Genomic DNA, 57671 nt, shown 5'->3' with positions numbered 1-57671 from the left:
GCACCGACCGGACCATCCTGATCACCGGTGTGGACGAGCTCTCCGGCTACAACCACCGCGCCCTGCCGGACCGGCTGGAGTCCGCCTCCTGGGCCTGCGCGGCGCTGGCCACCAAGGGCGACATCTACGTCCGCGGCGCCCGCCAGCTGGAGATGATGACCTTCCTCAACACCTTCCGGAAGGTCGGCGGCGCCTTCGAGGTGGACGACGAGGGCATCCGGTTCTGGCACCCGGGCGGCGAGCTCAAGGCGATCGCGCTGGAGACCGACGTCCACCCCGGCTTCCAGACCGACTGGCAGCAGCCGCTGGTCGTCGCGCTGACCCAGGCGACCGGCCTGTCCATCGTGCACGAGACGGTGTACGAGTCGCGGCTGGGCTTCACCGGGGCACTGAACCAGATGGGCGCCCACATCCAGCTCTACCGCGAGTGCCTGGGCGCCACCCCGTGCCGCTTCGGCGCCCGCAACTTCCAGCACTCCGCGGTCGTCTCCGGCCCGTCCAAGCTGATCGGCTCCGAGCTGGTCATCCCGGACCTGCGCGGCGGCTTCTCGTACCTGATCGCGGCGCTGGCGGCCGAGGGCACCTCGACCGTGCACGGCATCGACCTGATCAACCGCGGCTACGAGAACTTCATGGAGAAGCTGCGCGACCTCGGCGCCCACGTCGAGCTGCCCAGCGAGCGGCTGGTCACCGCCTGACCGGCGGCCGCCGGTCAGGCGGCCACCACGGCGAGAGGCCGGGCTCCCCGAAGGGAACCCGGCCTCTCGGCGTTCAAGGGGTTGCTCAGGCGCCCTTGGCGGCTTCCTTGAGCTTGGAGCCCGCGCTCACCTTGGCGCTGTAGCCGGCCGCGATCTGGATCGGCTCACCGGTCTGCGGGTTGCGGGCGGTGCGGGCAGCGCGGTGGGTGCGCTCGAAGGTCAGGAAACCGGGGATGGTGACCTTCTCGTCGCCCTTGGCGACGACCTCGCCGACGATCTCGGCGAAGGCGGCCAGAACGGCGTCGGCGTCCTTGCGGGTCACCTCGGCGCGCTCGGACAGCGCGGCCACCAGCTCACTGCGGTTCATGTGTACTCCTGTGGTCTGTTCGCTTGCGGTGTACGGGGGCCCATCGGTACTCCCTCCGGGGGCACCGGATGGGCCGCAGGTCCGCACACAGTGCTCATTCAGGCAATGCGTGGTCGCAGGCCGGGTTCGCACCCTGTGCCGCGGTCGGTGCCCTCGAAGGCCCGTCTGCCTGCCTGGATACGAATCCTGCCCCGACCGGCCCCGAGAAAGCCAATCGGGCCCCGACCGTGCCACCCGAACAACGCCCGCCCGCCGGAGGTGTGACGCTCCGTCGGCTCCGGCGGACCGGCGCGGGCGGCGGTCGGGACGACGCGCCGGAAGACCAGGGGGACGTTCCGTACTTGTCGGACACGCCTGCCCCGTGCAGGGCTACCGTACGCCCTAGGCACGACAAGCCCAAACACGCCCCTCGCCCTTGTGTCGCAAGGGTTCGGGGCGGACTTGGGTGGGTAGGCACGCTAATCGGTCATTTGACCGATCCGCGCCACGTGTCGCACCCCTCCGTCAGAGCTTGACGACGGGGAAGGAGGACGTGTCCAGGGTGCCGACGATGCCCGGGGTCGGCCGGGACGGCACCGGGTCCTCCTGGGCGCCGGCCAGCGCGGCGTCCCGGACGGCGGAGGCCACCGTCTTGGCGACGTCCTTGTGGAAGACGCTCGGGATGATGTAGTTCGCGTTCAGCTCGTCGTCCGCGACGGTGGTCGCCAGCGCCCGGGCGGCGGCGATCATCATCTCGGTGTTGACCGTGCGGCTCTGGGCGTCCAGCAGGCCGCGGAAGACCCCCGGGAAGACCAGCACGTTGTTGATCTGGTTCGGGAAGTCGCTGCGGCCGGTGGCGACCACCGCGGCGGTCTGCCGGGCGATCGCCGGGTCGACCTCCGGGTCCGGGTTGGCCAGCGCGAAGACGATCGCGTCCCCGGCCATGGTGGCCAGGTCGTCGCCGTCGAGCACGTTCGGGGCCGAGACGCCGATGAAGACGTCGGCGTCCGCCACGGCCTCCTTGAGGCTGCCGGTGCGGCCCGAGCGGTTGGTGTGCTCGGCGATCCAGCGCAGCGAGTCGTTGAGGTCCTCCCGGCCCTGGTGGACCACGCCCCGGACGTCCGCGACGGTGGCGTGCTCGACGCCGGCCGCCAGCAGCAGCTTGAGGATCGCGGTCCCGGCGGCGCCGGCGCCCGACATCACCACCCGGATGTCGCCGATCTCCTTGCCGACCACCTTGAGCGCGTTGGTCAGCGCCGCCAGCACCACGATCGCGGTGCCGTGCTGGTCGTCGTGGAAGACCGGGATGTCCAGGGCCTCGCGCAGCCGGGCCTCGATCTCGAAGCAGCGCGGCGCGGAGATGTCCTCCAGGTTGATGCCGGCGAAGCCGGGGGCGATCGCCTTGACGATGGCCACGATCTCGTCGGTGTCCTGGGTGTCCAGGCAGATCGGCCAGGCGTCGATGCCGGCGAAGCGCTTGAACAGGGCCGCCTTGCCCTCCATCACCGGCAGCGCGGCCGCCGGGCCGATGTTGCCCAGGCCCAGCACCGCCGAGCCGTCGGTGACCACGGCGACGCTGTTGCGCTTGATGGTGAGGCGGCGGGCGTCCTCGGGGTTCTCGGCGATCGCCAGGCAGACCCGGGCGACACCCGGGGTGTAGATCATGCTCAGGTCGTCACGGTTGCGGATCGGGAGCTTCGAGGACATCTCGATCTTGCCGCCGAGGTGCATCAGGAAGGTACGGTCCGAGACCTTGCCGATCGACACGCCGTCGATCGCCCGGAGCTTCTCGACGATCTCCTCGCCGTGCGCGACCGAGGACGCGGCCACCGTCACGTCGATCCGCAGGGCCTCCAGACCGGAGGCGGTGACGTCGAGGCCGGTGACCGAGCCGCCGGAGGACTCGACCGCCGTGGTGATCGCACTGACGGCGTTGCCCCTGGCCGGGACCTCCAGCCGCACCGTGATCGAGTTGGAGACACTGGGCACCGTCGCCATCGACGTTCCTTCTTCCGTCCGGTCAGCTGCTTCAACAGAATGTTGAAGCCCTTCGCCTGCGCATGCTAGACCTCGATCGTCGCACCTACCAGGGCGAAGCCAGAAATAACGTTCATTGAGTGTGTGGACTCGACAACTTCTTGCCTCGCCGGGCAGATGCGTTACATTGGACGGGACACCGGCTCGATCCAAGCCCCCGGGCCCAACCTTCGTCCCTTCGAGGGACCACTTGCCGCGAGGCGAGCATGGCGGGTCGGTGTCATCAACGTCTGAAGGCCCCTCACCGGTGGTGAGGGGCCTTCTTCGTGCGCCGGCGCCGTGACGGACGGTCAGCCGTGCAGCAGCGCGGGTACGCCGGCCGCGTCCGGCAGGTCGTCCGGACCGGAGAGCACCGTCAGCCGCTGGGTCGCCCGGGTGAGTGCCACGTAGAGCACCCGCAGGCCGGCCTCCGACTCGCCGGCGATCCCGGTCGGGTCGGCCACCACGGTCGCGTCGTACTCCAGGCCCTTGGCCTCCAGGCTGCCCAGCGCCACCGCGCGGGCGCCCAGACCCTCGGTCCACCCGGCCGCCTCGGCCCGGCGGTCCATCGGCACGACGACCGCCACGGTGCCGTCCACCTCCGCCAGCAACCGCTCCAGCTCGGCCCGGGCCGCCTCGCCGAACGCCCGGGGCGACGGATCGGTGACGGCCGCGAAGCGCGGCTCCACGCCGACGTGACGCACCGCGCTCGGCGAGGGCGTGCCCGGGGCCGCCAGCGCCAGCACCTTGGCCGCCACTTCGGCGATCTCGGCCGGGTTCCGGTAGTTCACGGTCAGCGTGTAGCGGCGGCGCGGCTTGCCGGCCAGCACCTCGTCCAGCGCGGCCTGCGCCTCCTGCGGGAACGGCCAGGAGGACTGCGCCGGGTCACCGACGATCGTCCAGGTGGCCGTCCGGGCGCGGCGGCCGATCATCCGCCACTGCATCGGGGTGAGGTCCTGCGCCTCGTCCACGATGATGTGCGCGTACTCGGTGCGCTCCACCGGCACGCGCTCGCGCTGTCTGGAGTTGCGGTCGGCGAAGGTGGTGACCTCGTCCAGCCCGCTCAGCAGGTCCACCGCGTCGACCTCGCGGACCTTCGGGCGGGCCGACTCGCCGAGCAGCACCTGGAGCTCGTCCACCAGCGCCACGTCGTGCGCCGACAGCTCGCCCTCGCCGCGCTCGGACAGGTGCCGCCAGGAGCCGGCCAGCACCCTGGCCTCCTCCGGGGTGACGGCCCGGCGGGCGATCCGGTTGGTGTGCCGGCTCTGCTTGAGCGTGCCGAGCACCCGGCGCGGGCTCAGCGCCGGCCACCAGGCGTCCAGGAAGTCCAGGAACGGCGCCTCGTCGGAGACGTAGTCGTCGAAGGACTCCTTCTCCTCCTGGCGCTGCTCCCGGGCGTAGTGGTCGGCCGGCCTGGGCAGGTGCCGGGTGACCTCCTGCCAGAGCGCGTCCAGCAGCAGCCTGCGGGCGCGCGGGCGCAGCAGGTTCAGCGGGGTGCCGCCCGCGCCGATCACGTTGCCGCGGACGGCCTTCAGCCGGCCGGCGTCCAGCCGCAGCACCTCGCCGCGGGCGACCACCTTGAGCTCCTGCGGCGCGCCCAGCTCCAGCGCGGCCCGGGCGGCCCGGCGCAGCAGCTGCGTCATCCGGGCCGAGCCCTTGATCCGGGCCGCCTCCGGGGTGTCGTAGGTGCCCGCCTCGATGCCGTCCACCAGCGAGCCGACCGCGCGGATCGCGACCTGCCCCTCCTCACCGAGCGAGGGCAGCACGCCCTCGGTGTAGGAGACCAGCAGCGGGGTCGGGGAGACCACCAGGATGCCCCCGGCGTAGCGGCGGCGGTCCTGGTAGAGCAGGAAGGCGGCGCGGTGCAGGGCGACGGCGGTCTTGCCGGTACCGGGGCCGCCGGCGACCAGGGTGGCCCCGGCCGCGGCGGCACGGATCACCTCGTCCTGCTCCTTCTGGATGGACGAGACGATGTCGCGCATCGAGTGGCTGCGCGCCCGGCCGAGCGAGGCCATCAGCGCGCCGTCGCCGACCACCGCCAGCTCGCGGCCGTCCAGGGTGGGGGCGAGGTCGGGGCGCAGCAGGTCGTCCTCGACCCCGATCACCTTGCGGCCCTTGGAGCGGATCACCCGGCGCCGGACGACCCGGCCGGGCTCCAGCGGCGTGGCGCGGTAGAAGGGCGCCGCGGCCGGCGCCCGCCAGTCGATCACCAGCGGGCCGTACTCGGCGTCCAGCACTCCGAGCCGGCCGATGTGCAGGGTCTCGGCGACGGCCGGGTCGGCCGGGTCGAGCGGGGTGTCGGAGGGAATTCCGTACTCCTCCGGGGCATCGGCCTGCTGGAGGTCGATGCGGCCGAAGAGGAAGTCCTCGAACTGGTTGTTGAGCCGCTGGAGGTGCGCGCCGGCCCGGTACACCTGGGCGTCGCGCTCGGCGAGCGCGCCGGGGGTGCCGACCTGCACGCGCTTGGCGGCGTCCTCCAGGATGTACTCGGCCTCGGCGAGCTTCTCCTCCAGGCGGTGGTACACGTTGTCGAGGTGACGCTGTTCCCCGGCGATCTCGCGCGCGCGGACGGTCTCGGAATCGGTGACGGCGGTGGTGTCCGTGTTGCTCTGCATGGCCTCGGTGGTTGCGGCGGAGTACTGGGTGGAGCCGTGCTCGCCCAAGAAGCCCCCTGACGTACGTCCTGCGATGGATGGGGTCCGGCTCGGGAAACGAGCGGACGGAAAATCCTACGCCCCCGGCCCTCCTCCGCGCCGCACCAGGGCCGGACTGCGTGGGGAGGAGGGGCGGGGGAACGACACGGCGAGGGACCTGGGACGCACGAAGGCCGCCCCCCGCTGAGCGGTGGGCGGCCTTCGATCAAACATGGGGTGGTGGAGATGCCGGGAATCGAACCCGGGTCCAGTGGAGTGGATTCAGGACTTCTCCGAGCGCAGTCCGCTGTGAGTTTCTCGGCCCTGGCAGTCACGCGGACAAGCCGCCAACAGGCCCAGCTGCTGTTTGATTTCCCATCCACCCCCGCAGCCCGGGTGGACGGTTGAGTTCCCTAGATTATGCCAGGGTCCGGGTCGGGAACTCCCCGGTCTGACACCCAAGCACTCTTAGCTGTTATTAGGCAGCGAGAGCGAACTGCTGGGAATCGCGCTTAGAGTTGGCGATTATTTGTTTGCGACAGATGGTTAACGAGATCATTGCCGCGTTCCTCGGCTCGCTTCTCCTGTTTCGACTTCCCCTGTCGAAACCGATCATCCCCATGTTTTGTTGAGAAACAACTCGGACGGTGGCCGTCCGTGGTGCTGGCGCCATAGTACGCGAGGCGGCCTGCGAGGGTCCAGCGGATTGACTCCGGCGTGGCCGGAGGTCAGCTCTGCCGCCGCCGCACCGCCGCCACCGCGCGTGCCGTCTCACGGGTGTCCTGCTTCTCGCGCAGCGTCTGGCGCTTGTCGTACAGCTTCTTGCCGATGGCGAGCGCCAGTTCGAGCTTCACCCGGCCGTCCTTGAAGTACAGCGAGAGCGGGATCAGGGTGTGGCCCGCGTCCCGGACCTTGGCCTCGATCTTCTGGATCTCCATCCGGTGCAGCAGCAGCTTGCGCTTGCGCCGCGCGGCGTGGTTGGTCCACGTCCCCTGGGTGTACTCGGGGATGAAGACGTTGTCGATCCACGCCTCGTGGTTCTGGATGTAGGCATAGCCGTCGACCAGGTTGGCCCGCCCTTCACGCAGCGACTTGACCTCGGTGCCGGTGAGCACGAGACCGCACTCGTAGGTGTCGAGGATGGTGTACTCGTGTCGCGCCTTCTTGTTCTGCGCGATCAGCTTGTGTCCGGTTTCCTTTGCCATAACGCCGTCATTCTCGCATCCCGACGCGGCGGCGAGCAGCCCCTTTACCGCCGCGCCTCAGGTCCGGGTGCCGAGTCCCGCGAGGACCCGCAGGGCCAGCGCGCCGGCGTCCTCGGCACCGGCCGCGGGAACGTCGGGCACCAGGCCGACGCCCTCCGGGGAGCGGCCGGCGGGGGTGTAGTAGCGCCCGACGGTCAGCTCCAGCACCGCGCCGTCGGCCAGCCGGCTGGGCTGCTGGACGGTGCCCTTGCCGAAGGTCCGGCCGCCCACCACGACGGCCCGGCTGCGGTCCTGCAGGGCGCCGGTGAGCAGCTCGGCGGCGCTCATGGTGCCGCCGTCCACCAGCACCACCAGCGGGACGTGCTGGTCGCCGCCGGGCGGGGCGGTCAGCCCCCTCGTCCCGCCGCGCTCCTGGTAGGAGCCGACCGGGCCGCCGTCCAGGAAGACCGCGGCGGTGCCGGCGGCCTCCTCGACCAGCCCGCCGGAGTTCCCCCGCAGGTCGAGCACCACCCCGTGGGCGCCGTGCGCGGCGGCCCGTACCTGCTCGGCGACACCGCTGGTGAAGGCCCGTACGGCGATCCGCACGACCCCCTTGTCCAGGCGTTCGACCGCGACCTGCTGGCTGTCCAGCAGGGCCCGGCGCAGCCGGACCTCGCGGACCTCGCCGTCGCCGTGCCGGACGGCCAGGGTGACCTCGGAGCCGACCTGGCGCTCGCCCTCGCGCCCGCGCAACCGGGCCACCACCTCGGTGACCGGCAGCCGGTCGGCCTGGTCCGGGCCGATCTCCAGCAACCGGTCGCCGACCGCGATCCCGGCGGCGGCGGCCGGGCCGGCCGGCTGCACCTGGGAGACGGTGGTGAGCCCGTCCTGGCCGCGGCCGACCGAGAGGCCCACGCCGAGGTAGCGGCCGTCCAGGCCTTGGCTGAACTCGGCGTACTCCTGCGCGCTGTAGTAGGCGCCCCAGCGGTCCCCGTTGGCGCCGATCAGGTGCTCGGCCTGCTGCTCGGAGAGGGCGGCGCCGGCCGGGTCCTGGCCGGCGCCGAGCGTGGCGACGGCCGCCGGGGCCGCGTCGGCGGAGGGGCGCGGACGCGGTGCGGCCGGGTCGCCCCAGGCGCCGGTCGCGGCCCCGGCCAGCAGCACGGCGCCGAACACCAGGCTGAGGGTGGCCGCCTGACGTGCCCTGCGCGGAGTTTCTGGCATGGCATCGGAGTGTAGGCGCAGCGTGGAGCACGGCGGGCCGGATCGGCCGACCGCGAAACGCCGACGGCCCCGTACGGCGCAGTGCCGTACGGGGCCGTCGGGGCCGCTCGGGGCCGGGGTCAGATCTTGAGGTGGCCGGGGTCAGACCTTGAGGTACTTGCGCAGCGTGAAGAACGCCGCGATACCGGCCATGCCCATACCGACCACCACCAGCAGCGGTATCACCGCCAGTACCGAGCCGAGCCCGATGAAGTGGATGAACTGCACCCGGTCGGCCAGCCAGCTGTGGACGAAGAAGTGCCCGCCGAGCAGCAGTCCGGAGGCCATCACCGCGCCGAGCAGCGCGGCGAACGCGGCCTCGGCGATGAACGGCATCTGGACGTAGAAGTTCGAGGCACCGACCAGGCGCATGATGCCGGTTTCGCGCCGCCTGCTGAACGCCGACACCCGGACGGTGTTGACGATCAGCAGCAACGCCACGAAGAGCATCAGCACCATGATCACGAAGGCCGCCGTCTGGAGACCGTTCAGCAGGCCGAAGAGGTTCTCCAGGATCTTGCGCTGGTCCTCGACCGACTTCACGCCGGGCTTGCCGGCGAAGGCGCTCTGGATGACGTCGTACTTGGTCGGGTCCTTCAGCTTCACCCGCCAGGACTGCGGGATGGCCTCCGGGCCGAGGACGGAGATGAGCGGGTTGTCCGGGTTCATCTCCTTCCAGTGCTTGTACGCCTCGGCGGAGTCCTCGAAGGTGGAGGTCTGGACGACCGAGTCCATCTTGTCGAGCTGGGTCTTGATGTCGGCGACCTGCTGGTCGGTGGCCGCGCCGTTCTGGCACTGCGGCGAATTGCGGGCGTCCGACTTGGTGCAGAAGTAGATGCTCACCTCGACCTTGTCGTACCAGTACCCCTTCATGGAGTTCACCTGGTCACGGACCAGCAGGGAGGCACCGGCGAGGGCGAGGGAGAGCGCGACGCTGACGACGACCGCGATGGTCATCGTCAGGTTGCGGCGGAGACCCACACCGATCTCCGACAGGACGAACTGGGCGCGCATGCGGGTAACAACTCCAGGGTCGGTTGCTGGTCGGGCGAGACGGGCCGGCGGCCTACGGGATCAGTGCTGGTACCCGTAGACGCCGCGGGCCTGGTCGCGGACCAGCAGCCCCTTGTCGAGCTCGATGACGCGCTTGCGCATCTGGTCGACGATGGCCTGGTCGTGCGTGGCCATCAGCACCGTGGTGCCGGTGCGGTTGATCCGGTCCAGCAGCTTCATGATGCCGACCGAGTTCTGCGGGTCCAGGTTTCCGGTGGGCTCGTCCGCGATCAGCAGCATCGGGCGGTTCACGAACGCCCGGGCGATCGCCACGCGCTGCTGCTCACCACCGGACAGCTCACCCGGCATGCGGTCCTCCTTGCCGCCGAGGCCGACCAGGTCCAGCACCTCGGGCACCACCTTGTTGATGGCGCTCTTGGGCTTGCCGATCACCTCGAGGGCGAAGGCCACGTTCTGCGCGACCGTCTTGTTGGGCAGCAGGCGGAAGTCCTGGAAGACGGTGCCCAGCTGGCGGCGCATGTGCGGCACCTTCCAGTTGGACAGCTTGCCCAGGTCCTTGCCCAGCACGTGCACCTCGCCGACGCTGGGGCGCTCCTCGCGCAGGCACAGGCGCAGGAAGGTGGACTTGCCCGAGCCGGACGAACCGACCAGGAAGACGAACTCACCCTTCTCGATCTCCAGCGAGACGTTGTCCAGGGCGGGACGGTTCTGCTTGGGATAGGTCTTGGAGACGTTGTCGAATCTGATCACGGCTGCATCACGGAGGCCATCCTAGGCGGCGCCAGTCCTCGGTAGATCCACCCCGGGCGGCCGGCCCAGGGGCGGGCGGAGGGAGCGGAAACGGCCGCTCCCGGCTTGGGACCATACGCGAACCGGCGACCGGCTCGCAGGGCCGGTCCGGGACGACAGCCGATTCTTGGGAGACAATGTCCGGTTATGCCCTGAAAATTAGGGGGCATCTCACAGCCCGGGGGCCGGAACGGCCGGAACCTGGCAGAGTGGAGGTGGTGGCCGGGGTTGGCCACTCCCCCGCACAGGGCAAGAACAGGAACCAAAGCCCCGTCCGGTGCGTTGGCTGTAGCAGCGAGGAGGAGATCGCATGACCTGCGACCATCTGGTGTGCGCCAACTGCAACGGCCGCGTGAGCGACGGCCGCTGCCCCGTGTGCCGCGCCAACCGGGCCCGGCTGCAGGAGCAGCAGGGTCCGTTCGCCACGCTCTCCCCCGTGATGCTGCTCGCCCTGCTGGCCGGGCTGATCGCGGTGGCACTGATCGCCCGGCAGGCGCTGGCCTGAGCCGCGACCGACAGCCGGAAGGCCCCCGACGGAGATCCGTCGGGGGCCTTCCGCGTTCGCGGCCCGCCGGGGCGGGCCTCACGCTCAGTTCGCGGCGGTCTCGCGCTGCTTGCGCCACCGGATGCCGGCCTCGATGAAGCCGTCGATGTCGCCGTCCAGCACGCCCTGCGGGTTGCCGACCTCGTACTCGGTGCGGACGTCCTTCACCATCTGGTACGGGTGCAGCACGTAGGAGCGCATCTGGTTGCCCCAGGAGCTGCCGCTGTCCTTGAGCGCGTCCATGGCGGCCCGCTCCTCCTGCCGGCGCCGCTCCAGCAGCTTGGCCTGGAGGACGTTCATCGCGGACGCCTTGTTCTGGATCTGCGAGCGCTCGTTCTGGCAGGAGACCACGACGCCGGTCGGGAGGTGCGTGATGCGCACCGCCGAGTCGGTGGTGTTGACGCCCTGGCCGCCGGGGCCGGAGGCGCGGTAGACGTCGATCCGCAGCTCGGACTCGTCGATGTCGACGTGGTCGGACTGCTCGACGACCGGGAGCACCTCGACACCGGCGAAGGAGGTCTGCCGGCGGCCCTGGTTGTCGAAGGGCGAGATGCGGACCAGGCGGTGGGTGCCCTGCTCGACCGAGAGGGTGCCGTAGGCGTAGGGCGTCTTGACGGTGAAGGTCGCGGACTTGATGCCGGCCTCCTCCGCGTACGAGGTGTCGTACACCTCGGTGGGGTACCCGTGCCGCTCGGCCCAGCGCAGGTACATGCGCATCAGCTGCTCGGCGAAGTCGGCGGCGTCCACGCCACCGGCCTCGGCACGGATGTTGATCAGCGCCTCGCGGGCGTCGTACTCGCCGGACAGGAGGGTGCGGACCTCCAGCTCCTCGACCGCCTTCTTGACGACCCCGAGCTCCTGCTCGGCCTCGACGCGGGTGTCCGCGTCGTCCTCGGCCTCGGCGAGCTCGAACAGGACGCCGAGGTCGTCGATGCGGCCGCGCAGGCCCTCGACGCGGCGCAGCTCGCCCTGGAGGAAGGAGAGCCGGCTGGTCACCTTCTGCGCGTTCGCGAGGTCGTCCCACAGGTCGGGGGCGGCTGCCTCCTCCTCCAGACGCGCGATGTCGGCCCGGATCTTGTCCAGGTCGAGGACGGCCTCGATCGACCCCATGGTCGTGTCGAGGTTCTTGAGCTCTTCGGAAGGATCGACGGCTGCCACGCACCCAGGGTAATGGTTCCGGGGGGGCATCTGACGACACCGGGGTCGTCCGGCCGCCTACGGAGCCCGCGGCGGCGCGGAGTGGACGACCGGGCGGGGGGTCTGCCCGGTCTCCGGGGCGGTGGCGGCGAAGGCGGTCCAGGCGGCGGCCGCGCCGGCCAGCAGCAGGACGGTGGCCAGCAGGACGGCCAGCACCCGGCGGCGGCGCAGCAGCGCCTGGCGGTCCCGGCGGTGGACGGCGCCCGGGGCCGTGCGCTGGGCGCGGGACTCGGCCGCGTAGGAGGCCAGCTCCTGCGCGGAGGGGCGGCGCAGGCTGGTGTGGGTGTCCCGGGTGGAGTCGGGGGCGACACCGGGCACCAGCGGGACGGCCGGGCCGCGGCGGCGCTTGTGCGTACCGGGGCCGGCGTCCACCTCGGCGTACACCGCCTCGCCGGGGGTCAGCTGCTCCTCGGCCGGGGCCCGGCCCTGCTGCGGGACGGCCAGCACCGGCAGACCGGCCAGCGCGGGCAGCTGCTCGCGCAGGCGCGCGGCGAGCTCGGCGGCGCGCAGCCGGGAGGCCGGGGCCTTGGCCAGGCACTCGGCGATGATCCGCCAGAGGCCGTCGGGCAGGCCGGGGACGGGCGGCACCTGCTCGGTGACGTGGCGGCGCAGCACCGCGCCGGTGTGGCCGCCGCCGAACGGGGTGACGCCGGCCAGCACCTCGTAGAGCACGGTGGCGAGGGCGTAGATGTCGACGGCGGCGCGCGGCTCCAGGCCCTCGATGATCTCGGGGGCGAGGTAGTCGGGGGTGCCGATGATCCGGGTGGCGCGGGTCCGGCGCGGGGCGTCGACCAGGCGGGCCACGCCGAAGTCGGTCAGCTTGGCGCGCGGGGCGCCACCCGGCCCGGGGGCGGCGGCGAGGTCGAGCAGGACGTTCTCCGGCTTGACGTCGCGGTGGACGATGCCGGCGGCGTGCGCGGCGGCCAGGCCGTCGGCGACGTCGGCGATGACCGAGACGGCGGTCTGCGGGGTGAGCGCGCCGTCGCGCTCCAGCCGGGAGCGCAGGTCGGTGCCCTGGACCAGCTCCATCACCAGGGCGAGGTCGCTGCCGTCGACGACCATGTCGCGCACGCCGACCACCCGGGGGTGGTCGAGGCTGGTCAGCGCGGCGCGCTCCTGGACGAAGCGGCCGACCAGGACCTGGTCGGCGGCGAGGTCCTCGCGCAGCAGCTTGACCGCGACCGGGCCGTCCGGGCCCTCACCGAGCCAGACCGTCCCGGCGGAACCCCGGCCGATCACCTGGTGGACGGTGTAGCGGCTGCCGATCTTGCGTGCCAATGCTGCTCCGTGGGCGGCGGGAGCGCACGGGGAGGGTCCGGTGCGCTCGGTGGGGCGGGACAACAGCGACCAACCTACGCGCCCGGACGCCCTTCGCGGGTCGCCTGGGGGCGCTCGACCGGCATTGGCGGGCGAGAAATATCGCGGATTATCGACAAAGCGTCAATGTTGCCGCCGGGCCCGGCTCCTGGCGCGGCGCCGGGCCCCCGCCGTCACTTCTTGGAACTGCCGACGATATTGCCCACCCAGTCGCTCGCGCTGCTGAACCAGCCCTGGACGTCGGCCCAGTACTGCGGCAGCGGCGTGAAGTTCCACAGCGCCACCGCCGCCACGGCCAGCACCAGCAGCACCATCAGGCAGCCCTTGAGGCAGCCGAGGCCCGGGATGTACATCCGGTTGCGGCTGCGCGGTCGCGGCTCGCGGGCGGGCGCGGGCTCCCGCCGGGCGGGCTGCGGCGGCGCCTCGCGGCGCTGCGGAGGCTCGCGGTGCTGCGGGGCGGGCGGCTCCGCCCGGCGCGGTGCGGCGGGCTGCGGCGGCGCCTGGTAGCCGCCGGGCGGGCCCGCCTGGGGGCGCTGCTGCTGCCCGTACGGCTGCGGGGCCTGGTAGCCCTGCGGCGGGCGGCCGTGCTGGGGCGGCTGGTTGTAGCCGCCGGGCGGCTGCGCGCGGCCGGCCGCGGGGGCCTGGCCGCCCTGTCCGGCCTGGCCCCCCTGCCCGGCTTGATAGGGCGGCGGGGCGACCGGCGGACGCTGGGCGTAGCCGGGCGGCGGGGCCTGCTGGTAGCCGCGCGGCGGCTGCTGCTGGGGGTAGCCCTGCGGCCCCTGCGGATGGGCCCGGCCGCCCTGGCCCCCCTGGCCCCCCTGTCCTCCCTGATAGGGCGGCGGGGCGACCGGCGGGGCCTCGAAGTCCTCCGGATCGAAGTAGCCGATCTCGGTCTGCTGGTTGCGGTCACGGGCGGCGCGCAGCTGGGTCTGCCAGGGGTGCGGCGCCTCCGGCGGCGGCGGCCCCGCCGGGGTGGGCGGCATGACCTGGGTGCGGTCCGCGGCGCCGTACGGGGCGGTGGGCGGCTGGGTGTCCATCACCCGGGTCGCGGCCGCCGGATCGTACTGCTGGGCCTGCGGGCCGGCCGGCAGTACCTGGGTCCGGTCCTCCGCGACGGCCCCGGCCGCGGCGCCCGGCACGGCGGCCGGCCGCGGGTCCGGCAGCAGCAGCGCGCCCACCGCGAGCGCGGCGTCCACCGCCGCCGGGGAGGCGTGCACGCCGACCCCGGCCGCGACCACCCGCAGCGCGTGCGCCAGCGCGACGGCGCTCGGCCGCTGGGCCGGGTCCTTGCGCAGACAGCGCTCGATCACCGTCCAGAGCGGGTCGGGCATGGTGGAGGGGCGCTGCGGCTCCTGGGCCAGGTGCGCGTGGAGGATCTGCAGCGGGCCGTCGCCCTGGAACGGCTGGCGGCCGGTGACCAGCTCGTAGAGCATGATCCCGGCGCCGTAGACGTCGACCGCGGAGGTCTGCGGGCGGCCCTCGGCGGACTCGGGCGCGACATAGGCCGGGGTGCCGACGAACTCGTGGGTGCGGGTGATGCCCGGGGAGTCGGCGAGGCGGGCGATGCCGAAGTCGGTCAGCATCGGGTGCATCTGCTCGGTGCCGTCCACCAGTGTGGAGGCCAGCAGCACGTTGGCCGGCTTGAGGTCGCGGTGGACGATGCCGTCGGCGTGGCTGGCCGCCAGCGCGTCGGCGACCTGGGCCATCAGCAGGGCGCCGGCGATCGGGCTGAAGGGGCCGTTGCCGCGCAGGTAGCGGGCCAGGTCGGGGCCGTCGATCAGGTCCATCACCAGGGCCAGCAGCTCGCCCTCGACCACCAGGTCGCGGACCTTGACGATGTTGGGGTGGGTCAGCCGCAGCAGCAGCGAGCGCTCGCGCAGGAAGCGCATCACCACGTCGGGATCGGCCGCCAGCTCCTCGCGCAGCACCTTGATCGCCACCGACTGGCCGGGCTCGCTGCCGGGCACCGCGACGTCCGCGCGCACCCGTCCACGCCACACGGTGCCGGTGGCCCCCCGTCCGAGGGTCTCCTCAAGCAGATACTTGCTGCCGACTGGCCGCACCTGTCGCACTCCTCGCCGTGCCGCCCGCGCGGGGCGCTCCTCCGCAGGTGCGGTGAGCCTGCCGGGCCCGTGTTCCGGCCACTCTAACGGTGTCCGTTCACGTTTTTGGGGCGACCGGCGAGGGGTTCCGAACGGGTCGCGGGGGCGGCTCCCGGGGGCCGTCGAGGTCGGCGGGCCGGGGCGGGCCGGGCGGCGGTTGACCTGACACCCCGTCGCCCCCACCATGGCGATGATCGCAAGATCGTCAAATCCGGTACCGTGCGCGGACTGTCGGTGACGGATGGCAGGATGACAGTCGCCACTCTTGTGGCCCCTTGTCGTCGCGGCCGCCCGCAGGGACGTCGACCGTCGGCAGGCAGGGCGGCAAGCGCCGGCACCAGGCGTCAGCACCAGCAGAAGGGACCGCGGGCGAGATGCAGATCCGGCTGACCGTCCTCCGACCGCGCAGCGGCCCGGCCGCCGCCGGCTCCGCCATCCCCTACGTGGACGTGCTGGTCACCGCACCCGTCGGTACCGCGCTCGGCTCCCTCGCGGGCGCCCTCGCGGGCGCCGTGGGCGTGCGCGGCCCGCGGGCCGCCACCCATGTACACCTGTACGCCGGGGCGCATCGGGTCGACGAACACACACTGCTCGGCCACCCACCACTGCTGGACGGCGCCGTCCTCAGCCTCAACGAGCCCGACCCGACCGCGGACGACCCCGACGACGGCCCGGCCGCCGCCGAGCTGCGGGTGGTCGGCGGCCCCGACGCCGGCGGCGTGCACCGGCTGCACGGCCGCGAGATCCGGGTCGGCCGCTCCGGCGAGGCCGACGTCCCGCTCGACGATCCGGACGTCTCCCGCCTCCACCTCGCCCTGCACCTCGGCGAGAACGGCCGGATCACCGTCCGCGACCTCGGCTCCACCAACGGCACCACCCTGGACGGGCGGATCGTCCCGCCCGGACCGGCCGAGGAGGCCGTCCCACTGGAGGGCGGCGGCCTGCTGCGCATCGGCGAGTCCACCCTGCGGGTCTCCCCGCCGGACCTCGGGGGCGGCCCCGGGGCGCCCGCCCGCGCGGCGCTGCCCGACGGCCACGGCCACCTCCAGCTCGCCGCCCCCGCCCCCGCGCGGCCCGCGCCGCCGGTGACCGAGCCGCCCGCCGCGCCCGAGCCCGCCACCGGCCGCGCCCGGGGCCTGCTCTCGCTCCGGCTCGGCCGCGCCGCCGCCGAGCCGACCGGCCAGGAGAGCGCCGAGCACCACCACGCCGCCGTCCGCACCCGGCAGGCCGCCGCCCAGCGCGAACGCTGGCCCGACCTCGCCACCCTGCTGCTCAACGCCCTCGGCCCGGGCCCCCGGCTCTGGGAGCGCGGCCCCGGCCACCCCGACGCGCTCACCCTGCGCCTCGGCACCGCCGACCGGCCCGGCGGCCCCGGCACCTCCCCCGGCACCCTGCTGCCCGCCGTCCCGGTCACCCTCGACCTGCAGACCGCCGGCAGCCTCGGCCTCAGCGGCCCGCGCGAGCGGCTCGACGCGCTCACCCGCGCCGTCGTCGCCCAGCTCGCCGCCCTGCACCCGCCCACCGGTCTCAGCCTCGTCGTGGTCGACGCCGACCCGGCGCGGCCCGCGCAGGACCGCGTCGACACCTGGGCCTGGGCCCTCTGGCTCCCGCACCTGCGCCCCGCCGACGGCCAGGACTGCCGGCTGCTGATCGGCCTGGACGACGACCAGGCGACCGCCCGCCTCACCGAACTCACCGCCCGGCTCAGCGGGCCGACCGGCCTCGGCGGCCACCCCGCCACCGTGGTCGTGGTCGACGGCCGCCCGCCCGGCGAGACCGCCCGGCAGGCGCTCGACCTGCTGCTGCGCCAGGGCCCGGCCGTCGGCATCTTCCCGATCTGCCTCGCCGAGCAGCCCGAGCTGCTGCCGCGCGGCCTCGGCGCCACCGCGCTGGTCACCGGCGAGGTCGGCACCCAGCTCTCGCTCGACCGACCGGTCGCCCGCGGCCGCGAGACCCTGCACGAGGTCTCGCTGGACGCCGTCTCGGACACCTGGGCCGAACGGCTGGCCCGCGTCCTCGCGCCGCTGCGCGAGGCCGCCCCGGCCACCCGCGGCCCGCTGCCCGACGCGCTGCGCCTGCTCGACCTGCTGCAACTGGACACCGTCACCCCCGCCAAGCTCTCCGCCCGCTGGGACGCCCACGCCGGCGGCATCGGCGCCGCCACCGCCCTGCTGGGCACCACCCGCGACGAGCTCTGCACGCTCGACCTCGCCGACCCCGAGCTCACCCTCCCCTCCCCCGACCCGGGCGGTCCGCACCTGCTCGTCGGCGGCGCGCGCGGCTCCGGCAAGACCGAGCTGCTGCGCACCCTGGTCGCCTCGCTGGCCGTCTCCGAGCGGCCCGAACGGCTGGCCGTCTCCCTCATCGAGGGCCGGGCGACGGAGGACGGCCTGGACGGCTGTACCGAGCTGCCGCACGTCACCGGTCTGGTGAACGCCGCCACCGATCCGCGCGCCGCGCTGCTCGCCGCGGAGGCGCTGGAGGACGAGCTGGCCCTGCGCGAGCGCCTGTTCGACGGCCTGGACTTCGCCTCCTGGCACGCGGCCCGCATCCTGGACGGGGAGCGCGACACGGACGGGGAACGCGACCTGGAAGCGGGGCGGCCGGCCGTCCCGGTGCCGGCCGCGGTCGGGGCCGGCACCACCGCCCCGGTGTCCACCGCCAAGATCATCCACCCTCGCAGCGGCGGCTCGCCCCGGCCCGCCGCCGCACCCGCCCCCGCGGTGCCCGCCCGGCTGGTCGTCGTGGTGGACGACTACGACGCCCTGCTCGCCCCGACCTCCCCGGCCGGCCGGCCGCTGACCCGCGCCCTCGCGGCCGTCGCCCGTCGCGGCGGCCCGCTCGGCGTGCACCTCGCCGTCACCACCGGTCACCCGGAGGAGAGCGCCGGCACCGAGGTCGACGAGGCCGCGCTGCTGCGGATCGCCCTGCGCACCGACGACCCGGCCGACTCGGATCTGCTGATCCACCTCGGCGACGCCGCCGCGCTGGCCGAGGACACCCCCGGCCGCGGCTATCTGCGACTGCCCGACGGCGGTGTCACCGCGTTCCAGAGCGCCCGGATCAGCGGCCGCATCCCGCGGACCGCGACCCTGCGGCCGACGGTGGTCGCCATCGACCCGCTCCAGCTCGGCGCCCCGCCGGCCCGCCGGCCGGTGCGCGAGCTCGGCAACGGCCCGACCGACCTCGCCCTGCTGGCGAGCGCGCTCCAGCGGGCGGCCACGCACTGACGCGGCGGGGGGGGGGGGGGCGCCCCCCCCCCCCCCCCCCCCCCCCCCCCCCGCCGCTTTCGTCCCGGGCCACTTCCCGGGTCGGTTCCCGGGCCAGTTCCCGGTCGGTTTCCGGTCAGTTCGCGGTCAGTTCGCGGGCAGCTCGCCGGGCTTGTCCACGACGGCGCGCTGCTGCACCGCGGTGTGCTGGACGACCATGCCCTTCGTTCCGAAGTCGCTGTCCCGGAGCAGCACCTCCCGCTCGCCGAGGAACTCGTAGCTGTCCCGATCGAAGATCCACTCCGATCGGACGGTGCCGTCCTCCCGCGCCACCGCGACCCCGTGCCGCCCGAGGGCGTCCACCGCGTCGTCCACCAGCGTGACGCCCGGAATCAGCGCCGCCGCCCGGTAGAGCGCGGCACTGGTCTCCGGTGCGATCAGCTGCTCGCCGATCAGGCTGCCGATGTCCCTGAAAGCGGCCTGGTCGGGCTGCCCGCCCTTGCCGTTGCCCTCGGCGTAGACCTTCCTCAGGAGCTCCCGCGGATCGGTGGGCAGCGTCGTCAGGTAGCGGTACGTCGGCCGGACGATCCCCGCCGGGCCGGGTGCCGGGACGAGGGCGATCCGGCCCCGCGGGTTCTTCGGCCCGCCGAACGCGGTCGCGTCCTCGATCAACCCGTCGGTGCTGCCGTCCACCGACAGCCAGACCGTGCGCGGGTGCAGCGGCGTGGTCTTCGTCCGGCCGGTCGCCGCGTCGTAGTGGGTGCCGCTCCACTGGCTCCGCACACAGACGTACTGGTCGTCCCGGACGGTCCCGGCCGGCCGGCTCGCCGCGACCTGGGCGATCCGGTCCAGCAACCGCACCGCGTCGGCCGGCCCGGCGGCCGGCCGCGACACCGCGGGCCGCTCTGCCCGCGTCGCCCCGCCCGGAGCACCCGGGGCGCCCGGGGCGCCCGGGGCACCCCCGCCGCCGGTGGTCAGCACCACGGCCAGCGCCAGACCTCCCGCCAGGGCCGGCAGCGCCACCCAGCCGTACCCGCTCCGCCGTGCCCCGGCCGGCGTCGCGCCGATCTCGCTCATCAGATGCCCCCTCAACGACCGGTGGCGGTCGGCGGAGAGTCCGGGAGCCGCCGGTACCGGCAGCAGCCGGTCCAGCTCCGCGCGGTCGTCCTCGTTCATCGGTTCGTCCCCCGCATCGGCCGGACCGCGGGTGTGCGGTCACCCGGTACCTGTCCGCCGCCCGCGCCGGGTTCCGCCCCTGCGGCCAACTCCTCGGCCGCCAGCCCACGCAGCTTGGCGCGCGCCCGGGACAGCCGCGACCGCACCGTCCCGACCGGTATCCCCAGGGCCTGCGCCGCGCTCGCGTAGTCCAGCCCCGCCCAGACGCAGAGGGTGAACACCTCGCGCTCCGGCTTCCTCAGCCGGGCCAGCGCCCGGTGGGCGGCGGCCAGCTGCGCGGCGTCGTCGAGCCGGCCGACCAGCTCGTCGGCGAAGTCCGGGACGGTCTCCCGGGCGGGCAGCCGTGCCATCGCGGCCCGGTGCCGGCGGGCCGCCCGGGTGGTGTTGCGCAACAGGTTCGCCGCGATCCCGAACAGCCAGGGCCGGACGGGCTCGTCGCCCTCCCGCAGCTTCGCCCGCAGCCGCCAGGCCTCCAGGAAGGTCAGCTGGACGACGTCCTCGGCCGCCGCCCGGTCCCCCGAGACCCGTAGCGCGTAGCGGTAGAGGTCCTCCGCCGCGTCATCGAACACCTCCCCGAACGCCCATTGGTCCCCGTCCCGCAACCGGCCCCGCAGTGACAACTCCACGCCCCCACCTGTCCGCAGCGGCCGCCGGGTTCCCGTCCGCCGGCGGAGTGCTCAGGAGCAGTGCATGCCGCGGTTGGCCAGGGCCAGGCCGCTGACCCTGTCGCCGTCCACGGTGAACTCGTACGTCCAACCGCGTGCGCCCAGGCCGCCCTCGGCCGGCATCTCGAACGTGCCGTTCTTGGCCTGCTCCAGCCCCTTGTCGCCGTAGGCCCGCCTGAGCGCCTCGACCGTCGAGCCGGCCCCGATGCCCTCGGCGGTCCGGGTGCCCGCCGGGACCACCAGCTCGCGCAGGCCGTCCGGGCCGAAGCCGACCCGGCCGGTGGTCCGGAACGCGGCGTCGCGGGCCGCCCGGGCCGCCTTCAGCTCGTCCGCGGCCTTGGCCAGCTGGTCGAACGTCCCCTGGTAGGCCTTCATCCGCTCGGTCTCGGCCAGCAGGAACGCGGAGTGCAGCTTGAGGTCCGTCAGCGAGGGGTGGGGCGGCAGGGCCGGGACCGCGCCGGGCTTGCTCCGGCCGGCCTGGGCCTTGACGTCCAGCTCGTCGTACGTGGTCTGGACGGCCGCCTCGGCGGCCATCCTGGCCGCGTCCGGCGCCGGGCCGCCCTTGTAGACGTAGTCGACGCAACCGTTGAGCAGCGACACCGGGGCCGCTTCCAGGACGCCGACGGCCAGCGCCGCGTCCCTGGCCATTCCGGGCCTGAGCCCCCGGTAACCGCCGGCGCCGAGCCGCTCCGGGGCCGGGCTCGCGGCCGAGGCGGTCGTCGCGGCCGGGGCGGCCGGGGCGGCCGCGCTCTTCCGGTGGGAGCCGCAGGCCGCCGCCGCCGAGACGACCAGCGCCGCGGTCAGGACGGTTGCCGCCGTGCGCCTGATGCGCGTCGTGCTCATGATGATCTTCCCCCTCGTCGCAGGACACCGTACCGAAGCTCCGGCGGTGCTCCGCACCGGGCCCGCGCGGGGGCGGCCCGGCCTCCCCGGGGGCCGGTGGGCCCGCGTCCGGGGACGCGGGCCCACCCCCGTCGGGGCGGGGCGGTGGCTCAGGCGGACGGCGGGGTGCCGAGCCCCCGGGTGTAGTGGGCGGCGGCCAGGACGGAGGCCATCAGCTCGGCGTCCAGGACCGAGGTGTCGGCCAGCCTGGTCGCCGCCGCGTGGGAGTTGAGCAGGGTCTTGGTGACCCGCAGGGCGGCCTCGGGGCGGCGCGTGACGGGCCTGACCCACTCGGCCACGGCCTGGTCCAGGTCCTGCTCGGGGACGACCCGTTGGAGGATGGAGAGGTTGTACGCCTCCGCGGCGCCCACCGGGCGGCCGGTGAGGATGATCTCCCGGGCGCGGGCCGCGCCGACCTCGTGGAGCAGACGGGGCAGCAGGCCGCCCCAGGCGACGGGCAGGCCGAGGGTGAGTTCGGGCAGCCGGAAGCCCGCGGTGTCGGCACCGACCCGCAGGTCACAGGCGAGGGCCAGGGCGAAGCCGGCGCCGATCGCGCGGCCCTGCACCCGGGCGACGGTGACGGCGGGGCTGTTGGTGATGGCCTCGCAGACCCGGCGGGCCAGGGTGCCGGAGGTCCGGATGCCGCCGCCGGTGGGGTCCACGCCGAGGGAGTCGGCGAACTCGTCGCGGTCGCCGCCGAGGCAGAAGTCCGCGCCGGCGCCGGACAGGACGACCGCGCGCACGGCGGGGTCCGGTACCGCGAGCACGGCGAGGAGCTCCTCCAGCATGGCCGCGGTGACGGCGTTTCCGGTCCCGGGGCTGTCCAACTCGACGTACAGCACCGCGTCCCGGCGCTCGACCCGGACGCTGCGGGCCGTCACCGGGGGGTGGGCGGCGGCGGTCTCCGGGTGCCCGACCCCGTACCCGGCGTGGTCGTGGGCGGGCTCGGCCGCCGGGCCCGGCCCGGGCGGCGCCGGAGGCTGCGGAGGGTACGGGGGGTGCTGCGCGTACGGGGGGTACGGGACCGCCTCGGAGGAAACGTTCATGCCGCCACTCTCAAGGACATCACCCGGTGGAAGACCATCCGGGGTGCGAACTCGGGCTGGCCCACCACCCGCAGGGTCGGGAAGCGCCGCAGCAGCTGCTCCAGCAGGGCGCGCGCCTCCAGCTTGGCCAGGGCCGCGCCGAGGCAGTAGTGGGCGCCCCCGCCGAAGGCGATGTGGGAGCCCTTGCGGAGGACGTCGAAGGTGTGCGGGGCCGGGTTCCGGCGCGGATCGCGGTTGGCCGCCCCGTACATGACATGGACCATGGTGTCCTTGGGGACGAACACCCCGGCCAGCACCGTGTCCTCCCCCGCGACGCGGCTGTTGAGGCGGATCGGCGGGTCGTAGCGCAGCGCCTCCTCGACCGCGTCGTCGATGTGCTCCGGCCGGGTCCGCAGCCAGTCCCAGGCGCCGGGGGACCGCAGCAGTGACCACACCATCAGGGAGAGCGACGCCGCGGTGGCCTCCAGGGAGGCGATGGTGACGAACATGGTGATCTCGTAGACGGTCCGGTCGGTGGCCTCGCGGTCGGACTCCAGCGCGTCCCAGGTGCGGATCCAGCCGGACACCACGTCGTCGCCCGGGTTGGCGCGACGCTCCTGGACGAGGTTGGTGAAGTACCGCCGCAGCTCCAGGGTGGCCGCCTCGGAAATCGCCAACTGACCCTTGGTGGGCAGGAGTTCCTGGGCGTGCACCTGGTTGTGGGTGATCTCCAGGATGTGCGCGAAGTCCTCCGGCGGGATGTCCAGCCAGCGCCCGACGGTGTTGATCGGCAGCCGGTCGCCGACCAGGGCGACCAGGTCCGCCTCGCCGTCCACGCGTATTCGCTCGGCCAGCTGGTCGAGCAGCCCGGTGACGTCGGCCTCGATCTCCGGTGCCATGGCCTGGAGCGTCTGGCGGCTGAAGAGGTTCCCGAGGCCCTGCCGCTGCCGGGTGTGGACCGGCGCGTTGAGCCGGTGCAGGGTCCGGCTCATCTCCTGGGTGGCGACGGCCTGCCAGCGCTCGGTGTCGGTCTGCCGGTCCTGCCAGGCGAAGTCGGGGACGAGCCAGTTCCGGCCCCGCAGGACCTGGTCGCACGCGTCGTAGCCGGTGACCAGGTAGCCGCCCCACGGAGCCGGCACGAGATCGCCCATGGCCCGCAGCTCGTCGTAGATCGGGAACGGATCGGCCAGCCCCTCCGCCGACCGCAGCCGCCGCAGTAGCGGCACGGCGGCGCGGCGGTCGACGGTTCCAGCACGGCTCTCCGGGTTCCCGGGGCGGGCTTCCATCATGGCGGTCACGCGGGGCTCCTTGCGCTGGCGGGCAGTACGGCGGCGACCTACCCACCGGGAGCACGCTCAAGCGTCATTCGGAGTTGCCCCCGTCACATGCCCGAAGTCGCCGGACTCCGTTCACCGCTGAGCGACCGTACGGAACCCGACGCCGTCCCCGGTCAGAGCCGGAAGACGTCCAGGAAGGAGCTCCACCACCCCTTCTGCTTGACCGGGACCCGACCCGCGGCCGGAGCGGCCGCGCCGGCGGCCTGCGGGTGCGGCGTCCCGTTGGCGACCGCCGCGGCGGGCGGGCCGCTCGGTCCGGCGCCCGTGCCGGCCACCGGGGGGCGGACGGGGGCCGGGCTGAACCGCACCGGCAGCGAGACCAGTCCGCGCTGGAAGGGGCCCGGCCGCCAGTCCAGGCTCTCCGCGGGCGCCGCGAGCGTGACGTCCGGCAGCGCGTTGAGCAGGCACTCGATCGCGGTCAGCGCGATCAGCTGGGCCGGGGACTTGGCCGGGCACGCGTGCGGGCCCGCCCCCCAGGCCAGATGGGCGCCCTTGCTGAGGGTCAGCCGGGCGTCGGTCAGCACGGGGTCGCTGTTGGCGGCGGCGAAGCTGATCACCACCGGGCTGTCCGCGGGCATCCGGACCCCGCCCACCTCGACGTCCTGCATCGGGAAGTGCGTCGCGTAGTTGGCGATCGGCGGGTTGTTCCACAGCACGTCGTCGAGCGCGTCCTCGATGCGCATCCCGGGGCCGCCCTCGCCGGACAGCAGCAGGAGCAGCGCGTTGCCTATCAGATTGCGCTCGGGCTCGACCCCGGCGCCCATCAGCATGACCAGCTGGTCCTTGAGCTCCTCGTCGCGCAGCCCGGCCGGGTGCTGGACGAGCCACGAGGTGATGTCGTCGCCCGGCTGACGGCGCTTCAGCGCCACCAGGTCCATCAGGCAGGCGTTCAGCTCCTCGTTGGCCCGCAGCACGTCCAGGCCGTCGAAGAGCGCGGACATGCTGCGGGTCAGCCGGTCGCCGATGTCGGCCGGGCAGCCGAAGAGCTGGTTGAACAGCAGCAGCGGCAGCAGCTTGGCGTAGTCGTTGAGCAGGTCGGCCCGGCCCAGCGGACTGAACTGGTCGATCAGATAGCCGGCGATCCGCTCGACGTGCCGGTTGAGCCGGTTGTCGTTGAGCCGCTCCAGGCTCTCGGTGACGGCCTTGCGCAGCCGCAGGTGCTCGGTGCCGTCGGTGAAGAGGCAGTTGGGCCGGTAGAACATCATCGGCAGGACGGGGCTGTCCATCGGCACCCGCCCCTCCTTCAGCGCCGACCACCGCCGGGAGTCCCGGGCGAACAGCCCCGGGTTCTGCAGCACCCGCAGGGCGACCTCGTGCGAGGTGACCAGGGTCGCCTCCACCCCCGGGGACAACTCCACCGGGGCGACGGGGCCGTGCGCACGCAGGACGTCGTAGACCGCCTCGGGGTCGGACGAGAACAACTCCCCGTACAGCGGGGTCGAGCCGCCGTGCATCGGGCAGCCCGGGGGAGGCGACTGCGGGGCGGGTCGCTGCGGAGATTCCATGGGTGGTTCCTCGGAAGTGGCCCCGGGCGGGTGCGGCCCCGGGAGGCGGTGACGGGAAGGGGGGTCAGGAGGCGCGTTCGAGCAGGTGCCGGACGAGCGTCAGCAGGGCGTCGGCCGACGACCGCTGGTCACGCGCGTCGCAGAACACCACCGGGGTGTGCGGGAGCAGGTCGAGCGCCTCGCGCAGCTCGTCCTCGGTGTAGTCGCTCTGCCGGTCGAAGCTGTTGACCGCCACGGCGTACTCCAGGCCGTACTGCTCGATCAGGTCGATGACGGGGAACGTGTCCGAGAGCCGGGTCGGGTCGGCCAGCAGCAGCGCTCCGAGCGCCCCCTTCGCCATGTCCTCCCAGAGCTGCATGAACCGCTGCTGGCCCGGCGTGCCGAACAGGTACAGCACCAGGTCGTCGCCGAGCGTCAGCCGGCCGAAGTCCAGCGCGACGGTGGTGGTCTTCTTGTCCGGTACGCCCCGGAGGTCGTCGACGCCGGTGGACGCCTGCGTCATCTTCTCCTCGGTGCTGAGCGGGGCGATCTCCGACAGGGCGCCGATGAGCGTGGTCTTGCCGACCGCGAAGTGCCCCACGACCAGGATCTTGACGGCGGTCGTCACCCCGCCCGGGACGTAGATGTCCTCAGGCGAACCGGCGTTGAAGTCCATGCAGTACCTTCTCTAGGAGTCTCGGATCCGGGGCCTGGGCGGGCGGCGGGGCCGCCCGGCGCAGCAGCCGCCCCTCGCGGATCAGGTCCGTCAGCAGCAGCCTCACCACCCCCACCGGCAGCTCCAGGCGGGCGGAGACCTCGGCCACCGAGAGGTAGCCGCCGGAGCACAGTTCCCAGATCGCCAGGGTCTCCGGGCTCGGACGGGCCGGGAGACCCTGCTCGGGAGCGACGGTGACCAGGGTGATCAGGGACAGGTCGTCCGCACTCGGCAGCTCACGGCCGCCGGTGATGACATAGGAGCGGATGAAGCCGCTGGCAACCCGCTGCTCCTCGCCGGGAACGGTCATGAGCCGCTGTGTGAACTCTGGCGCGGCGCCGCTGTCATCGCCCGTCCGAGCGCGCCCACCTGCTGCTGCATCCGGAAGGACATGGCCTCCATGTCGACGTCGGAGGCGGTGGAGGCCGCGAGGTAGGCTCCGCTGCCGGCCGCGATCAGGAAGATCCAGCCGTGGTCGTACTCCAGGAGAGTCTGGCGCCAGGTCCCGCCGCTTCCCCCGACGAACGGCGCGACGGCACGGCTCAGCGACTGCATCGAACTCATCGCGGCGGCGTTGGTCTCCGCCTCGTCACGGCCGATCTCGCTGGAGCGTTCGAGCAGCAGGCCGTCGGCGGAGACGAGAATGGCATGCCGGGCACCGCGCACCTGAAGTACATCGTTGAGCACCCAGGACAGATCAGGGCTCACTGGATCTCGGTTCCTTCCGTGGTCATGGTGTTGCGCCCGGACAGCGTCCCGCGCTGGAACGCGCCGAGGCGGGACGCGGTCTCCTGGCCGGTGGTCCCCACCGGCTCGTCGACGCGGCCGGAGTCCTGCGGGTGCGGGACCACCGAGACAGTGCGCTGGCGTCGGCGCCGGGGCAGCCGTCCGTCCGCCGTCATCTCCGGTTCCGCCTGCGCCGCGGCCGGGGCGACCGGGGCGAGGACGGCCGGGGCGGGCTCGGGCAGCGAAGCGAGCCGCTGTCCGAGGGCCTGGGCCCGGACCGGCACGGCCTGCTCCACCACCGGCTCGCTCTGGTAGCCACCCTGGTAGGAGCCCTGCGGCTCGCCCTGGTACCCGCCGTTGTACTCGACGTGCTCGGCGGCCACCGGGGGCGCGACCTCACTGCTGAGCAGCTCGGCCGGCAGCAGCACCACGGCCCGCACACCGCCGTACGGGGAGACCGAGTCGACGGACACCCGGAAGCCGTAGCGGGCGGCCAGCATGCCGGAGACGGCGAAGCCGAACTTCGGGGGGTTGCCCAGGCCGGTGAGGCTGATCGGCGCGCCGGGGTTGAGGAGCGCCGCGGCGCGGTCCTTCTCCTCCTGCCCCATCCCGAGGCCGGCGTCGTCGATGATCAGGCAGACACCGGTCGGGACGGCCTGGACGCTGATCTCCACCGGGGTGTCCGGGGCGGAGTAGTTGGTGGCGTTGGCCAGCAGCTCGGCCAGGACGACGGCGACCGGCTCGACGACCTTGCTGGCGAGCGAGACGCTGACCCGGGAGTGGATCTGCACCCGGTCGAAGTGCCGGATCCGGCCCTGGGCGCTGCGGGCCACGTCATAGATCGAGGCAACGGTCTCCCGGCGGCCCAGCCAGCCGCCGCAGAGCACCGCGATGCCCTGGGCGCGCCGGCCGAACTGACTGTTCGTGTGGTCGACCAGCATCAGATCGGCGAGGATCTGCGGGCTGTCGCCGTACTTCCGCTGCACCTTGTCGATGACGACCTGCTGCTCGTCGGCCAGACCCTGCAGGGTCCGCATCGCCGCCTTGAGGACCGCCTTGGTGTCCTCCTCCGCGTCCCGGCGGACCTCCGCCAGGACGGCGGCGTGCTGGCTCTGCAGACGCGCGTTCAGGGCGCCGAGATCGTCGCGCTGCCGCTGCGCCAGGCCGGTCGCTTCCTCAAGGGAAACGTTTCGCCTGCGCAGGGAGAGGTTCGTCCTGCGAGCTTGGAGGGCGATCACGACTGCTACGAGCATCACCACGATGGAGACCCAGAAAAAGGGTTCCTGCACAAATGACGTCATGAAACTCTCTTCAGGTGGCATCGCGTCAGGAACAGGTCCGGACCGCCCTGCGCGAACGGGACTGGCGGCCTGCGCCCGGCCGAAAGACACCTGTTGTTCCAGCACGTCGGTGGAGCTCTTCCGGCACGAGACCTGCGGCAACGCCTATCGCGGAGTTAGCTTACTGCAACTCTTGGCATGTCAGAACAGTTGCCAATCAGGGCAGTTGGGGAGAAACTCTGCCACCGCGCACCACTCCGACTGCGACGTACCGGACATTGTGACCCGGCGTTCACCCGCACCTCACACGCGGGCCACAAACGGGTCCGCGCACAGAGTGAACATGCCGCTACCCTCCGATTCCGAATCCCCGTGCGGCCCCCGGGGCCGCGGCCGCGCAGCGCGCGGGAAAACGGCGGCGGGGCCGCGTCCGAAGACGCGACCCCGCCGCTCGGGCTCCCGGCCGTCAGCGCATCGAACCCGTGCGGAGCAGGGTGCGGATGACGCGCATCGCGACGGAGAGGCTGGACAGCTCGTAGTTGTCCGAACCCCTTATGTCGTCGAGCGTGCTCTTGGCGCGGTTCAGCAGGGTGGAGTTGAGCTCCGCCCAGGCGGTGTACCGCTCCTCGGGGGTCGCGCCCTCCGGGCCGCAGACCAGGATGTCGGCGGTCAGTGCCGCGTGGGCCGCGAAGAGGTCCTCGCGGATCGCGGCACGGGCCATCGACGACCAGCGGTCGGTCCGCGGCAGCTCGATGATGCGGTCGAGCAGGTGGGTGATCTGGAGCCGGTCGGCGAGGTCGTAGTAGAGCTCGGCGACCTCGGCGACGTCCTTGCCGGACCGGTCCGCGACCTCGGTGATGTCCAGGGTCGGGAAGGTCGAGGACAGGCCCGCGACCCGGCCGGCCAGGTCCTCCGGCACGCCGGCCGCGACGAGCTCGTTGTAGACCGACTCGAACCAGGCCAGGTCCTCGCCGCGCAGCGGCTTGGGCAGCGAGCCCCAGACCTGGCTGACCCGGTCGTGGAAGAACTCGATGGTGCCGGCGATGTCGAGCGGCTGGCGGCGGTTGTTGAGCATCCACCGGGTGGCGCGCTCGACGAGCCGGCGCGAGTGCAGCCGCATCCTGGTCTGGGCGCCGGCCGGGACCTGGTTGTCCAGGTCCTCGATCTCGGACCAGATCTCCTCCAGGCCGAAGACGGCCCGCGCGGCGGTGTGCGTCCGGGCGATCTCCTCGTACGTGGCGCCGGTCTCCTCCTTCAGCCGGAAGGCGAAGGTGCAGCCACCGCGGTTGATCGTGTCGTTGACGATCAGCGTGGTGATGATCTCGCGGCGCAGCGCGTGGTTGTCGATCGCCTCGGCGAACCGCGCCCGCAGCGCGCTCGGGAAGTACTCGTGCAGCGCGGTGCGGAAGAACGGGTCGTCGGGCAGCTCGGTGGCGAGCAGCTCGTCGGCCAGGGTGATCTTGGTGTAGGCCAGCAGCACCGACAGCTCGGGCTGCGAGAGGCCGCGGCCACTCTGCTGGCGCTCGCGGATCTGCCGCTCGGTGGGCAGGAACTCCAGCCCGCGGTCGAGCCGGCCGTCGCGCTCCAGCCGGTTGATCATCCGGGAGTGGACGTTGACCATGCTGGTCGCCTGGGCCACCGCGTTGGCCAGCACCACGTTCTGCGCGTAGTTGTTGCGCAGCACCAGGTGGCCGACCTCGTCGGTCATCTCGGCGAGCAGCTGGTTGCGCTGCTTGACCGTCATGTCGCCGTCGGCGACGACCTGGTTGAGCAGGATCTTGATGTTGACCTCGTGGTCCGAGGTGTCCACACCGGCCGAGTTGTCGATGGCGTCGGTGTCGATCCAGCCGCCGGCGCCCTGGGGGCCGCCGGACGCCGCGTACTCGATGCGGCCGAGCTGGGTGCAGCCGAGGTTGCCGCCCTCGCCGACGACCCGGACCCGCAGCTGCTCGCCGTTGACCCGGATGGCGTCGTTGGCCTTGTCGCCGACCTCGGCGTTGGTCTCGGTCGAGGCCTTGACGTAGGTGCCGATGCCGCCGTTCCAGAACAGGTCGACCGGCGCCTGGAGGATCCGCTTCATCAGCTCGGCCGGGGTGAGCCGGCTCTCCTCGATACCGAGCGCGGCCCGCGCCTGCGAGGTCAGCTGGATCGACTTGGCACTGCGCGGGAAGACCCCGCCGCCGGTCGAGATCAGCGACTTGTCGTAGTCGTCCCAGGAGCTGCGCGGCAGCTCGAAGAGGCGGCGGCGCTCGGCGTACGAGGTGGCCGCGTCCGGGTTGGGGTCGAGGAAGATGTGCCGGTGGTCGAAGGCGGCGACCAGGCGGATGTGCTCGCTGAGCAGCATGCCGTTGCCGAAGACGTCACCGGACATGTCGCCGATGCCGACGACGGTGAAGTCCTCGGACTGGGTGTCGTGGCCGAGCTCGCGGAAGTTGCGCTTGACCGACTCCCAGGCGCCGCGGGCGGTGATGCCCATGCCCTTGTGGTCGTAGCCGGCCGAGCCGCCGGAGGCGAACGCGTCGCCCAGCCAGAAGCCGTACGACTCGGCGACGCCGTTGGCGATGTCCGAGAAGGTCGCGGTGCCCTTGTCCGCGGCGACGACCAGGTAGGTGTCGTCCTCGTCGTGGCGGACCACGTCGGCCGGGTGGACGACCTCGCCGCCCTTGAGGTTGTCGGTGATGTCCAGCAGCGCCGAGATGAAGGTCCTGTAGGACGAGATGCCCTCGGCCAGCCAGGCATCGCGGTCCACCGACGGGTCCGGCAGCTGCTTGGCGACGAAGCCGCCCTTGGCGCCGACCGGCACGATGACGGTGTTCTTCACCATCTGCGCCTTGACCAGGCCGAGGATCTCGGTACGGAAGTCCTCACGCCGGTCGGACCAGCGCAGACCACCGCGGGCGACCTTGCCGAAGCGCAGGTGCACGCCCTCGACCTGCGGCGAGTACACCCAGATCTCGAACGCGGGGCGCGGGGCCGGCAGGTCCGGGATGGCCTGCGGGTCGAACTTCATCGACACGTAGGAGTGCCAGACGCCCGCTTCGCCGGTGTGCTGGAAGAAGTTGGTGCGCAGGGTGGCCTTGATCAGGTGCAGGAAGGAACGCAGGATGCGGTCCTCGTCCAGCGAGGCGACCTCGTCCAGCGCGCCGGACAGCTCCTCCAGGATGCCCTCGGTCAGCTCCGCCGCGCCGAGCTGGTGGCTGGGGCTGAGCCGGGCCTCGAAGAGGTTGACCAGCAGCCGGGTGGTGTGGGTGTTGTTGCGGAGCGCGTCCTCCATGTAGTCCTGGGAGAACGTGGAACCCGCCTGGCGCAGGTACTTGGCGTACGCGCGCAGCATCGTCGCCTGGCGCCAGGTCAGCCCGGCGGTCAGCACCAGCTCGTTGAAGCCGTCGTTCTCGGCCTTGCCGGTCCAGGTGGCGGCGAAGGTCTCCTGGAAGCGGTCGCGGGCCTCGTCGGTCAGCTCGACGGCCTCGCGCAGCCGCAGGCCGAAGTCGTAGACCCAGGCGGTGGTGTGGTCCGAGCGGGTCAGCGCGTACGGGTGCTCGTCGAGCACCTCGACGCCCAGCCGCTGCAGGACGGGCAGGACCTCGGTGAGCGAGATCGGGCCGCCGACCCGGTAGATCTTGAACCGGCGCTCGTCGTCACCCGCGCCGACCGGCTGGTACAGGTTGAGGCGGAAGTCGCCGTCGCCGTGCAGTGCCTCGATCTGCTTGAGGTCCGCGACGGCGGTGCGCGCGGTGAAGTCGGCGCGGTAGCCGTCGGGGAAGGCGTTGGCGTACTTGCGGGAGAGCTCGGCGGCCCGCTCCTCGCCCAGCTCCAGGTGCAGCTGGTCGTTGAAGCCGTCCATCCAGAACCGGGCGGCCTCGGCGAGCTTGCCCTCGATCCGCTCGATCTCGGCGTCGGTCAGGTGCGGCAGTTCGCTGCCGGGGGTGACCCGGACGACGAAGTGCAGACGGGTCAGCACGGACTCCGTCGACCAGACCGTGTAGTCGATCGAGGCGCCGTTGAGCTCCTGCATCAGGATGTCCATCAGGCGCAGCCGGATGCGGGTGGTGTAGCGGTCGCGCGGCAGGTAGACCAGCGCGGAGAAGTAGCGCCCGTACTCGTCCTGGCGCAGGAACAGCCGCAGCCGGCGGCGCTCCTGGAGGTAGAGCACGCTGGTGGCGATCTGGAGCAGTTCCTCGGCCGGGGTCTGGAAGATCTCGTCCCGGGGGAAGGTCTCCAGGATCTGCAGCAGGTCACGGCCGTCGTGGCTCTCGGTGGAGAAGCCGGAGCTGAGGATGACGTCCTGGACCTTGCGGCGGACCACCGGGATGCGGCTGACCGACTCGGTGTACGCGGCGGCCGAGAAGAGGCCGAGGAAGCGGCGCTCGCCGATGACCTCGCCGTTGGCGTCGAACTTCTTCACGCCGACGTAGTCGAGGTAGGCCGGGCGGTGCACGGTCGAGCGGCTGTTGGCCTTGGTGAGGACGAGCAGCTTCTTCTCGTGGGCCTTGGCGCGCACCGGCGCGGAGAGCCGGCCGAAGGCCTCGCTGACCGGGTGGTGGTCGTCGTCGTGGCTGAGCGGGTCGGAGCGCAGGATGCCCAGGCCGGTGCCGGCGACGGCCTTGAGGACCTCCTCGCCCTCGTGCTCCACCAGGTCGTACTCGCGGTAGCCGAGGAAGGTGAACTTGTCGTCGGCGAGCCAGCGCATCAGCTCCCAGGCCTCACCGACCTCCTGCTCGGGCAGGTGGGCCGGGGGCTCCTCGGCGAGCTCGTCGGCCAGACGCAGCGCGGATTCGCGCATCTTCGTCCAGTCCTCGACGACCTCGCGGACATCGCCCAGGACCCGGCGCAGATCGGTCTCGATCGCGTGGAGGTCCTCGCGGTCGGTCTCGCGGTCGATCTCGATGTGCATCCACGACTCGACGACGGCGTCGGCGGGCCACTCGGCGCCGGCGGCCTGGCTGCGGGCGCAGGCGTCGATGTCCAGGATCTCCAGCAGCTTGCCGGTGATGTCACGGCGGACGACCAGCTGGGGGTGGATCACGATGTGGATCGCACGGTCCTGGCGGGACAGCTCGTTGGTGACCGAGTCGACCAGGAAGGGCATGTCGTCCGTGACGACCTCGACCACGGTGTGGCCGCAGGACCAGCCGTTCTCCTCCACCGACGGGGTGTGCACGCGGACCTCGGCGGTGCCCTGCGGGCGCTTGAGGCCGAGGCGGTAGTGGGAGGCGGCCGCGCCGTACACGTCGACCGGGTCGCGGTCGACCAGGTCCTCGGGCGCGGTGTGGAGGTAGTAGTGGTGCAGGTACGCGGTCAGAGCGCCGTTGCTCAGACCCTCCCCCGGCGCCGCTCCCCCCACCTGGCTGTTCTCAGCGGCTGCTGCTGCCTTCATGAGCAGTTCGGCCTTGGCTGCGTCCAGCTTGGTCTGCATGACTTCTTGGCTCCTGTCGCGCGCCGTTGCGTGACTCGGTGGTGTGTGGGATCACCGCCGGGTCCACCGCAATCCTGCCGCACCAACCGGCTGAAAGGTCTCCATGGCGCGCATGAAATACCTCCGCAGCGGGTAGGACGAGACGTTCGGCCTGCAGCCACCCGACGACGCCAGCCAGCCTAACGGGAGGATTCGAAGGTGTCAGGGGACAGGTAGGCGCAATCCTGGAGGAAGATCCCGCCGTCCTGGACACCATGTCCAATCCGACCCGTCATGTTCGCCATCAGCCCATATGCGGGTGAACATACGTGGTCGGCGGGACGAAGGTCTCCTTGATCGACCGGGCCGACGTCCAGCGCAGCAGGTTCTGCGCGGCACCGGCCTTGTCGTTGGTGCCCGAGGCCCGGCCGCCGCCGAACGGCTGCTGCCCGACCACCGCGCCGGTCGGCTTGTCGTTGATGTAGAAGTTGCCCGCCGTGAAGCGCAGCTCCTCGACCGCCTGCGCGATGGCGTAGCGGTCCTGGGCGATCACCGCGCCGGTGAGGCCGTACGGCGCGCCCGAGTCGACCCGGCGCAGCACGTCCTCCCAGCGCGAGTCCTCGTAGACGTGGACGGCCAGGATCGGGCCGAAGTACTCGGTGCGGAAGATCTCGCCCCGGTGGTCGGAGGAGACCAGCACGGTCGGGCGGACGAACCAGCCGATCGCGTCGTCGTACTGGCCGCCGGCCGCCAGCTCCACCGTCGGGTCGCTCTTGGCCCGCTCGATCGCGTCGCGGTTCTTCTCGAAGGCCCGCCGGTCGATCAGCGCGCCCATGAAGTTGGAGAGGTCGGTGACGTCGCCGACGGCCAGCGCGTCCACCTCGGCCAGGAAGTCGTCCTTGATCGCCTGCCAGAGGCTGCGCGGCAGGTAGGCGCGGGAGAGCGCCGAGCACTTCTGCCCCTGGTACTCGAAGGCGCCGCGGACCAGGGCGGTCCGCAGGATCGCCGGGTCGGCCGAGCGGTGGGCGAGCAGGAAGTCCTTGCCGCCGGTCTCGCCGACGATCCGCGGGTACGTCCGGTAGCCGCCGATGTTGGCACCGACGGTCTGCCAGAGCGACTGGAAGGTGGCGGTGGAGCCGGTGAAGTGCAGGCCGGCGAGGGCGGGGTCGGTGAGCGCCACCTGGGAGAGCTGCTGCCCGTCGCCGGTCACCATGTTGATCACTCCGGGCGGCAGCCCGGCGGCCTCCAGCAGGCGCATCAGGTAGTGCGCGGCGAGGGTCTGGGTCGGCGCCGGCTTCCAGACCACGGTGTTGCCCATCAGCGCGGGCGCGGTCGGCAGGTTGCCGGCGATGGCGGTGAAGTTGAACGGGGTGATCGCGTAGACGAAGCCCTCCAGCGGGCGGTGGTCGGTGCGGTTCCACACCCCGGGCGAGGAGATCGGCTGGTCGGCCAGGATCTCGCGGGCGAAGCGCACGTTGAACCGCCAGAAGTCGATCAGCTCGCAGGCGGAGTCGATCTCGGCCTGCTGGGCCGTCTTGGACTGGCCCAGCATGGTGGCCGCGTTCAGCGTCTCCCGCCAGGGCCCGGCCAGCAGGTCGGCGGCGCGCAGGAACACCGCCGCCCGGTCGTCGAAGGAGAGCCCGCGCCACGCGCGCCCGGCCGCCAGCGCCGCGTCCACCGCGGCCCGGGCGTCCTCCCGGGTGGCGTTGCCGAGCACCCCGAGCTTGGCCGCGTGGTGGTGCGGCTGGACGACCTCGATCCGCTCGCCGCCGCCGAACCGCTGCTCACCGGCGATGGTCATCGGCAGCGGGATCTGCTCGGCCGCCAGCTCGTCCAGCCGGCGGAGCAGCCGGGCCCGCTCCGGGCTGCCGGGCGCGTAGCCGTGCACCGGCTCGTTGCCCGGGGTCGGGACCTGGGTGACTGCGTCGATGGGCATGGCGGCTCCGCTCGTCGTACTGATGGCCTGGCGTCAATCCAGACTGACGAGCGGCGGGCCGATCCGCCCGCTCGGACACGCCACCGGTGGACGTGGTTCGCGCCACGCCCGCCGGGTGCGGCGGCCTGCTCCGGGGGTCCGCGGCCCGGGGGGCTCAGCCCGCGATGCTCCCGGCCAGCTCGACGGCCTCGGCCAGGCTGTCCACCACCGGGACGCCGGCCGGCTCCAGCTTCGCCCGGGTGTGCGAGCCGCCGGTGTACAGCACCGCGTGCGCGCCCGCGCTCAGCGCCGCCAGCGCGTCGTCCGCGGCGTCGCCGATCAGCACCGTACGAGCCGGGTCCACGTGCTCGCCGAGCGCGGCCAGGTGCCTGGTCAGGTGCTCCGCCTTCTGGCCGCCGGACGGGCCGCTGCGGCCGTCCACCCGGAGGAACTGGCCGGTCAGACCGAAGGCGTCCACCACCGGCAGCAGCTTCCGGTGCTCGTACATCGACAGCAGCGACTGGCTGTGCCCGGCCTCCCGCCAGGCGCTCAGCAGCTCCAGCACGCCGTCGGTCAGCCCGCAGGCCGCGCTCAGCTCCAGGTAGCGGTCGTGGAAGGCGTCGTCGAGCCGCAGCCACTCGGCCTCGGAGGGCATCCGGCCGAGCAGCCGCTGGTAGAAGCGGGGAATCGGGATCTCGTACTGCTCGCGGTACTCCTGCATGGTCATCGGCCCGATGCCGACGGTCGCGAACGCGGCGTTGCTCGCGCCGAGCACCGCCTCCATGTCGTGGAAGAGCGTGCCGTTCCAGTCCCAGACGATATGAGTGCGCACGCAGGGAACGGTAACCCCGGCCACCGACAACCCGGTAGGACGGGTTCCCGGCTCGGCTCCGGGGCGAGCCCGGTGACGGCTCCGCTCAGGCCAGCAGGGCGGCGATCTCCTGGGTGGCGAACCAGAGCAGGTCGTGGTCCTCGGCGCCGTCCACGGTGAACTGGGCGTCCTGATCGCCCTCGTCGGCCGCCCCGACGGCCGCGACCGCCGCCGCGACGTCCGTGACCACGTCCTGGTCGGCGACGTCCGCGTGCACCGCGGCCGCCTTCGCCAGCCGCACCGGTCCGGCCAGCACCACCCGGCCGAGCGAGGCCTGGTCCTGGTACTCGTCACCGGGGAACGGCCGCACCGCCGAGTCCGCGACGTCCAGCGCCACCACCACCCGGCGGCGCGGTGCGTCCGGGTCGGCGGCCAGCAGCCGCAGCGAGGACTGCGCGGCCCGGTTCAGCGCCGCGTACTCCAGTTCCTCCAGGTCGTCACTGACGTACCACTCGCGCAGCGCGGGCGTCACCGCGTACGCCGCGGACTGCTCCAGGGCGCCGCCCGGGTGCGCCGCCGCCAGGCCGGTCAGGGTGGTGGGCACGTACACGCGCATCGGTGGCACTCTCCGGTTCGTCCAGCGGCACAGCTTCCAGCGCCCCAAGAATAAGCGCCGGGGCGCCACCCGTGATCACGCGCTCACTCCCGCCCGCGCCCCCGGGCCGGGGAGCCCGCGGCGCGCCGGGGCCGCAAAACCCTGCCCGCACACCCCGCGCCCGCACACCCCTCCCGCGCCGGACGGGTCAGCGCACGCCGTCCAGGGCCGCCCGGCTGGTCCGCAACGCGCTCTCCAGCACGGCGCCGCGGCGGGCCGGATCCATCATGTTCGGCCCCATCACCGCGAGGTCCGCCAGGGTCGGCGCGAGCAGGTGCACCCGGACGCCGCTCGCCCGCAGCAGCCGGGTCTCCCGCAGCAGCTGCCGGGTCACCGCGCGGCGGTAGCGGCCGACCAGCTGGGCGAGCACCCCGCGCGGACGGTCCCGGGCCCGCCACTCGCGCAGCGCGGCCACCGTGCCGCGCGCGGGCTCGGCGCGCCCGCGCGGGTGCAGGCGCAGGGCCATCGGGGCGAGCACGTAGACCTCGTCCAGGCCCCGGCCCAGCATCAGGTCGGCGTTGGTGGCCGACCAGCAGCCGCCGTCCACGTACGCCGAGCCGTTCACCCGGACCGGGGCGAACCAGCCGGGGATCGCGCAGGAGGCCATCACCGCCTCGGCGACGGCGGCGGACGGCGCGCCCGGATCGCCGAAGACCACCCGGTGACCGCCGCGGTAGTCCACCGCGGCCACCCGCAGGGGCGAGCCGTCCGGCCAGCCGCCAGGGCCCAGCAGGCCGCGCACCAGCTCACCGACGGGCTCCAGCGAGCCGCGGCCGTGCGGCGCCATCGCCGACACCATGGTCAGCAGCGGGTACTCGCGCGGGTGGCGGACGGCGTCCCGCAGCAGGCCCGGCGAGCCGATACCGGCCCGCGGGCGCGGGGGCAGGGCGCCGCCGACCGCCGTCTCGTAGTCGAAGGCCACCCCGGCCAGCGGGCCGGCCGTGATCGGCAGACCGCGCTGGTGGTCGCGGAGCTGGTCGGTGCGGACCCCGCCGGCCAGCATCGCGGCGAGGATCGCGCCGGCCGAGGTGCCGAGCACCACCTCGGCACCGCCCGGCCGCCAGCCGACCGCCTCCTCGACGGCACAGAGCGCGCCGACCGTCCACGCCGCGCCCAGCATGCCGCCGCCGCCCAGCACCAGGCCGCGCCGGGGCCGGCCCTCGGCGGGCGGAGCCGCCGATGTCCGTGTCTGCGCCACCCGTGTCGTCATGACGGCCGCCTGTCCTGGTCGGGGCGCTGTCGTCGCCCGTCCTGCGCGGTTCCCGGTCCGGATCCGATCCTGCGCGCCGAGGACCCGGCGGCGCAACGTCGCGCCCGGGAACCGCGCTCCGCGTGTCGCCCGGCCGGACCGTCCCCTTTCGGGCCATCCCACCGGCCCCCGCACGTCAACCGGGCGCCCTCCGGACGGGCCGGCCGGCCCTTGCCGCGCTGGGCGTTTCACCCGGATAGGTGAGACCCCGGGCCGGTCCGCCGGACCGGCCGAACCTGCTTGCCGCTCGGCTCGGCGCCGGGCTACCAAGGACCCGTCCGTACCCGTACCAGCCGCCCCGGGAGGGCCCCGTGACCGCCTGCCCGATCCCCACCGCCCCGCAGAGCAACCCGCGGCCCGTCCCGCACGCCGTCCCGGCGGCCCCGGTACCACCCGGTGGCCGGCCGGTCCGGCCCGGCCACCCGGCGGCCCACCCGCACCGCGCGGCCGCCGGGGCGCGGACCGGTCAGCACCCGTCCGGCGGCCGGCGGCCGCGCCACCCCCGGTCCGCCTGCGCCGCCCCCGCCGGCCCCGGTCTCCACGCCGGACTGAGCACGCGCTTCGCCCACCAGCTGGTCGAGGTGCTCACCGGCGCCCGGCCGTCCGGGCAGCTGATGCGCCACACCAGCCTGGACGGCTACGGCCAGCTCGCCTCGCTCGTCCGGATCGGCATCCTGCGGCGCGGCGGCGCCGCCGACCGGCCCCGGCTCGGGCCGGTGCACGACCGATCGCCCTCGCCCGACGCGATCGAGGCCTGCGTCCGGGTCGACCTCGGCAGCCGGCACCACATGGTGGCGTTCCGGCTGGAGCTGCGCGGCCCGGCCGGGCAGTGGCAGTGCACCGCCGTGGAGGCCCGGTGAACCCGCGCGGCCTGCCCGCCGAGCCGCTCCGCGCCGGCGCCACGCGGGGCAGCCGCGCCACCGTCACGCGGCCCCGGACGGGCCCTGTGGCGGCCTCCGGCGGCGGCTCCGCGGCAGGCGGTCCCCGGCGGCGCCACCGGGGCCGCACGGGTCTCACAGACCGCACGGGCGCGGCTCCCGCGCCGGCCACGGGCACGGCCACGGGCACCGCGCCAACGGCGCAGGGCGCCACCCCCCTACGGGAGCGGCGCCCTGCGTGGCGGCGGACCGGGCGGGCCGGTCCCGCCTCAGCTCTTGCGACGGCGGCCCTTGGCCGACTTGGCGGCCTTGCGGCGCTCGGCGCGGGTCAGCCCGTCGCCCTCGTCCTCCGGCGCCAGGTCGTCGAAGTCGCCCTCGACGACTCCGCCACCGACCTCGTCCGAGGGGGCCGTGTAGTGCAGCCGCTGCGGCTTGGGGGCGTCCAGGCCCTTGGCCTTGATCTCCGGCCGGGCGGCGTCCTTCTCCAGCTTGTCGAGCAGCACCTCGGCGTCCGCGACCGGCACCTCCTCGACCTGCTGCTCGACCTGGACCTCCAGGTTGAACAGGTAGCCGACGGACTCCTCCTTGATGCCCTCCATCATCGCGGTGAACATGTCGAAGCCCTCGCGCTGGTACTCGACCAGCGGGTCGCGCTGCGCCATGGCCCGCAGGCCGATGCCCTCCTGGAGGTAGTCCATCTCGTAGAGGTGCTCGCGCCAGCGGCGGTCCAGCACCGAGAGGACGACCCGGCGCTCCAGCTCGCGCATGATCTCCTCACCGAGCTGGTCCTCTCGGGCGCCGTACTGCCCCTGGATGTCCTCCTGGATGGCCTTGGTGAGGAACTCCGGGGTGAGCCCGGCGGTGCCGCCGGCCTCCTCCTCCAGCTCCTCCAGGTCCAGGGTGACGGGGTAGAGCTGCTTCAGCGCGGTCCAGAGCTTCTCGAGGTCCCAGTCGTCCTCGTAGCCCTCGCCGGTGGCCGCCTTGACGTACGCCTCGACGGTGTCGTCCATGAAGTGGCCGACCTGCTCCTGCAGGTCCTCGCCCTCCAGCACGCGGCGGCGCTCGCCGTAGATGACCTCGCGCTGGCGGTTCAGCACCTCGTCGTACTTGAGGACGTTCTTGCGGATCTCGAAGTTCTGCTGCTCGACCTGGGTCTGCGCCGAGGCGATGGCGCGGGTGACCATCTTGGACTCGATCGGCACGTCCTCGGGCACGTTGGCCATCGAGAGCACGCGCTCGACCATGCCGGCCTTGAACAGGCGCATCAGGTCGTCGCCGAGCGACAGGTAGAAGCGGGACTCGCCCGGGTCACCCTGACGGCCGGAGCGGCCGCGCAGCTGGTTGTCGATCCGGCGGGACTCGTGCCGCTCGGTGCCGAGGACGTAGAGGCCGCCGGCCTCCTTGACCTCGTCCTGCTCCGCCTTCACGGACGCCTTGGCCTTCTCCAGCGCGGCCGGGAACGCCTCCTCGTACTCCTCCGGGGTGTCGACCGGAGTGATGCCGCGCTGGGCCAGCTCGGCCGCCGCGAGGTGGTCGGAGTTGCCGCCGAGCATGATGTCGGTACCGCGGCCGGCCATGTTGGTGGCGACGGTCACGGCGCCCTTGCGGCCCGCCTGCGCGACGATCTGCGCCTCGCGCTCGTGGTGCTTGGCGTTCAGCACCTCGTGCGGGATGCCGCGCTTGCGCAGCTCCTGCGACAGGTACTCGGACTTCGCCACCGACACGGTGCCGACCAGCACCGGCTGGCCCTTCTCGTGCTTCTCGGCGATGTCCTCGACCACGGCGGCGAACTTGGCCGGCTCGGACTTGTAGATCAGGTCGGGCTGGTCGATGCGCAGCGGCGACCGGTTGGTCGGGATGGGCACCACGCCGAGCTTGTAGATCTGGTGGAACTCGGCCGCCTCGGTGGTGCCGGTACCGGTCATGCCGGAGAGCTTGTCGTACAGGCGGAAGAAGTTCTGCAGGGTGATGGTGGCCAGCGTCTGGTTCTCGTTCTGGACCTCCACCCCCTCCTTGGCCTCGATCGCCTGGTGCATGCCCTCGTTGTAGCGGCGGCCGGCCAGGATACGGCCGGTGTGCTCGTCGACGATCATGACCTCGCCGTTCATCACGACGTAGTCCTTGTCCCGCTTGTACAGCTCCTTCGCCTTGATGGCGTTGTTCAGGAAACCGACCAGCGGGGTGTTCACCGACTCGTAGAGGTTGTCGATGCCGAGGTAGTCCTCGACCCGGGTGACACCCTCCTCCAGCACGCCGACGGTGCGCTTCTTCTCGTCGACCTCGTAGTCGCGCTCGATCTTCAGGCGCTGCACCAGCTTGGCGAAGTCGGCGTACCACTTGGTCGCCTGGTCCGCCGGGCCGGAGATGATCAGGGGGGTGCGCGCCTCGTCGATGAGGATCGAGTCGACCTCGTCGACCACCGCGAAGTTGTGTCCGCGCTGGACGAGTTCGTCCTTCGACCAGGCCATGTTGTCGCGCAGGTAGTCGAAGCCGAACTCGTTGTTGGTGCCGTACGTGATGTCCATCCCGTACTGACGCTTGCGCTCGGCGGGCGTCATGCTGCCCAGGATCACGCCGACTTCGAGGCCGAGGAAGCGGTGCACCCGGCCCATCCACTCCGAGTCGCGCTCGGCGAGGTAGTCGTTGACGGTGATCAGGTGCACGCCCTTGCCGGTCAACGCGTTGAGGTACGTGGGCAGGGTGCCGACCAGGGTCTTGCCCTCACCGGTACGCATCTCGGCGACGTAGCCGAGGTGCAGCGCGGCACCGCCCATGATCTGGACGTCGTAGTGGCGCTGGCCGAGCACTCGCCGGGCGGCCTCGCGAACGGTCGCGAACGCCTCGGGGAGGATGTCGTCCAGGGACTCACCATCGGCGATCCGCTGCTTGTACTCGTCGGTCAGCGCGCGCAGCTCGGCGTCGGTGAGGTTGACGAAGTCCTCTTCGATGGAGTTGACCTGGGCAGCAATCCGCTGCAGCTTGCGAAGGATCTTGCCTTCGCCGGCGCGCAGGATCTTGTCGAAGACGGACACTTGAGCGGGCTCCTTGCCTGTATTGGCACTGGACGACTGCACGACGGGTTTACCCCACCGCACGGGCCATCGTATGCGAGGAGTCCAACACCCCGGGAGGTGCGTCAGCACGCTATTCCCGTGTCACCCCTGCGGGCACATGGCCCGATAGCACCGTCCACCGGGGCAAAACGGTCAGCCGTCCCGGCAGTTGGGCGGCAGGACCCGATATTCGGATGCCCGGTTTGCTTTCTGCACGGAATAATCCGCTCATGGCAGAGCCCCGCGAGCCCCACGCACCCGACCTCGTCGCCCCCGACACCGTCTCCCCCGACACCATCGTCACCGAGCGCCTGTTCCTGCGGCCACCGCGGGAATCCGACGTGGAAGCGATCTTCGAAGCCTGCCAGGACGAGGAGATCCAGCGCTGGACGGTCGTCCCCAGTCCGTACCGCCGCGAGGACGCCGAGTACTTCGTCAACGACCTGGCCGCCAACGGCCGGCGTACCGGTGACGCCCTCGTCTGGTGCGTGGTCGAGCGTGACAGCGGGGCCCTGGTCGGCACCCAGGGGCTGGTCCGCGCCCCCGGCCGGCCGGGCACCGCCGAGATCGGCTGGTGGGCCACCAAGGAGCACCGCGGCCGCGGCTTCACCGTCGAGGCCGCCCGCGCCGTCGCCCGCCACGGGCTCACCGAACTGGGTCTGCGCCGGCTGGAGTGGGCCGCGTACGTGGGCAACGAGGGCTCCCGCGCGGTCGCCGAGAAGGTCGGTTTCCGCTTCGAGGGCACCCTGCGCTCGTACGCCGAACAGCGCGGCGAGTTCCGCGACTCCTGGATCGCCGGGCTGCTCGCCACCGACCTCGACGACTGACCGGCCCTCCGCGCCCACCACCGCCCCCGACCCGGCGGCCACCCCGCGGCCCCGCACCACACCGCACCACCCGGCCCCTGCCCCGGCCGCGGCTCCGGGCCGGGGCGCTGTCGGTACCGCGGTCTACGCTCGCCGACATGACCGCCACGACTCCCGCCACGACCCTGGGCGCCGACGAGGCCCGCCGCATCGCCCTGCGCGCGCAGGGCCTGCTCGGCGCACCGGACCGCCGGGGCGGCGTACGCGGGGTGCTGCGCCGCCTCGGCGCCGTTCAGCTCGACACCATCTCGGTGCTGGCCCGCTCGCACGAGCTGATCCCGTACGCGCGGCTCGGCGCCGTCGGCCGGCCCGCCGTCGAAACCGCCTACTGGGCGGCGGGGGCGAGCTTCGAGTACTGGTCGCACGCGGCCTGCATCCTGCCGATCGAGGAGTGGCCGCTCTTCGCGTTCCGCCGCCGCCGCTACCGCGAGCGCGCCCACGTCTGGGGCATGCAGGTGGACGCCGCCACCTACCGGTCCGTCCTGGCCAAGCTGCGCGACGAGGGGCCGCTCACCTCGACCGAGCTGGGCGGCGCCAAGAAGACGGCCGACTGGTGGGACTGGTCCGACACCAAGATCGCGGTGGAGCGGGCGCTGGCCTTCGGCGACGTGGTCTGCACCGAGCGCCGGAGCTGGAAGCGGGTCTACGCGCTGGCCGAACAGGCCGTCCCCGCCGAACTGTTCGAGCCGGACCCGACCGACGAGGACTGCCTGCGCACCCTGGTCGCCCAGGCCGGCGCCGCGCTCGGCGTGGCCACCCGGGCCGACCTGCTGGACTACCACCGGCTGAAGGCCGAGCAGTTGGACCTGGTGCTCGCCGACTCCGGCCTGGTCCCGGTGGAGGTCGCGGGCTGGGGCCCGGCCGGCGCCCCCGCCGCCGCCTGGGCCGATCCGGCCGCACTCGCCACCGCGCCGCGCGGCCGGCACCGCACCACGCTGCTCTCCCCGTTCGACTCGCTGGTCTGGGACCGCCCGCGCACCGAGCGGATCTTCGGCATGACGCACCGACTGGAGGCGTACACCCCCAAGCACAAGCGGGTGCACGGCTACTTCGCGATGCCGCTGCTGACCGGCGGGCAGCTGGTCGGCCGGGTCGATCCGGCCCGGGAGGGGCGGACGCTGGTGGCCCGTCAGGTCTCGCTGGACTCCGCACGGCACGTGGAGGCGCTGGCCACCGCCCTGCGCGAGGCGGCCACCTGGGTGGGCTGCGACAGCGTCCGGGTGGAGACCCTGCACGACGAGGCGCTGCGCCCGGCACTGGACAGGCTGCTGGCCGACTGAGCCCGCCGCGCCCGGAGCACCGGCTCCGCCGTCACCCTATTTCGAGGATCTTCTCCCGCATCGCGTAGACCACGGCCTCCATCCGCGAGTGCAGTTGGAGCTTCTCCAGGATGTTGCGGACGTGGTTCTTCACGGTGTTCTCGCTGATGAACAGCTCCTTGGCGATCTCCCGGTTGTTCATCCCGGTGGCCACCAGCTTCAGCACCTCCAACTCCCGGTCGGTCAACCGGGGCGCGGGCACCAGGTCCCGGTCGTCGGAGCGGCGCTGGATCATCGACTTGAACTCGGTGAGCAGCTTGGAGGCCATCGACGGGCTGATCTGCGACTGCCCGTCAGCGACCGCCCGGATCGCGGTGGCGACCTCGTCGGTGGAGATCTCCTTGAGCAGGTAGCCGGTCGCACCCGCCTTGATCGCCTCGTAGAGGTCGGCTTCCTCGTCGCTTATCGTCAGCATGATGATCTTGGTGCTGGGCGCCACGTCCTTGATCGCGGTGCAGGCCTCGATCCCGCTGCGGCGGGGCATCCGAACATCCATCAGAATGATGTCGGGCAGCAGGTCGGCGGCCTTCAGCACGGCCTCCGCGCCGTCCCCCGCCTCTCCGACGACCGTGATGTCCTCCTCCTCGGCGAGCACGATCTCCAGGCCGCGGCGGAACAGCGCGTGGTCGTCCACCACCAGAACGCGGATCGGCTCCCTCCGGTGCGGGGCGTAGTCGAGGTCCTCCCCCGACCTCCGCGCCACCCCCCCGGCCGGCCCCAGCCCGAAGTGATCCCCCATCCGCTCCTCCCCCGTCGCCGGTCGTCGTTCGCCAATCATTCCACGCCCCGGACGTCCTCCGGTCACCCTCCGACGCCGATTCCCCCGCTTCGGGTGACGCCCGGCGCCCCGCACCGGCCCGGACCGGCGCCACCCCGCCCCCCGGAACGCCCCCGGAACGCCGGTGACCCCGGCGGCAGGGCCGCCGGGGTCACCTCTCCCACACCGCTCGGACGGTCAGTCCTCGTCGTCGGCTCCACCGATCGCGCCACCGGCACCGCCACCCGGACCGGCCGATCCGTCGGCCTGCAGGTGGATGACGCCGTAGTTGTAACCGTGCCGGCGGTAGACGACGCTCGGCAGACCGCTGTCCTTCTCCACGAACAGGTAGAAGTCGTGGCCGACCAGTTCCATCTCGTAGAGCGCCTGGTCCAGCGCCATGGGGGCGGCCGGGTGGGTCTTCTCCCGGACCACCAGCGGGCCTTCGCCCTCCACTTCCAGGGATCCCATCATGGTCTTGCGGACGGCGCCGTTGGTCTCGCTCTCCTGCCGCGTCGTCTCGGGCAGCGCGGCCAGGGCCGCGGTCGCCTCGGCGACGCTGATGGGAGTGCGGCCGTTGCCGCCCTTGTGCACCCGGCGCCGGTCCGCGGACTTGCGCAGCTGCGCGTCGAGCTTCGCCGAAGCCAGGTCGAGCGCCGCGTACGGGTCGCCGGCGGCGGCCTCGGCCCGGATCACCGGACCGCGGGTACGGAGAGTGATCTCCACCCGCTCGGACCGGTCGGCCTGACGCGGGTTGTGCTCCTTGGACACCTCGACGTCGAGGCTGATCACCTTGCCGTCGAACTTCTGGACCTTCTCCAGCTTCTCGGCCACGTGCTCGCGGAACCTCTTGGGCACCTCGGTCTTGCGGCCCTTGACGACGATGTCCACGCAGAACTCCGATCCCTCGTGCTGACGCCGATCCGGGTGCTACCGGATCGGGCTGAGACCCAGCCGGACCAGCCAATCCACTGCTAGCCCTCCGCCTCCGCCGCGAGCGACGGAAACGACTGGCCCTCATCTCACTTCCTCCCCACCAGGGACGATTGAAACCCCCTGGAGCCTCATCGAACACCTCACACGGGGTTTTCGCCTCCCCAAGCGGGAATACGGGTGTGACCCGATGCCGTGGGCTGGCAGTCAAGCTGTTGCACCCTGTCTACCCTCTTGCGAGTGAAGCATGAGTAAATACCTGGACAACACACCCCGTACGGCGCATCCTTTGCTCACTCTCCGTGCCTGCCGCCGCCAGGAGCAGCCGTGCCGCCCACCCCCGCCCCCACCCGTCCGCCCACCGCCCAAGGGCCGTTCGGCCACGCACTGGCCGGGCTGCTGGAGGTGCTGCTGCCGGCCCGCTGCGCCGGCTGCGGCACCGACCGCACCCAGCTCTGCCCGGCCTGCCGCCAGGCCCTGGCCACGGCCCGCCCCGGCCCCACCACGCTGCCCTGGGTGCACGCCGCCGCCCCGTACGCCGACCCGGTCCGGCAGCTGCTGCTCGCGCACAAGGAGCGCGGCGCGCTGCGACTGGCCGGGCCGCTCGGCGAGGCACTCGCCCGGGCCGTGCGCTCCTCGCTCGGGCCGCGTGCCGGGCTGGCGCCGCTGCTGCTGGTGCCGATGCCCTCCGCGCGCTCCGCCGTCCGGGCCCGCGGCCACGATCCGACGCTGCGGCTGGCCGGCGCCGCCGCCCGGTCACTGCGCCGGGCCGGGCTGGACGCCCGGGCCGCGCCCCTGCTGCGGCACACCCGCCCGGTCGCGGACCAGGCCGGCCTCAGTGCCGCCGAGCGCCGGCGCAATCTGCACGGCGCGCTCACCGTCCTGCCCCGCGCGGACTGCCGGCTGACCGGCCGTCAGCCGGTTCTGGTGGACGACCTGGTGACCACCGGCGCCAGCCTGGCCGAGGCCGCGCGGGCGCTGGCCCGCGCCGGGCTCCCGCCGAAGGCGGCCGCCACCGTCGCGGCCGCCGTCCCGCACCGGCCCGGCCGGCCGCCGGGCCACCGCCCGGGCGGGCCGCGCACCGGCTAGCCCCGCCCCGGGCGACCCCGCACCCCGGACGGGGCACCGCCCGCGGGCCGGCTCAGCCCGGGTAGATGAAGGAGGACGCCCGGAAGTTGAGGACGAGCTCGCGCCACTGGCTGTTGACCAACCGGTAGATCTTGCCGTCGGCGCCCTGCCGGGCGAGCACCGGCGGAGCCTGGTCCATGGTGTCCGCCCGCGACTCCGCCGCCTGGGCCGAGGCCATCCCCTCCCCGCCCTGGGGCGGGGCCTCACTGCTCTGCGATCCGTCCGTGCTGATGTAGTGCAGCTGCTGCAGGCGGCCCTTCTCCTTGCCCAGCACCAGCAGCTGGTCGACCTCCGCCCAGGAGACCGAGGAGACCTCGGCGATCGCCGGGGCGACGCGACGCAGCCCGGTGATCCGCGCGGTGGGCGCCTCCTTGGTACCGCCGTGCACCACCAGACCGATCCAGAGCGACTGCGCCCCGCGCGCGTCCTTGAACACCAGGGCGATCCGGACGGCGTCCGAGGAGATCTTGAGGTCCTGCAGGACCTGCCCGTCGGGGCTGTCGACCGGCACCGTGAGCGGCGGCCGGTTGCCCCGCACCATCACCACCCGCCGGTTCTGCGGGTCGCGGTCCACCACCCAGAGGTCGCCGCGGCCGTCCCAGCTGGGCGAGGTCAGGCCGTCCTCGTCCTTCTGGCCGGACCGGACCGGGGTGGTGAGCACCGGCTCGGGCATCGCCTGTCCGGTGTCGGCCAGCGGGACCGTGTAGAGCTGGTGGCCCTTGCCGCCGATCGCGGCCGCCCGCTCGCCGTCCCGGGAGACCGCGATCGTGCCGAGCGGCTCCTTGCCGTTCGGCTGCGGCCGGCCGAGCGGGCCGCGCACCGCGCTGCCGTCACCCGTCTCCTGGGCCTCGACCAGGACGCCGTTGTCGGCCCGCTGGAAGAACTGCTTCTGGGCGGCCATCCCGGTCAGCGCGCCGGGGCCGGTCTTCGGCAGGTCACCGCGGGCCGCCTGGCAGCCGGCGGTGTTGTGCGGACCCTTCAGGTCCACCTTGTCCACCTGCCCCTTGCCCTGGTCGGCGAGCGTGTAGAGGAGCTGGGCGGCCATCCGCCTGCAGAGCATCGTGCCGCCGAGGTCGACACCGGCGAGCACCACGTGGGCGGCGCGGGCCTCGTCGACGCTCACCCGGTCGACGTTGGTGCCGGTCGGGAAGGCGGTCCGGGCCACCGGCGCCAGCCAGTCGGACGGCCCGGCGACCACGGCCTTGGCGGCCGAGGTCAGCGGGTCTATTCGGCGCCGCAGGTAGATCGGGTCGGCGATCAGGACCTCCGGGCTGCCGATCACCGAGGTGCCGGGCGCGGACGGGTCGTCGGCCGCGTAGAAGAAACGGTCCACCTGGCGGTAGCTGATGCGGAAGTTGGTCTCGTTGATGAGCACGCCGTCGGGCAGCGCGTCGATCCGCCACTCGCCGCTCTTCTTCTCCCGGACGAACGCGAACTGGAAGTCCGCGTCCTTCTGCCCGTCCAGGAAGGTGTACGAGTGCTTGGCGTCCACCTCCGCGACGACCATGCCGGACACCGGGGCGGCGAAGGAGGTCTCGGCCTCGGTCACGGTCTGGGCGGGCAGCGAGGGCGTGGCGGAGAGCACCTGGATGCCCGCGTCCGGCTTCCACTTCGCCGCCGCCTCGTCCGTGAGGTACATCCGGGCGGTGTCGTAGCTCTCGTCGGCGGTGACGGCGTCCAGGAACCCGGCCAGCAGGTCCCGCGGCTTGGCCCCCTTGGGGGGTGCCATCGGGAAGACCCTGACCTGCAGGTTCTTGTCCACCGCGTCCTGCGCCAGCTCGACCTTGCTGACCCCGCCGGAGTCCGGCATGGCCGCACAGCCGCCGGCCAGCAGGGCGCCCAGCACCACGCCGGCCACCGCCGCCAGCCGCGGCTCAGTCCTGCTGGTCCTTCGCACGCTGCGACCCCTCCGTGTCCGTCCCGGCTCCGCCGTGCACGGCCTCCGCCGTCCCCGCCGCACCCGGTTCCGCCGTCCGCTGGGCCACCGACGGCCACCCGGGCGTCGGGTCCACCATGACCTGCGCTCCGGTGGCACCGTACCCGGCGCCCGCGGTCCGCACGTCCGAGGGGTCGGTACGCGGCCCCTCGGGCGGCCGGCGGGCGCCCAGCCCCGGACCGATGCTCAGCACACCGCCGAGGCCGCTGCCGAAACCGCTGCCCCCGGAGCCCTCCGGGGTCTCCGGGACGGCCGGCTCCTCGGTGGCGGTCAGCGCGGTGGCACCGCCCGGCCGAATCGCCCGCCGGTAGGGCGCCCCGGTCGCGCCGAGACCCCGGTTGTTGCGCGAGTCCTCCGGCTCCAGCCGGAACGGCGCCCGGCTGATCTCGCCGCCGCGGGTGCGCGGCAGGGTGAGCCGGAAGTGCGAGCCGCCGCCGGGCTCGCCCCAGGCCTGCAGCCAGCCGCCGTGCAGGTGCGCGTCCTCGACCGCGATGGACAGGCCCAGACCGGTACCGCCGGTGGTCCGCACCCGGGACGGGTCGGCCCGCCAGAAGCGGTGGAAGACCCGGGACGCCTCGCCGGGCTTGAGCCCGATGCCGTAGTCCCGCACACCGACCGCGACGGCGCCGTCCGCCGAGCCCAGCCGGACCACGACGTCGCGGCCCTCGCCGTGCTCCAGCGCGTTGACCACGAGGTTGCGCAGGATGCGCTCGATCCGGCGGGAGTCCACCTCCGCGAGCACCGGCTCGCCGTCGCCGCGGATCACCACGGCGCTGCCCTTGGCCTGGGCCAGCGGGTCGGCGGCCTCCACCACCCGGGCGACGATCTCGCGCAGGTCGACCGGCTCGGCGTCCAGGATCGCGGCGCCGGCGTCGAACCGGCTGATCTCCAGCAGGTCGGCGAGCAGCGACTCGAAGCGGTCCAGCTGGCCCTGGAGCAGCTCGGCGGAGCGGGCCGCCATCGGGTCCAGGTCCTCGCGGCTGTCGTAGATGAGGTCGGCCGCCATCCGGACGGTGGTCAGCGGGGTGCGCAGCTCGTGCGACACGTCCGAGACGAACCGCCGCTGTACCCGGGAGAGCTCCTCCAGCTGGCGGATCTGCGCCTGCAGCGCGTTGGCCATCCGGTTGAAGGACTCACCGAGGCGGGCGATGTCGTCCGTGCCGGTGACCTTCATCCGTTCTTCCAGGTGCCCGGCGGCCAGCCGCTCCGAGATCCCGGCGGCCATCCGGACCGGGGTGACCACCTGGCGCACCACCAGCCAGGCGATCCCGCCCATCAGGATCACCACGAAGACACCGGCGGTGGCGAGGGTCCCGGTGACCAGGCCGAGGGTGTCGGTCTCCTGCCCGAAGGAGAAGACGTAGTACAGCTCGTAGGGGAAGTTGTTGGGGCCGGTGAACTGCATGCCTATGGCGAGACCGGGTTCGGTGTGTCCGCCGCTGTCGGCGGACCGGTGGATCACCGTCGGCTGGTCGAAGATCTGGCCGGGCTCGGCCGAGACCCTGGCCCGCAGGGGGTCGGGGACGCTGGTCGGCGAGATGTCACCCGTGTAGCGCGGCCCGAGACCGGCGGTCTCCGGCAGGACCGTCTTCCCGTCGCGCACCATGGCGATCACCGAGTAGACGTTCTGCCCGCTGGCCGCGAGGTCACCGACCTGCCTGAGCAGCCAGGTGCCGGTGTCATCGACCGTCTGGTCGGCGGCCGCGCCGACCTTGAGCCGCAGGTCCTTCGCCTCGTCGATCTTCTTCAGCTCGGTCTGGAAGCCGGCCCGGGCCTGGCTGCGCGCCGAGTCCTGCTTGGTCTTCAGCAGCCCGTTGCGCACCTGGGCCACCACCACCACGCCCAGCACCAGCACCACGACGACGGACAGCATCAGGGTGGCCGCGACCACCCGGAGCTGGATGGAACGGCGGTACAGCGCCGACACCCGGTGCAGGGGCCGGCGCAGCTGACGGATCACCGGCGCGAGCAGGACGGCGGGCCCGCGTCGGCGGCGGCTCCGCGTGGTCGAACTCAGCACGTCTCCGCGCACGGCGGGGCCCCCGTCGGTCGCGGACTCCGACGGGGTGTCGTCAGCCTGGTACGTCACGTCAGCTGGGTCCGGCCTTGTAGCCGACGCCACGAACGGTCACCACGATCTCGGGGCGCTCCGGATCCTTCTCGATCTTGGACCGGAGCCGCTGGACGTGGACGTTCACCAGCCGGGTGTCCGCCGCGTGGCGGTAGCCCCAGACCTGCTCCAGCAGCACCTCCCGGGTGAACACCTGCCACGGCTTGCGGGCCAGCGCGACGAGCAGGTCGAACTCCAGCGGGGTCAGCGGGATGCCCCGGCCGTCCCGCTTGACGGAGTGGCCGGCCACGTCGATCACCAGATCGCCGATGGTCAGCTGCTCCGGAGTCGGCTCCTCGGCGCGGCGCAGCCGGGCGCGAACCCGGGCCACCAGCTCCTTGGGCTTGAACGGCTTGGTGACGTAGTCGTCGGCCCCCGACTCCAGGCCCACCACGACGTCGACCGTGTCGGTCTTCGCGGTGAGCATGACGATCGGAATGCCTGACTCGGCCCGGATCTGCCGACAGACGTCGATGCCGTCCCGACCGGGCAGCATCAGGTCCAGCAGGACCAGATCAGGCTTGGTCTCCCGGAACGCGGCTAGCGCCTTGTCCCCATCCGCGACGAAAAACGGCTCAAAACCCTCACCACGCAACACAATGCCGAGCATCTCGGCCAGTGCGGAGTCGTCATCAACGACGAGGACGCGTCCCTTCATGCGTCCATCTTCTCATTACCGGATTGTGACCTGCCGCACAGCAGCCCCATTGCTCCAGAACGGCCAACTGGCAGCCCGGGCGATTTCCGGCCATACCGGACGAATGGTCTGGACCGAACCGCCCCGGACACCCCCTGGGCCACCCGCGGGCCACGTCCGGGCCACGTACCGGGCACCGCGCGGGCCCCTGTTGCCGTTCAGCAACCGGATACCCCTGGGGGCCGTCCGACCACCATGGCACGATGGGCGCTGCGCGCGGGTGAAGATCCACCCGGCCCCGCGAACCCTGACGCCCCTCCGAGGAGCAGTGATGACCGACACCCCGGGCTGGGCCTCGCCCAGCTCGTCCGAGCCGCCCCGCGACGACACCCGGCCGCCGGCCGACACGTCCGCCGCCGTGCCCGGACAGTCGGTACCACCCCACGCCGTGCCCACCGCGCCCCCCGCCTGGGGCGCCGGCTACGGCGGCCCCGGGAAGGGCGGGCCCCCGTACGGCGGCCACGGGCCGCAGGGGCCCTACGGGCAGCCCGGCTGGGGCGTCCCCGCCAGCCCCAAGCCCGGCATCATCCCGCTGCGCCCGCTCGGCCTCGGCGAGATCCTCGACGGAGCCGTCTCCACCATCCGCAAGCACTGGCGCACCACGCTCGGCCTCTCGCTCGGCGTCGCCGTCGTCGAACAGGCCGCCGTCACCGGCACCCAGCTCGCCGTGAAGGGCGACACCGGCGACCTCACCCCGGTGCTCTCCGCCCTGGTGAGCCTGCCGGTGACCATGCTGCTCAGCGTCGTCGCCGCCGCCCTGCTGACCATGGTGGTCAGCCGCGCCATCCTCGGGCAGTCCGCCACCGTCCGCGACGCCTGGCGGGACGCGCGCCCCCGGCTGCTCCAGCTGACCGGCCTCACCCTGCTGACCGGCCTGATCGGCGCCGGCATCGTGCTGCTCGGCTTCGCCCCGATGATCGGCTACCTGCTGGCCGGCGCGGACGAGCCCGCCATCGCGGCCCTGCTCTTCGTCGTCGGCCTGCTCAGCGTCCCGGCCGCGATCTGGATCTGGATCCAGCTCAGCCTGGCCGCCCCCGCCCTGATGCTGGAGAAGCAGGGCGTCCGGACGGCGCTCTCCCGCTCGCGCCGGCTGGTCCGCGGCTCCTGGTGGCGGATCTTCGGCATCAACATCCTCAGCCAGCTGATGGCCGGCATCGTCGCCGGGATCATCAGCGTGCCGTTCACGGTCGTCGGCCTGGTCCTCGGCTTCGACGACCTGACCGGCCAGGTCGACGCCGGTGACCCGGCCACCCTGCCCACCGCCGTCCTGATCACCACGGCGATCGCCGGCGTGATCGCCTCCACCCTGACCATCCCGTTCACCGCCACCATCGGCGTGCTGCTCTACGTCGACCAGCGGATCCGGCGCGAGGCCCTGGACATCGAGCTCGCCCGTGCCGCGGGCCTGCCCGAGTACGGCGGCACCGGCTGGGGCGACCAGACCGGCCCGAATCCGGCGAGGCTCTGAACCGGATGCCGACCTGGGGGGACACAGCGCTGGCGGCCGGCGGCGCTCCGGTCACCGTTCCGCGTGACCCGGCCCGCGACGCCGCCCGCGACGAACTGCTCAACGCGGACTACCACCGGCACGACCCGAGCCTCCAGCAGCGGGTCTACGACTGGGTGATGGACCGGATCGACGACGCGCTCACCGCCATCGCCGGCGACGGCACCAGCGGCACCACCGGTCTGATCCTCTTCCTGGTGGTCGCCGCGGTGATCGCCGCCGCCCTCTGGTGGCGGTTCGGCGCGCCGAAGCGGGCCGCCCGCACCACACTCGACGTCTTCGGCACCGCCGGACCGCGCGGCGCCGACCAGTACCGGGCCGACGCCGAACGGCACGCCGCCGCCGGCCAGTGGTCCGAGGCCGTCCGCGAGCAGATGCGCGCCGTCGTCCGGGCCCTGGAGGAGCGCACCCTGCTCGACACCCGCCCCGGCCGCACCGCCGACGAAGCCGCCGCCGAAGCCGGCCGGGCCCTGCCCGAGCACGCCGCCGCCCTCGCCTCGGCGGCCCGCACCTTCGACGACATCGCCTACGGCGAGCACACCGCCGACCGGGCCGCCTACCAGCAGCTGCGCGAGCTCGACCAGACCCTGGAACGCGCCCGCCCGGCGTTCGCCCCGGCCGCGGGAGGAGCGGCATGACCAGCACCACCCCCGGCCCGGCCGCGCCGCCGGCACCCGGTGGGCAGCCCGCCGAGCCCGCGTCCCCGGTGCCGCCCACGCCCACCGCGCCGCCGCGGCCCGGGCCCGCCGCCGGCACCAGCAGCCTCGCACCCACCGGCCGGAGCGTCTGGCGCCGCTCGCGCTGGTACCTGCTCACCGCCGTCCTCCTGCTGATCGCCGCCGCGGCCCTGGCCGGCCTCAACCAGGAGCGCCGCTACCCGCCGCTCGACCCGCGCTCCTACGACGCCTCCGGCTCCCACGCCGTCGTCGCGCTGCTCCAGCGCGAAGGCCTCAAGGTCGACATCACCGCCGACCTCCCCACCCGCTCCACCGGCAACGACACCCTCGTCGTCCCCGAGCCCGACCTGCTCGACGCCGACCAGCTGCGCGCCGTCGCCGCCGGCCGGCACAGCCGGCTGGTCCTGGTCGCCCCCGGTCCCGCGGCGCTCAGCGCGCTCGCCCCCGGCGTCCGTCCCTCCGAGGAGGGCGGCGGCGCCCCCTACGCCGCCGTCCGCAGCACCGCCGCCCAGTGCTCGCTCACCGAGGCCGTCCGGGCCGGCACCGCCCACCTCGGCGGCCTGCTCTACACCACCGGCAGCCGCGGCGAGGGCTGCTACCCGCGCGGCCACGGCTACCCACTGGTCGTCGTCCAGGCCGGCAAGGGCACCGAGGTCGTCGTCCTCGGCAGCGGCGACTTCCTCAGCAACGAGCTGATGAAGAAGGACGGCAACGCCTCCCTGGCGCTCGGCCTGCTCGGCTCGCAGCCCCGCCTCACCTGGCAGCTGCCCGACTACACCGCCCCGGTCGTCGACGGCGGCGACAAGCAGTTCACCGACTACATTCCCGCCGGGTGGCGCTGGGCCGCGTACCAGCTCGCCGTCGCCACCGTGCTCGCCGCGCTCTGGCGCGCCCGCCGGCTCGGCCCCGTCATCAGTGAGAACCTGCCCGTCGTGGTCCGCGCCGCCGAGACCACCGAGGGCCGCGCCCGCCTCTACCGCCGTGCCAAGGCCCGGGGCCGCGCCGCCGACGCCCTGCGCCGCGCCGCCGCCCACCGCCTCGCGCCCACCCTGGGCGTCCCCCCCGACGCGGGCGCACCCGACCCCACCGCGCTGTGCGCGGCCGTCACCGACCGCCTCCCCGACCGACCCGCCGGGGACGTACGGGCCCTCCTGTACGGCCCGCCCCCGACCGACGACGCCGCGCTGCTGCGGCTCGCCGACGACCTCGACGCCCTCGAAAGGCAGGTACGCAAGCCGTGACCGAGCAGGCCACCGCCACCCCCTTCACCACCCCCGGCACGGCGACCGCCACCCACGGCGCTCCTGACGCCCCGGGGACCGCCGACGACCCGCGCCAGGCGCTCACCGCCCTGCGCGCCGAGATCGCCAAGGCCGTGGTCGGCCAGGACGCCGCCGTCACCGGCCTGGTCGTCGCCCTGCTCTGCGGCGGCCACGTCCTGCTGGAGGGCGTCCCCGGCGTCGCCAAGACGCTGCTGATCCGCACCCTCTCCACCGCGCTCAGCCTGGAGACCAAGCGGATCCAGTTCACCCCCGACCTGATGCCCGGCGATGTCACCGGCTCCCTGGTCTACGACGCCCGCACCGCCGAGTTCTCCTTCCAGCCCGGCCCGGTCTTCACCAACCTGCTGCTCGCCGACGAGATCAACCGCACACCGCCGAAGACCCAGGCCGCCCTGCTGGAGGCCATGGAGGAGCACCAGGTCACCGTCGACGGCACGCCCCGCGCGCTGCCCGCCCCGTTCCTGGTCGCCGCCACCCAGAACCCGGTCGAGTACGAGGGCACCTACCCGCTGCCCGAGGCCCAGCTCGACCGCTTCCTGCTCAAGCTGATCCTGCCGCTGCCCGACCGCGACCAGGAGTTCCAGGTCCTCGCCCGGCACGCCTCCGGCTTCGACCCGCGCGACCTCGCCGCGGCCGGCGTCCGCCCCGTCGCCGGCCCCGAACACATCGCCGCCGCCCGTGCGCAGATCGCCAAGCTCACCGTCTCGCCCGAGGTGCTCGCCTACATCGTCGACCTCTGCCGGGCCACCCGGCAGTCCCCGTCGCTCTCCATCGGCGTCTCCCCGCGCGGCGCCACCGCCCTGCTCGGCGCCTCCCGCGCCTGGGCCTGGCTGGCCGGCCGCGACTACGTGACGCCCGACGACGTCAAGGCGCTCGCCCTGCCGACCCTGCGGCACCGCGTCGCGCTGCGCGCCGAGGCCGAGATGGAGGGCGTCACCGCCGACTCCGTCATCCAGGCCGTCCTCGCCCAGACGCCCGCCCCCCGCTGACCGCCCGCCCCGCCCCGCTCACGAAGGAGCGCACCGCATGGCCCTCACCGGGCGAACCGCCCTGCTCGCCGCACTCGGCGCGCTCGTCGTGGGCCTGCTCCTGCCGTCCTGGGGCGGGATCGCCGCCGTCACCGGCGCGGTCCTGCTCGCGGTCGTCGTCGACCTGGTGCTCGCCGCCCCCGTCCGCAGTCTGCGGATCGTCCGGGGCGGCGACACCACCGTCCGGCTCGGCGAGCCGGCCTCCGTCGAACTGACCGTCACCAACCCGGCCGGCCGCCCGCTCCGGGGCAGCGTCCGCGACGCCTGGGCCCCGTCCGCCTGGCGACGCGGCACCGAGATCGCCGCGTCCCGGCACAGCCTGCGCGTCCCCGGCCACGAGCGGCGCCGGGCCACCACCGTGCTCACCCCGACCCGGCGCGGCGACCACCACGCCCACAAGGTGACGGTCCGTTCGCTCGGCCCGCTCGGCCTGGCCGGGCGCCAGGGCTCGCACCTCGTCCCGTGGACGGTCCGCGCCCTGCCCCCGTTCAACAGCCGCAAGCACCTGCCGTCCCGGCTCGCCCGACTGCGCGAACTCGACGGCCGCACCTCCGTCCTGACCCGGGGCCAGGGCACCGAATTCGACTCCCTGCGCGAGTACCTGCCCGGCGACGACATCCGCTCGATCGACTGGCGGGCCAGCGCCCGCCGGCACACCGTCGCCGTCCGCACCTGGCGTCCCGAGCGTGACCGGCACATCCTGATCGTCCTCGACACCGGACGCACCTCCGCGGGCCGTGTCGGCGACGCCCCGCGCCTGGACGCCTCGCTCGACGCCGCGCTGCTGCTCACGGCACTCGCCACCAAGGCGGGCGACCGGGTCGACCTGCTCGCCCACGACCTGCGCAAGCGCGTCTCGGTGGCCGGCCGCTCCCCCAGTGAGATCCTGCCGGCCTTCACCAGCGCGATGGCCGTCCTGGAACCCGCCCTCTACGAGACCGACATGCGGTCGCTGGTCGCCACCGCACTCAAGATGGCGCCGCACCGTTCGCTGATCGTCCTGCTCACGGGGCTCGACGCGGCCCCCGCCGAGGACGGACTCCTGCCGCTCCTCCCGCTCCTGACCAAGCGCCACGAAGTCGTCCTGGCTTCGGTCTCCGACCCGCACCTGGACGAACTGGCCGCCGGCCGGGGCACCCTCGAGGCCGTGTACGGCGCGGCCGCCGCCGAGCAGACCCGCGCCGACCGCCGGCTCACCGCCGACCGCCTCTCCCGCCACGGCGTGACCGTCCTCGACGCCCCGCCGACCGCGGTGGCCCCGGCCCTCGCCGACGCCTATCTCGCGCTCAAGGCCGCCGGCCGGCTCTGAGCACCGTCTGGGCCCGGTCGTGGGGCCCGTCCTCTTCGTCCGCTCGCTCCACTCACCGTCGGGACCGTAGGACCGTACGACTGAGGCCCCGCCACGTTGGTGGCGGGGCCTCAGTCGTACGGTCGCGCGGCGGCGGGCGCTGCGGCGGTGCCGTGGCCCGGCCCGGCGAGCGGAGCGTCAGTGGCGGGTCGCCTCCGTCCCCTCCGTCCCCGGCCCTGGACCGACGCTTCCCCTCACCGGAGCCGCCTGGAGAACCCGGTGACCGGGGGCCCGGCCGGGACTGCGGGGCCGCACCAGTACCCGGCAGGCCTCCCCCGCGGCATCGCCTCCCACGCGGCCGGCAGCCCTAGCGGTGTCCGAGCCGACAGGTCCGGACAGCAGCCTCAGGAATACCACCCTTCGAGGCATGACCCCCGGAGGCATTTCCCGTCTTCCCGGAAACGCAAAGAACCCCCCGATCCGAAGGGATCAGGGGGTTCTTCACAATGATTGTTCGGCGGCGTCCTACTCTCCCACAGGGTCCCCCCTGCAGTACCATCGGCGCTGTGAGGCTTAGCTTCCGGGTT

At 73.2% G+C, this 57671-nt stretch carries 43 protein-coding genes, 1 rRNA gene and 1 other RNA gene (1 of these 45 running past the window's edge); 12 read left to right on the top strand and 33 right to left on the bottom strand.

What is annotated here, in order from left to right:
- Positions 1 to 698: the 3' portion of a UDP-N-acetylglucosamine 1-carboxyvinyltransferase gene (murA, locus tag ACIQTO_RS24560; RefSeq protein ID WP_402391788.1), read on the top strand. Its footprint begins 643 nt before the window's first position; 698 of the gene's 1341 nt are visible here — the last part of the coding sequence; the start codon falls outside the window, past its left edge; it ends in the stop codon at positions 696 to 698.
- An 85-nt stretch (positions 699 to 783) separates the two neighbouring features.
- Here murA and ACIQTO_RS24555 read toward each other — a convergent pair whose 3' ends face one another.
- The 8 genes from ACIQTO_RS24555 to ftsE all read right to left on the bottom strand — a co-directional run bounded on the left by ACIQTO_RS24555 (position 784) and on the right by ftsE (position 9901).
- Positions 784 to 1065, bottom strand: a complete 282-nt coding sequence (locus ACIQTO_RS24555; RefSeq protein ID WP_030059737.1) for an HU family DNA-binding protein — start codon at positions 1063 to 1065, stop codon at positions 784 to 786.
- A 504-nt stretch (positions 1066 to 1569) separates the two neighbouring features.
- The gene (locus tag ACIQTO_RS24550) at positions 1570 to 3042 is read right to left on the bottom strand and encodes an NAD-dependent malic enzyme (RefSeq protein ID WP_402391786.1); all 1473 of its coding nucleotides are present in this window, start codon (positions 3040 to 3042) and stop codon (positions 1570 to 1572) included.
- A 329-nt stretch (positions 3043 to 3371) separates the two neighbouring features.
- Positions 3372 to 5675 (bottom strand): HelD family protein, encoded by a 2304-nt coding sequence (locus tag ACIQTO_RS24545; RefSeq protein WP_402391783.1) that lies wholly within the window; start codon positions 5673 to 5675, stop codon positions 3372 to 3374.
- A 256-nt stretch (positions 5676 to 5931) separates the two neighbouring features.
- Positions 5932 to 6313: a transfer-messenger RNA gene (gene ssrA / locus ACIQTO_RS24540) on the bottom strand.
- A gap of 108 nt (positions 6314 to 6421) precedes the next feature.
- Complete coding sequence (smpB, locus tag ACIQTO_RS24535) at positions 6422 to 6898, bottom strand: SsrA-binding protein SmpB (RefSeq protein WP_402391780.1); 477 nt, start codon at positions 6896 to 6898, stop codon at positions 6422 to 6424.
- A 57-nt stretch (positions 6899 to 6955) separates the two neighbouring features.
- Complete coding sequence (locus ACIQTO_RS24530) at positions 6956 to 8098, bottom strand: S41 family peptidase (protein ID WP_402391777.1); 1143 nt, start codon at positions 8096 to 8098, stop codon at positions 6956 to 6958.
- A gap of 141 nt (positions 8099 to 8239) precedes the next feature.
- On the bottom strand, positions 8240 to 9151 hold the full coding sequence (ftsX, locus tag ACIQTO_RS24525) for a permease-like cell division protein FtsX (RefSeq protein ID WP_380575629.1): 912 nt from the start codon (positions 9149 to 9151) through the stop codon (positions 8240 to 8242).
- 60 nt (positions 9152 to 9211) lie between these two features.
- Entirely contained in the window at positions 9212 to 9901 is a 690-nt protein-coding gene (gene ftsE, locus ACIQTO_RS24520) for a cell division ATP-binding protein FtsE (protein ID WP_184919059.1), read from the bottom strand.
- A gap of 349 nt (positions 9902 to 10250) precedes the next feature.
- Here ftsE and ACIQTO_RS24515 point away from each other — a divergent pair, with 349 nt between their 5' ends.
- Positions 10251 to 10445, top strand: coding sequence for a hypothetical protein (locus tag ACIQTO_RS24515; protein WP_380575627.1), 195 nt, complete (start codon positions 10251 to 10253; stop codon positions 10443 to 10445).
- An 84-nt stretch (positions 10446 to 10529) separates the two neighbouring features.
- Here the strand turns inward: ACIQTO_RS24515 and prfB are convergent, their stop codons facing one another.
- The 3 genes from prfB to ACIQTO_RS24500 form a co-directional block, all read right to left on the bottom strand.
- The gene (gene prfB, locus ACIQTO_RS24510) at positions 10530 to 11642 is read right to left on the bottom strand and encodes a peptide chain release factor 2 (RefSeq protein ID WP_402391772.1); all 1113 of its coding nucleotides are present in this window, start codon (positions 11640 to 11642) and stop codon (positions 10530 to 10532) included.
- 57 nt (positions 11643 to 11699) lie between these two features.
- Complete coding sequence (locus ACIQTO_RS24505; RefSeq protein WP_402391770.1) at positions 11700 to 12959, bottom strand: serine/threonine-protein kinase; 1260 nt, start codon at positions 12957 to 12959, stop codon at positions 11700 to 11702.
- Between the two features lie 212 nt (positions 12960 to 13171).
- Positions 13172 to 15061: a protein kinase gene (locus tag ACIQTO_RS24500; RefSeq protein WP_402391767.1), complete on the bottom strand. Its 1890-nt coding sequence runs from the start codon at positions 15059 to 15061 to the stop codon at positions 13172 to 13174.
- A 413-nt stretch (positions 15062 to 15474) separates the two neighbouring features.
- Here ACIQTO_RS24500 and ACIQTO_RS24495 point away from each other — a divergent pair, with 413 nt between their 5' ends.
- A complete protein-coding gene (locus ACIQTO_RS24495) occupies positions 15475 to 18330 on the top strand; it encodes an FtsK/SpoIIIE domain-containing protein (RefSeq protein ID WP_402391764.1) in 2856 nt (951 codons plus the stop codon).
- 126 nt (positions 18331 to 18456) lie between these two features.
- Here ACIQTO_RS24495 and ACIQTO_RS24490 read toward each other — a convergent pair whose 3' ends face one another.
- The 15 genes from ACIQTO_RS24490 to ACIQTO_RS24420 form a co-directional block, all read right to left on the bottom strand.
- Complete coding sequence (locus ACIQTO_RS24490) at positions 18457 to 19485, bottom strand: CU044_5270 family protein (RefSeq protein ID WP_402391762.1); 1029 nt, start codon at positions 19483 to 19485, stop codon at positions 18457 to 18459.
- Positions 19482 to 20111, bottom strand: a complete 630-nt coding sequence (locus tag ACIQTO_RS24485) for an RNA polymerase sigma factor (protein ID WP_402391759.1) — start codon at positions 20109 to 20111, stop codon at positions 19482 to 19484. Before ACIQTO_RS24485 ends, ACIQTO_RS24490 begins: the two co-directional genes overlap by 4 nt.
- Positions 20112 to 20162: 51 nt before the next feature.
- On the bottom strand, positions 20163 to 20993 hold the full coding sequence (locus ACIQTO_RS24480; protein WP_402391756.1) for a hypothetical protein: 831 nt from the start codon (positions 20991 to 20993) through the stop codon (positions 20163 to 20165).
- A gap of 149 nt (positions 20994 to 21142) precedes the next feature.
- Complete coding sequence (locus ACIQTO_RS24475) at positions 21143 to 22078, bottom strand: enoyl-CoA hydratase/isomerase family protein (RefSeq protein WP_402391753.1); 936 nt, start codon at positions 22076 to 22078, stop codon at positions 21143 to 21145.
- Positions 22075 to 23208 (bottom strand): cytochrome P450, encoded by a 1134-nt coding sequence (locus ACIQTO_RS24470; RefSeq protein WP_402392147.1) that lies wholly within the window; start codon positions 23206 to 23208, stop codon positions 22075 to 22077. The genes ACIQTO_RS24475 and ACIQTO_RS24470 overlap by 4 nt, the downstream gene beginning before the upstream one ends.
- Positions 23209 to 23507: 299 nt before the next feature.
- Positions 23508 to 24899, bottom strand: coding sequence for a cytochrome P450 (locus tag ACIQTO_RS24465; protein WP_402391750.1), 1392 nt, complete (start codon positions 24897 to 24899; stop codon positions 23508 to 23510).
- Between the two features lie 64 nt (positions 24900 to 24963).
- Positions 24964 to 25554, bottom strand: a complete 591-nt coding sequence (locus ACIQTO_RS24460; RefSeq protein ID WP_380579220.1) for an ATP/GTP-binding protein — start codon at positions 25552 to 25554, stop codon at positions 24964 to 24966.
- The gene (locus ACIQTO_RS24455; protein ID WP_402391747.1) at positions 25529 to 25903 is read right to left on the bottom strand and encodes a DUF742 domain-containing protein; all 375 of its coding nucleotides are present in this window, start codon (positions 25901 to 25903) and stop codon (positions 25529 to 25531) included. Before ACIQTO_RS24455 ends, ACIQTO_RS24460 begins: the two co-directional genes overlap by 26 nt.
- Positions 25900 to 26301 (bottom strand): roadblock/LC7 domain-containing protein, encoded by a 402-nt coding sequence (locus ACIQTO_RS24450; RefSeq protein ID WP_402391744.1) that lies wholly within the window; start codon positions 26299 to 26301, stop codon positions 25900 to 25902. The genes ACIQTO_RS24455 and ACIQTO_RS24450 overlap by 4 nt, the downstream gene beginning before the upstream one ends.
- Complete coding sequence (locus ACIQTO_RS24445; protein WP_402391741.1) at positions 26298 to 27620, bottom strand: ATP-binding protein; 1323 nt, start codon at positions 27618 to 27620, stop codon at positions 26298 to 26300. Before ACIQTO_RS24445 ends, ACIQTO_RS24450 begins: the two co-directional genes overlap by 4 nt.
- 445 nt (positions 27621 to 28065) lie before the next feature.
- Positions 28066 to 33015: an NAD-glutamate dehydrogenase gene (locus ACIQTO_RS24440; RefSeq protein ID WP_402391738.1), complete on the bottom strand. Its 4950-nt coding sequence runs from the start codon at positions 33013 to 33015 to the stop codon at positions 28066 to 28068.
- A 283-nt stretch (positions 33016 to 33298) separates the two neighbouring features.
- Complete coding sequence (pruA, locus tag ACIQTO_RS24435) at positions 33299 to 34924, bottom strand: L-glutamate gamma-semialdehyde dehydrogenase (RefSeq protein ID WP_402392144.1); 1626 nt, start codon at positions 34922 to 34924, stop codon at positions 33299 to 33301.
- A gap of 160 nt (positions 34925 to 35084) precedes the next feature.
- The gene (locus ACIQTO_RS24430; protein ID WP_402391735.1) at positions 35085 to 35741 is read right to left on the bottom strand and encodes an HAD family hydrolase; all 657 of its coding nucleotides are present in this window, start codon (positions 35739 to 35741) and stop codon (positions 35085 to 35087) included.
- Between the two features lie 85 nt (positions 35742 to 35826).
- On the bottom strand, positions 35827 to 36336 hold the full coding sequence (locus tag ACIQTO_RS24425) for a DUF6912 family protein (protein WP_402391732.1): 510 nt from the start codon (positions 36334 to 36336) through the stop codon (positions 35827 to 35829).
- A 187-nt stretch (positions 36337 to 36523) separates the two neighbouring features.
- The gene (locus tag ACIQTO_RS24420) at positions 36524 to 37585 is read right to left on the bottom strand and encodes a patatin-like phospholipase family protein (RefSeq protein ID WP_402391730.1); all 1062 of its coding nucleotides are present in this window, start codon (positions 37583 to 37585) and stop codon (positions 36524 to 36526) included.
- A gap of 350 nt (positions 37586 to 37935) precedes the next feature.
- Between ACIQTO_RS24420 and ACIQTO_RS24415 the strand changes: the two genes are divergently transcribed.
- On the top strand, positions 37936 to 38484 hold the full coding sequence (locus tag ACIQTO_RS24415) for an Rv3235 family protein (protein ID WP_402391727.1): 549 nt from the start codon (positions 37936 to 37938) through the stop codon (positions 38482 to 38484).
- 287 nt (positions 38485 to 38771) lie between these two features.
- Here ACIQTO_RS24415 and secA read toward each other — a convergent pair whose 3' ends face one another.
- Positions 38772 to 41534: a preprotein translocase subunit SecA gene (gene secA / locus ACIQTO_RS24410; protein ID WP_402391724.1), complete on the bottom strand. Its 2763-nt coding sequence runs from the start codon at positions 41532 to 41534 to the stop codon at positions 38772 to 38774.
- Positions 41535 to 41785: 251 nt separating this feature from the next.
- Between secA and ACIQTO_RS24405 the strand changes: the two genes are divergently transcribed.
- Entirely contained in the window at positions 41786 to 42382 is a 597-nt protein-coding gene (locus tag ACIQTO_RS24405) for a GNAT family N-acetyltransferase (protein ID WP_402391721.1), read from the top strand.
- 137 nt (positions 42383 to 42519) lie between these two features.
- Positions 42520 to 43701, top strand: coding sequence for a winged helix-turn-helix domain-containing protein (locus ACIQTO_RS24400; RefSeq protein ID WP_402391718.1), 1182 nt, complete (start codon positions 42520 to 42522; stop codon positions 43699 to 43701).
- 31 nt (positions 43702 to 43732) lie between these two features.
- On the opposite strand, the gene ACIQTO_RS24395 is transcribed toward ACIQTO_RS24400, so the two are convergent.
- Both ACIQTO_RS24395 and hpf read right to left on the bottom strand, forming a co-directional pair.
- Positions 43733 to 44479 carry a response regulator gene (locus tag ACIQTO_RS24395; protein ID WP_380579196.1) on the bottom strand — a complete coding sequence of 249 codons (747 nt, stop codon included), beginning with the start codon at positions 44477 to 44479 and terminating at the stop codon, positions 43733 to 43735.
- Positions 44480 to 44695: 216 nt separating this feature from the next.
- Positions 44696 to 45388, bottom strand: a complete 693-nt coding sequence (gene hpf / locus ACIQTO_RS24390) for a ribosome hibernation-promoting factor, HPF/YfiA family (RefSeq protein WP_380579194.1) — start codon at positions 45386 to 45388, stop codon at positions 44696 to 44698.
- A 429-nt stretch (positions 45389 to 45817) separates the two neighbouring features.
- On the opposite strand from hpf, the gene ACIQTO_RS24385 reads away from it, so the two are divergent.
- On the top strand, positions 45818 to 46519 hold the full coding sequence (locus ACIQTO_RS24385; RefSeq protein WP_402392141.1) for a ComF family protein: 702 nt from the start codon (positions 45818 to 45820) through the stop codon (positions 46517 to 46519).
- A 52-nt stretch (positions 46520 to 46571) separates the two neighbouring features.
- Here ACIQTO_RS24385 and ACIQTO_RS24380 read toward each other — a convergent pair whose 3' ends face one another.
- Genes ACIQTO_RS24380 through mtrA form a run of 3 tightly spaced genes read right to left on the bottom strand, consistent with a single transcriptional unit; the run spans position 46572 to position 51262 of the window.
- Entirely contained in the window at positions 46572 to 48455 is a 1884-nt protein-coding gene (locus tag ACIQTO_RS24380; RefSeq protein WP_402391715.1) for an LpqB family beta-propeller domain-containing protein, read from the bottom strand.
- Complete coding sequence (mtrB, locus tag ACIQTO_RS24375; protein WP_402391712.1) at positions 48433 to 50583, bottom strand: MtrAB system histidine kinase MtrB; 2151 nt, start codon at positions 50581 to 50583, stop codon at positions 48433 to 48435. Before mtrB ends, ACIQTO_RS24380 begins: the two co-directional genes overlap by 23 nt.
- Before the next feature lies 1 nt (position 50584).
- On the bottom strand, positions 50585 to 51262 hold the full coding sequence (mtrA, locus tag ACIQTO_RS24370) for an MtrAB system response regulator MtrA (RefSeq protein WP_030061806.1): 678 nt from the start codon (positions 51260 to 51262) through the stop codon (positions 50585 to 50587).
- Between the two features lie 310 nt (positions 51263 to 51572).
- On the opposite strand from mtrA, the gene ACIQTO_RS24365 reads away from it, so the two are divergent.
- The 5 genes from ACIQTO_RS24365 to ACIQTO_RS24345 all read left to right on the top strand — a co-directional run bounded on the left by ACIQTO_RS24365 (position 51573) and on the right by ACIQTO_RS24345 (position 57105).
- Entirely contained in the window at positions 51573 to 52769 is a 1197-nt protein-coding gene (locus tag ACIQTO_RS24365; RefSeq protein WP_402391709.1) for a glycerophosphoryl diester phosphodiesterase membrane domain-containing protein, read from the top strand.
- A gap of 5 nt (positions 52770 to 52774) precedes the next feature.
- On the top strand, positions 52775 to 53446 hold the full coding sequence (locus ACIQTO_RS24360) for a DUF4129 domain-containing protein (RefSeq protein ID WP_402391706.1): 672 nt from the start codon (positions 52775 to 52777) through the stop codon (positions 53444 to 53446).
- Entirely contained in the window at positions 53443 to 54726 is a 1284-nt protein-coding gene (locus ACIQTO_RS24355; RefSeq protein WP_402391703.1) for a DUF4350 domain-containing protein, read from the top strand. Before ACIQTO_RS24360 ends, ACIQTO_RS24355 begins: the two co-directional genes overlap by 4 nt.
- A 110-nt stretch (positions 54727 to 54836) precedes the next feature.
- Positions 54837 to 55757 carry an AAA family ATPase gene (locus ACIQTO_RS24350; protein WP_402392139.1) on the top strand — a complete coding sequence of 307 codons (921 nt, stop codon included), beginning with the start codon at positions 54837 to 54839 and terminating at the stop codon, positions 55755 to 55757.
- Between the two features lie 37 nt (positions 55758 to 55794).
- Entirely contained in the window at positions 55795 to 57105 is a 1311-nt protein-coding gene (locus ACIQTO_RS24345; protein WP_402391701.1) for a DUF58 domain-containing protein, read from the top strand.
- A 491-nt stretch (positions 57106 to 57596) separates the two neighbouring features.
- Here the strand turns inward: ACIQTO_RS24345 and rrf are convergent.
- Positions 57597 to 57671 (bottom strand): 5S ribosomal RNA (rrf, locus tag ACIQTO_RS24340); the annotation flags it as partial.

Origin of the sequence: Kitasatospora sp. NPDC091207 (assembly GCF_044768625.1) — a bacterium.
Classification (GTDB): Bacteria; Actinomycetota; Actinomycetes; order Streptomycetales; family Streptomycetaceae; genus Kitasatospora.
This window is presented reverse-complemented; position numbering and strand designations above follow the sequence as displayed.

Excerpts from the sequence above, each read along its gene's own strand:
- ACIQTO_RS24555 (WP_030059737.1), bottom strand. The coding sequence starts at position 1,065 with ATGAACCGCAGTGAGCTGGTGGCCGCGCTGTCCGAGCGCGCCGAGGTG.
- ACIQTO_RS24550 (WP_402391786.1), bottom strand. The coding sequence starts at position 3,042 with ATGGCGACGGTGCCCAGTGTCTCCAACTCGATCACGGTGCGGCTGGAG.
- ACIQTO_RS24545 (WP_402391783.1), bottom strand. The coding sequence starts at position 5,675 with ATGCAGAGCAACACGGACACCACCGCCGTCACCGATTCCGAGACCGTC.
- smpB (WP_402391780.1), bottom strand. The coding sequence starts at position 6,898 with ATGGCAAAGGAAACCGGACACAAGCTGATCGCGCAGAACAAGAAGGCG.
- ACIQTO_RS24530 (WP_402391777.1), bottom strand. The coding sequence starts at position 8,098 with ATGCCAGAAACTCCGCGCAGGGCACGTCAGGCGGCCACCCTCAGCCTG.
- ftsX (WP_380575629.1), bottom strand. The coding sequence starts at position 9,151 with ATGCGCGCCCAGTTCGTCCTGTCGGAGATCGGTGTGGGTCTCCGCCGC.
- ACIQTO_RS24515 (WP_380575627.1), top strand. The coding sequence starts at position 10,251 with ATGACCTGCGACCATCTGGTGTGCGCCAACTGCAACGGCCGCGTGAGC.
- ACIQTO_RS24495 (WP_402391764.1), top strand. The coding sequence starts at position 15,475 with ATGCAGATCCGGCTGACCGTCCTCCGACCGCGCAGCGGCCCGGCCGCC.
- ACIQTO_RS24490 (WP_402391762.1), bottom strand. The coding sequence starts at position 19,485 with ATGAACGAGGACGACCGCGCGGAGCTGGACCGGCTGCTGCCGGTACCG.
- ACIQTO_RS24480 (WP_402391756.1), bottom strand. The coding sequence starts at position 20,993 with ATGAGCACGACGCGCATCAGGCGCACGGCGGCAACCGTCCTGACCGCG.
- ACIQTO_RS24475 (WP_402391753.1), bottom strand. The coding sequence starts at position 22,078 with ATGAACGTTTCCTCCGAGGCGGTCCCGTACCCCCCGTACGCGCAGCAC.
- ACIQTO_RS24470 (WP_402392147.1), bottom strand. The coding sequence starts at position 23,208 with ATGGGCGATCTCGTGCCGGCTCCGTGGGGCGGCTACCTGGTCACCGGC.
- ACIQTO_RS24465 (WP_402391750.1), bottom strand. The coding sequence starts at position 24,899 with ATGGAATCTCCGCAGCGACCCGCCCCGCAGTCGCCTCCCCCGGGCTGC.
- ACIQTO_RS24460 (WP_380579220.1), bottom strand. The coding sequence starts at position 25,554 with ATGGACTTCAACGCCGGTTCGCCTGAGGACATCTACGTCCCGGGCGGG.
- ACIQTO_RS24455 (WP_402391747.1), bottom strand. The coding sequence starts at position 25,903 with ATGACCGTTCCCGGCGAGGAGCAGCGGGTTGCCAGCGGCTTCATCCGC.
- ACIQTO_RS24445 (WP_402391741.1), bottom strand. The coding sequence starts at position 27,620 with ATGACGTCATTTGTGCAGGAACCCTTTTTCTGGGTCTCCATCGTGGTG.
- ACIQTO_RS24440 (WP_402391738.1), bottom strand. The coding sequence starts at position 33,015 with ATGCAGACCAAGCTGGACGCAGCCAAGGCCGAACTGCTCATGAAGGCA.
- ACIQTO_RS24425 (WP_402391732.1), bottom strand. The coding sequence starts at position 36,336 with ATGCGCGTGTACGTGCCCACCACCCTGACCGGCCTGGCGGCGGCGCAC.
- ACIQTO_RS24420 (WP_402391730.1), bottom strand. The coding sequence starts at position 37,585 with ATGACGACACGGGTGGCGCAGACACGGACATCGGCGGCTCCGCCCGCC.
- ACIQTO_RS24405 (WP_402391721.1), top strand. The coding sequence starts at position 41,786 with ATGGCAGAGCCCCGCGAGCCCCACGCACCCGACCTCGTCGCCCCCGAC.
- ACIQTO_RS24400 (WP_402391718.1), top strand. The coding sequence starts at position 42,520 with ATGACCGCCACGACTCCCGCCACGACCCTGGGCGCCGACGAGGCCCGC.
- ACIQTO_RS24395 (WP_380579196.1), bottom strand. The coding sequence starts at position 44,479 with ATGGGGGATCACTTCGGGCTGGGGCCGGCCGGGGGGGTGGCGCGGAGG.
- mtrA (WP_030061806.1), bottom strand. The coding sequence starts at position 51,262 with ATGAAGGGACGCGTCCTCGTCGTTGATGACGACTCCGCACTGGCCGAG.
- ACIQTO_RS24365 (WP_402391709.1), top strand. The coding sequence starts at position 51,573 with ATGACCGACACCCCGGGCTGGGCCTCGCCCAGCTCGTCCGAGCCGCCC.
- ACIQTO_RS24360 (WP_402391706.1), top strand. The coding sequence starts at position 52,775 with ATGCCGACCTGGGGGGACACAGCGCTGGCGGCCGGCGGCGCTCCGGTC.
- ACIQTO_RS24355 (WP_402391703.1), top strand. The coding sequence starts at position 53,443 with ATGACCAGCACCACCCCCGGCCCGGCCGCGCCGCCGGCACCCGGTGGG.
- ACIQTO_RS24345 (WP_402391701.1), top strand. The coding sequence starts at position 55,795 with ATGGCCCTCACCGGGCGAACCGCCCTGCTCGCCGCACTCGGCGCGCTC.